General features: G+C 43.6%; 52 protein-coding genes and 1 pseudogene (2 of these 53 running past the window's edge). 36 read left to right on the top strand and 17 right to left on the bottom strand.

Going from position 1 to position 57,671, the window contains the following annotated elements; genetic code table 11:
* The 8 genes from DMR_RS22510 to DMR_RS15335 form a co-directional block, all read left to right on the top strand.
* On the top strand, nucleotides 1-475 hold the 3' portion of the coding sequence (locus DMR_RS22510; RefSeq protein WP_015861890.1) for a MucR family transcriptional regulator. 158 nt of this gene lie to the left of the window's left edge; 475 of the gene's 633 nt are visible here — the last part of the coding sequence; the start codon falls outside the window, past its left edge; its stop codon occupies nucleotides 473-475.
* A 1,208-nt stretch (nucleotides 476-1,683) separates the two neighbouring features.
* A complete protein-coding gene (locus DMR_RS23680) occupies nucleotides 1,684-3,096 on the top strand; it encodes a DUF3987 domain-containing protein (RefSeq protein WP_015861887.1) in 1,413 nt (470 codons plus the stop codon).
* A gap of 9 nt (nucleotides 3,097-3,105) precedes the next feature.
* Nucleotides 3,106-4,014: a hypothetical protein gene (locus DMR_RS15355; RefSeq protein ID WP_015861886.1), complete on the top strand. Its 909-nt coding sequence runs from the start codon at nucleotides 3,106-3,108 to the stop codon at nucleotides 4,012-4,014.
* Between the two features lies 1 nt (nucleotide 4,015).
* Nucleotides 4,016-4,924 (top strand): hypothetical protein, encoded by a 909-nt coding sequence (locus DMR_RS15350; protein WP_015861885.1) that lies wholly within the window; start codon nucleotides 4,016-4,018, stop codon nucleotides 4,922-4,924.
* A 230-nt stretch (nucleotides 4,925-5,154) separates the two neighbouring features.
* Nucleotides 5,155-6,981 carry a replication initiation protein gene (locus DMR_RS23675; protein ID WP_081429630.1) on the top strand — a complete coding sequence of 609 codons (1,827 nt, stop codon included), beginning with the start codon at nucleotides 5,155-5,157 and terminating at the stop codon, nucleotides 6,979-6,981.
* Between the two features lie 1,623 nt (nucleotides 6,982-8,604).
* A complete protein-coding gene (locus DMR_RS15345; protein ID WP_043600848.1) occupies nucleotides 8,605-8,982 on the top strand; it encodes a hypothetical protein in 378 nt (125 codons plus the stop codon).
* Nucleotides 8,983-9,257: 275 nt separating this feature from the next.
* Nucleotides 9,258-9,815: a tyrosine-type recombinase/integrase gene (locus DMR_RS15340; RefSeq protein ID WP_015861880.1), complete on the top strand. Its 558-nt coding sequence runs from the start codon at nucleotides 9,258-9,260 to the stop codon at nucleotides 9,813-9,815.
* 119 nt (nucleotides 9,816-9,934) lie between these two features.
* The gene (locus DMR_RS15335) at nucleotides 9,935-11,059 is read left to right on the top strand and encodes a tyrosine-type recombinase/integrase (RefSeq protein WP_015861879.1); all 1,125 of its coding nucleotides are present in this window, start codon (nucleotides 9,935-9,937) and stop codon (nucleotides 11,057-11,059) included.
* 800 nt (nucleotides 11,060-11,859) lie between these two features.
* On the opposite strand, the gene DMR_RS24590 is transcribed toward DMR_RS15335, so the two are convergent.
* Nucleotides 11,860-12,720, bottom strand: a complete 861-nt coding sequence (locus tag DMR_RS24590; protein WP_148208456.1) for a DUF7713 domain-containing protein — start codon at nucleotides 12,718-12,720, stop codon at nucleotides 11,860-11,862.
* A 1,193-nt stretch (nucleotides 12,721-13,913) separates the two neighbouring features.
* Here DMR_RS24590 and DMR_RS24585 point away from each other — a divergent pair.
* Entirely contained in the window at nucleotides 13,914-14,264 is a 351-nt protein-coding gene (locus DMR_RS24585) for a hypothetical protein (RefSeq protein ID WP_015861873.1), read from the top strand.
* 81 nt (nucleotides 14,265-14,345) lie between these two features.
* On the top strand, nucleotides 14,346-14,852 hold the full coding sequence (locus DMR_RS23670; RefSeq protein WP_015861872.1) for a hypothetical protein: 507 nt from the start codon (nucleotides 14,346-14,348) through the stop codon (nucleotides 14,850-14,852).
* Nucleotides 14,853-15,280: 428 nt separating this feature from the next.
* Here the strand turns inward: DMR_RS23670 and DMR_RS23665 are convergent, their stop codons facing one another.
* A complete protein-coding gene (locus DMR_RS23665; protein ID WP_015861871.1) occupies nucleotides 15,281-17,077 on the bottom strand; it encodes an ABC transporter ATP-binding protein in 1,797 nt (598 codons plus the stop codon).
* A gap of 354 nt (nucleotides 17,078-17,431) precedes the next feature.
* Entirely contained in the window at nucleotides 17,432-18,829 is a 1,398-nt protein-coding gene (locus DMR_RS23660) for a radical SAM protein (protein ID WP_081429629.1), read from the bottom strand.
* A gap of 197 nt (nucleotides 18,830-19,026) precedes the next feature.
* On the opposite strand from DMR_RS23660, the gene DMR_RS25065 reads away from it, so the two are divergent.
* The 17 genes from DMR_RS25065 to DMR_RS23610 all read left to right on the top strand — a co-directional run bounded on the left by DMR_RS25065 (nucleotide 19,027) and on the right by DMR_RS23610 (nucleotide 36,847).
* Nucleotides 19,027-19,203, top strand: a complete 177-nt coding sequence (locus DMR_RS25065; protein ID WP_173362482.1) for a hypothetical protein — start codon at nucleotides 19,027-19,029, stop codon at nucleotides 19,201-19,203.
* A 574-nt stretch (nucleotides 19,204-19,777) separates the two neighbouring features.
* Nucleotides 19,778-20,302: a hypothetical protein gene (locus DMR_RS23655; protein WP_015861867.1), complete on the top strand. Its 525-nt coding sequence runs from the start codon at nucleotides 19,778-19,780 to the stop codon at nucleotides 20,300-20,302.
* A gap of 82 nt (nucleotides 20,303-20,384) precedes the next feature.
* A complete protein-coding gene (locus DMR_RS23650; protein WP_081429628.1) occupies nucleotides 20,385-21,287 on the top strand; it encodes a DnaB-like helicase C-terminal domain-containing protein in 903 nt (300 codons plus the stop codon).
* 586 nt (nucleotides 21,288-21,873) lie between these two features.
* Nucleotides 21,874-22,626, top strand: coding sequence for an LEM-3-like GIY-YIG domain-containing protein (locus DMR_RS23645; RefSeq protein ID WP_015861865.1), 753 nt, complete (start codon nucleotides 21,874-21,876; stop codon nucleotides 22,624-22,626).
* A 169-nt stretch (nucleotides 22,627-22,795) separates the two neighbouring features.
* On the top strand, nucleotides 22,796-23,176 hold the full coding sequence (locus DMR_RS15320) for a DUF6573 family protein (protein WP_015861864.1): 381 nt from the start codon (nucleotides 22,796-22,798) through the stop codon (nucleotides 23,174-23,176).
* A 555-nt stretch (nucleotides 23,177-23,731) separates the two neighbouring features.
* On the top strand, nucleotides 23,732-24,268 hold the full coding sequence (locus DMR_RS22495) for a MucR family transcriptional regulator (RefSeq protein WP_015861863.1): 537 nt from the start codon (nucleotides 23,732-23,734) through the stop codon (nucleotides 24,266-24,268).
* A gap of 910 nt (nucleotides 24,269-25,178) precedes the next feature.
* On the top strand, nucleotides 25,179-26,222 hold the full coding sequence (locus DMR_RS24580) for a hypothetical protein (RefSeq protein WP_148208455.1): 1,044 nt from the start codon (nucleotides 25,179-25,181) through the stop codon (nucleotides 26,220-26,222).
* Nucleotides 26,223-26,225: 3 nt separating this feature from the next.
* The gene (locus tag DMR_RS24575; protein ID WP_015861860.1) at nucleotides 26,226-27,113 is read left to right on the top strand and encodes a hypothetical protein; all 888 of its coding nucleotides are present in this window, start codon (nucleotides 26,226-26,228) and stop codon (nucleotides 27,111-27,113) included.
* A gap of 301 nt (nucleotides 27,114-27,414) precedes the next feature.
* A complete protein-coding gene (locus DMR_RS23640) occupies nucleotides 27,415-28,503 on the top strand; it encodes a replication initiation protein (RefSeq protein WP_015861859.1) in 1,089 nt (362 codons plus the stop codon).
* A 1,402-nt stretch (nucleotides 28,504-29,905) separates the two neighbouring features.
* Nucleotides 29,906-30,283, top strand: a complete 378-nt coding sequence (locus DMR_RS15305) for a hypothetical protein (protein WP_043600840.1) — start codon at nucleotides 29,906-29,908, stop codon at nucleotides 30,281-30,283.
* A 275-nt stretch (nucleotides 30,284-30,558) separates the two neighbouring features.
* Nucleotides 30,559-31,116, top strand: coding sequence for a tyrosine-type recombinase/integrase (locus DMR_RS23635; protein WP_015861856.1), 558 nt, complete (start codon nucleotides 30,559-30,561; stop codon nucleotides 31,114-31,116).
* A 78-nt stretch (nucleotides 31,117-31,194) separates the two neighbouring features.
* The gene (locus DMR_RS23630; RefSeq protein WP_015861855.1) at nucleotides 31,195-32,295 is read left to right on the top strand and encodes a tyrosine-type recombinase/integrase; all 1,101 of its coding nucleotides are present in this window, start codon (nucleotides 31,195-31,197) and stop codon (nucleotides 32,293-32,295) included.
* 121 nt (nucleotides 32,296-32,416) lie between these two features.
* Complete coding sequence (locus DMR_RS23625; RefSeq protein WP_015861854.1) at nucleotides 32,417-32,773, top strand: hypothetical protein; 357 nt, start codon at nucleotides 32,417-32,419, stop codon at nucleotides 32,771-32,773.
* 1,081 nt (nucleotides 32,774-33,854) lie between these two features.
* Entirely contained in the window at nucleotides 33,855-33,989 is a 135-nt protein-coding gene (locus DMR_RS25625; RefSeq protein ID WP_268741118.1) for a hypothetical protein, read from the top strand.
* A 139-nt stretch (nucleotides 33,990-34,128) separates the two neighbouring features.
* The gene (locus DMR_RS23620; RefSeq protein ID WP_015861851.1) at nucleotides 34,129-34,635 is read left to right on the top strand and encodes a hypothetical protein; all 507 of its coding nucleotides are present in this window, start codon (nucleotides 34,129-34,131) and stop codon (nucleotides 34,633-34,635) included.
* A gap of 531 nt (nucleotides 34,636-35,166) precedes the next feature.
* Complete coding sequence (locus DMR_RS24570; protein ID WP_015861849.1) at nucleotides 35,167-35,979, top strand: abortive infection family protein; 813 nt, start codon at nucleotides 35,167-35,169, stop codon at nucleotides 35,977-35,979.
* A 133-nt stretch (nucleotides 35,980-36,112) separates the two neighbouring features.
* On the top strand, nucleotides 36,113-36,847 hold the full coding sequence (locus DMR_RS23610) for a DUF4145 domain-containing protein (RefSeq protein ID WP_015861848.1): 735 nt from the start codon (nucleotides 36,113-36,115) through the stop codon (nucleotides 36,845-36,847).
* Nucleotides 36,848-36,865: 18 nt separating this feature from the next.
* On the opposite strand, the gene DMR_RS15290 is transcribed toward DMR_RS23610, so the two are convergent.
* On the bottom strand, nucleotides 36,866-37,219 hold the full coding sequence (locus DMR_RS15290) for a DUF3024 domain-containing protein (protein WP_015861847.1): 354 nt from the start codon (nucleotides 37,217-37,219) through the stop codon (nucleotides 36,866-36,868).
* A gap of 470 nt (nucleotides 37,220-37,689) precedes the next feature.
* On the opposite strand from DMR_RS15290, the gene DMR_RS24565 reads away from it, so the two are divergent.
* The 6 genes from DMR_RS24565 to DMR_RS24555 all read left to right on the top strand — a co-directional run bounded on the left by DMR_RS24565 (nucleotide 37,690) and on the right by DMR_RS24555 (nucleotide 42,460).
* Nucleotides 37,690-38,022: a hypothetical protein gene (locus DMR_RS24565; RefSeq protein ID WP_015861845.1), complete on the top strand. Its 333-nt coding sequence runs from the start codon at nucleotides 37,690-37,692 to the stop codon at nucleotides 38,020-38,022.
* Complete coding sequence (locus tag DMR_RS23605; RefSeq protein ID WP_015861844.1) at nucleotides 38,019-39,014, top strand: helix-turn-helix transcriptional regulator; 996 nt, start codon at nucleotides 38,019-38,021, stop codon at nucleotides 39,012-39,014. Before DMR_RS24565 ends, DMR_RS23605 begins: the two co-directional genes overlap by 4 nt.
* A 76-nt stretch (nucleotides 39,015-39,090) precedes the next feature.
* Nucleotides 39,091-39,825, top strand: coding sequence for a hypothetical protein (locus tag DMR_RS24560; protein ID WP_015861843.1), 735 nt, complete (start codon nucleotides 39,091-39,093; stop codon nucleotides 39,823-39,825).
* A gap of 293 nt (nucleotides 39,826-40,118) precedes the next feature.
* Nucleotides 40,119-41,177, top strand: coding sequence for a C1 family peptidase (locus DMR_RS23600; protein ID WP_015861841.1), 1,059 nt, complete (start codon nucleotides 40,119-40,121; stop codon nucleotides 41,175-41,177).
* Between the two features lie 60 nt (nucleotides 41,178-41,237).
* Nucleotides 41,238-41,882 (top strand): PD-(D/E)XK nuclease family protein, encoded by a 645-nt coding sequence (locus tag DMR_RS23595; protein WP_015861840.1) that lies wholly within the window; start codon nucleotides 41,238-41,240, stop codon nucleotides 41,880-41,882.
* An 11-nt stretch (nucleotides 41,883-41,893) separates the two neighbouring features.
* The gene (locus DMR_RS24555) at nucleotides 41,894-42,460 is read left to right on the top strand and encodes a hypothetical protein (RefSeq protein ID WP_015861839.1); all 567 of its coding nucleotides are present in this window, start codon (nucleotides 41,894-41,896) and stop codon (nucleotides 42,458-42,460) included.
* A gap of 132 nt (nucleotides 42,461-42,592) precedes the next feature.
* Here the strand turns inward: DMR_RS24555 and DMR_RS15285 are convergent, their stop codons facing one another.
* Nucleotides 42,593-43,018, bottom strand: a complete 426-nt coding sequence (locus DMR_RS15285; protein ID WP_015861838.1) for a hypothetical protein — start codon at nucleotides 43,016-43,018, stop codon at nucleotides 42,593-42,595.
* Nucleotides 43,019-43,141: 123 nt separating this feature from the next.
* On the opposite strand from DMR_RS15285, the gene DMR_RS23590 reads away from it, so the two are divergent.
* The 3 genes from DMR_RS23590 to DMR_RS23580 all read left to right on the top strand — a co-directional run bounded on the left by DMR_RS23590 (nucleotide 43,142) and on the right by DMR_RS23580 (nucleotide 45,356).
* A complete protein-coding gene (locus tag DMR_RS23590) occupies nucleotides 43,142-43,699 on the top strand; it encodes a tyrosine-type recombinase/integrase (RefSeq protein ID WP_015861837.1) in 558 nt (185 codons plus the stop codon).
* A 78-nt stretch (nucleotides 43,700-43,777) separates the two neighbouring features.
* Entirely contained in the window at nucleotides 43,778-44,878 is a 1,101-nt protein-coding gene (locus DMR_RS23585) for a tyrosine-type recombinase/integrase (RefSeq protein WP_015861836.1), read from the top strand.
* A gap of 121 nt (nucleotides 44,879-44,999) precedes the next feature.
* A complete protein-coding gene (locus tag DMR_RS23580; protein ID WP_015861835.1) occupies nucleotides 45,000-45,356 on the top strand; it encodes a hypothetical protein in 357 nt (118 codons plus the stop codon).
* A 905-nt stretch (nucleotides 45,357-46,261) separates the two neighbouring features.
* Here the strand turns inward: DMR_RS23580 and DMR_RS23575 are convergent.
* From DMR_RS23575 to gcvPA, 12 genes and pseudogenes are all read right to left on the bottom strand, one after another.
* Entirely contained in the window at nucleotides 46,262-46,966 is a 705-nt protein-coding gene (locus DMR_RS23575; RefSeq protein WP_148208454.1) for a sensor histidine kinase, read from the bottom strand.
* A 5-nt stretch (nucleotides 46,967-46,971) separates the two neighbouring features.
* Nucleotides 46,972-47,163: pseudogene (locus tag DMR_RS25790) on the bottom strand (PAS domain-containing protein); the annotation flags it as partial.
* Nucleotides 47,164-47,181: 18 nt separating this feature from the next.
* Complete coding sequence (locus tag DMR_RS23565) at nucleotides 47,182-48,300, bottom strand: GAF domain-containing protein (RefSeq protein ID WP_015861831.1); 1,119 nt, start codon at nucleotides 48,298-48,300, stop codon at nucleotides 47,182-47,184.
* Nucleotides 48,301-48,972: 672 nt separating this feature from the next.
* Nucleotides 48,973-50,196 carry an HD-GYP domain-containing protein gene (locus DMR_RS15265; RefSeq protein WP_015861830.1) on the bottom strand — a complete coding sequence of 408 codons (1,224 nt, stop codon included), beginning with the start codon at nucleotides 50,194-50,196 and terminating at the stop codon, nucleotides 48,973-48,975.
* Between the two features lie 926 nt (nucleotides 50,197-51,122).
* Nucleotides 51,123-51,590, bottom strand: coding sequence for a GNAT family N-acetyltransferase (locus DMR_RS15260; RefSeq protein WP_232502810.1), 468 nt, complete (start codon nucleotides 51,588-51,590; stop codon nucleotides 51,123-51,125).
* 145 nt (nucleotides 51,591-51,735) lie between these two features.
* Nucleotides 51,736-52,323 carry a DJ-1/PfpI family protein gene (locus DMR_RS15255; RefSeq protein WP_015861827.1) on the bottom strand — a complete coding sequence of 196 codons (588 nt, stop codon included), beginning with the start codon at nucleotides 52,321-52,323 and terminating at the stop codon, nucleotides 51,736-51,738.
* Between the two features lie 97 nt (nucleotides 52,324-52,420).
* The gene (locus tag DMR_RS15250) at nucleotides 52,421-52,804 is read right to left on the bottom strand and encodes a hypothetical protein (protein WP_043600825.1); all 384 of its coding nucleotides are present in this window, start codon (nucleotides 52,802-52,804) and stop codon (nucleotides 52,421-52,423) included.
* 19 nt (nucleotides 52,805-52,823) lie between these two features.
* Complete coding sequence (locus DMR_RS15245; RefSeq protein WP_015861825.1) at nucleotides 52,824-53,420, bottom strand: Maf family protein; 597 nt, start codon at nucleotides 53,418-53,420, stop codon at nucleotides 52,824-52,826.
* Nucleotides 53,421-53,620: 200 nt separating this feature from the next.
* Complete coding sequence (locus DMR_RS15240) at nucleotides 53,621-54,517, bottom strand: L-2-amino-thiazoline-4-carboxylic acid hydrolase (protein WP_015861824.1); 897 nt, start codon at nucleotides 54,515-54,517, stop codon at nucleotides 53,621-53,623.
* A gap of 131 nt (nucleotides 54,518-54,648) precedes the next feature.
* Entirely contained in the window at nucleotides 54,649-56,016 is a 1,368-nt protein-coding gene (locus DMR_RS15235; RefSeq protein WP_015861823.1) for a dihydrolipoyl dehydrogenase family protein, read from the bottom strand.
* A complete protein-coding gene (gene gcvPB, locus DMR_RS15230; protein WP_043600823.1) occupies nucleotides 56,006-57,454 on the bottom strand; it encodes an aminomethyl-transferring glycine dehydrogenase subunit GcvPB in 1,449 nt (482 codons plus the stop codon). The genes DMR_RS15235 and gcvPB overlap by 11 nt, the downstream gene beginning before the upstream one ends.
* Nucleotides 57,451-57,671 carry the end of an aminomethyl-transferring glycine dehydrogenase subunit GcvPA gene (gcvPA, locus tag DMR_RS15225; protein WP_015861821.1) on the bottom strand. It continues 1,111 nt past the right edge of the window, so the window shows 221 of its 1,332 coding nt (coding positions 1,112-1,332); its start codon lies off the right edge, out of view — the gene reads right to left on this strand; the stop codon is at nucleotides 57,451-57,453. The genes gcvPB and gcvPA overlap by 4 nt, the downstream gene beginning before the upstream one ends.

The raw sequence follows: 57,671 nt of genomic DNA, 5'->3' as shown, positions 1-57,671 counted from the left end.
CCCTGCTGACAAAAAGATGTCTGGGCATGGTTACACCCAGGCAGACTTGAAGTGTAACCCCGTAAATGCTCTGCAAGGCGATAAAGCCACGTGCTGCCTCTGTGGTAAACAATTTGATATCATTACGAAACCCCATCTTCGGGAAAGCCATGGTATTACTCCGGAAGAGTATCGCAATTTGTGTGGATACTCCCCTACCCAGCGCCTGATGACGGAGACTTATCGTCAGCAGCGTGCGAACAAGCTCAAGGGAAACGAGCCCTGGAAACAGACCAATCGCTGGAAGGACAAGCAAGCCAGGGAAGCTGCCGCGAGGGAAGCTGCGTCCCAGGCTGTGGATGAAATCGTTACCGACGACAAGTCCACTCCCATGGAAACCCCGAAGGCCCCGAAATCCGATGCCAAGCCTCAAGCCAACGCTTCGGGAACGCCCGAGAAGAAGGACGACAAGGGGGATAGCACGCTGAAATTGTAACGCGTAATCACGAGTAAACAGATAGCCTGGGCCTGGGATGGTTTTTACCGTCCCGGGCCTTTTTGTGTTCGTGGGTGCCGGCACGATGCGAGGGCAACGCCGTCGCCGGCTCCATGCCCGTCCCGGCGGGAGGGGCAAGATGCACTTCTTCTGCCACGCCGACTTGCGACTGACAGGGCTGTAAGGTACTTCTCGAATTAGGATTTGAGGGGACCGGGCCGGTGCCTCGTGCCTGGGCCGCTGGCATGGGTGCGTAGCCGCGTCCAGGGCCGCGATCCTGCGGTTTTCGGCGAGGGGGCGACGTTTGGTGCCAATGAGCCTGGCGAAACGGCGAAATGGGCCGTTTGGGGCATTCAGCAGTGGGCCGGAGGTGATGCTCTGGCCGGTCGCCGTCGTCGGCGACGTGTTTCAGAAAAATACAATATAATCGGTAATTTGGCAAAATTCGATGGAATTCGGATTGCAATTTTCAGGATAAAATACTGAATTTTAATAATTTTTTTGGGAATTCCTAATTTTGGCCGTGTCAAGGCAGGCCTGCCTCAGGGCGGTGTCGAAAATGAGCCTGAAAATGAGGGCGTAGTGAGGCGCGACACAATGCGTGGACATCGGCGCATTATGTTTTGGGGGTCATTTCGGGTCTGTTTGCAAGAGGGAACAGTCCTGCGCTGGCAAGGTCGGCGGTCTCATTTTGCCCAACTCCACTGGGGCGATGGCCGACAGGGGCCGGCGACAATGAGTGAGACATGAGGGCTGGTGAGGCGCTACCCCATGCGCAGATGTCGACGCATCGAGTATCCCGGGTGATTGGGAGGCAAGACAAAGCGTCCCAGCGAGGCTCGCCAGCGCGCGCGATTATCTGCCGAGGTTGCATGGGGCACGGGAGTCGGCGTCACCTCCGAGACTTCGGAGGCGTTGCCTCGCCCCCGGTAGCGACAATACGCCGGCTCATGAGGGTTGGTGAGGGTTGGTGAGGCGCGACATAACGCGCAGACGTCTACGCATCGAGTATCCTGGGTCATTCCGGGGAGGACAGGCGGGAATGTGAGGGCTGTAGGTTCGGAACTTAAGAAGTTAATGATCTTATCACCTCAAGTCCATCTTCGAGTTAAAAAGACAGACATCCGGACAAATCACGACTTGTTTTGTCGCTACGAACAGGCTCTCGTGATTTATTTGTAGAAGCTATAGTAAATTGAGAGGACAATATGGCAAATGACAAAAACGCCAAGAAGACTACTGACCAGGAAGAAGACAAAGACGAGGTGTTAAAGCAAAAGGTTGCGACCGTAGAAGATCAACTTGACAATACTGGTGTTACAATTGACACGAGAGGATTCCCAAGTCTTATTAAAGATTATATCGAGTGTGTTCGGGCTCAAACAGGTTGCGATGAAATATCTGCCACTGTCAATACACTAAGCCTTATTTCGTCAGTTGTTCAAAAGTCTGTCTGCATTCCTAAAAATGACCTGCCGACAAAAAAAGAAGGCTATTTCCAAAAACTTTATCCAAACCTGTGGATGATTGAAGTTAATAAATCCGGTGGGTTTAAGACCACGGCGCAGCGTATTGCTCATGGTCCAGCTTATGCGATACAAGAAATCATAGCAAATTATAATAAATCTAAGATCGGGTCAGGCGTAGTTGACAATCTGAAGGGGGCACAATGTCAAGAAAAAGATGGACTGTATGAGAAAAATATATTTTTGCCAACAAGAACGACTTTCGCGGCACTTCTTGATGTGTTGTCTAAGAAGAACGGTGGCTTAATATTAAGCTCCGAATTCGGAACATGGTTGCAGCAACTTACAGGCGGCATCTCGAGCATGTCGATGCGCTCAACTATGGCAGATTTGTATGATGTCCCTCGGTTTTATGAAACAGCCACCAAGACAGGTGGATCAATAACTCTCGAGGAGCCATTTATATCTATTTGCGGCGCAACAACGCACAGTCAAATTGCAAAATTATTGAACGAAGAAGATGTTCTTTCTGGATTCTTGCCGAGGTTTCTTTTGTTTCTGCCTCCGATCAAGGATGACATTCCAAAGGCGTTGCCGAGCGTTAATGTCAACAGCAAATACAGTCGCGTAGAGTCAGGTATGATTAAATTTTTAACAAGTATCCACGACAAAAAAGAATTTTCTTTGTCCAATGGCGCAAAGAGAGCATTTAACGATGTTCATGAATCGATGTACAATCAAGTTCGGCGCGAAACAAAACAAATAAAGGATTATATAGAACCATTCTTAAGAAGATGGTCGCCATACATATTGAAAATAGCAATGTTACTTCGTCTTGCAGAAGATGAAAAGTCGACAATTCTGGAACGCCTTGACATTGAAGGAGGCGGCCACGTTGTTAAGTGTGCATACACGTCGACAAAGTGGCTTTTAAGCAATTTTATTCTGGAGTCAGAAGTTGCTAAGCGATCAAAAGCAATTCTGAGATACATAGCAAAAGAAGGAGGCTCGTGTATTCGCCCAAAATTATTAAAAAACAATGGCAATTTCAATGCTGATCAGATGGATAAGATTATTAAATATCTGGAAGAGACAAACCAAATCATAGTCATTGCCAACAATTTAAAGGGCAAGACGGTTTACCAAATAGCTTAAGGAATAAATATGGCCATTGATCTCGGTTATATCAATCAGTTTGGAATTGACGTTGCTGGCAACGTTCAGAGTATTACAGCATTAGCATCGTCGATAAACAGTTTCATGACAATACCGGATGAAGCAAGATGCATCGACAGTATTTATTTAGACTTCGAAGTCATCGGGAAGAAAGCTATCGAGACAAGGACATATAATTGGGCGCGGCTTGGTGAGCTACTTTTCCATTTACAAGATCGCTACAACAAAAATCCAAGTATTGACCGGGTAAAGGATAGTTGGACAAAATTTGCTGCTGAAAATTTTACAAATTTCGGGAAAAGGAGACGAGAGCAAGCCGTCAAGTTGTATAACTACGGAAAAGAACTTGAAAAATATTATTTCCTTGGGATAGATGAGCTGCTCTATGTATTCAATTTGCTCATAGACAAGCACAGGAAAGACAAGGAAGGTCTCAAGAAGACAGGAGAAATGTTTGATTTTTCATTCAACAGCCCAGTCGACACAGAGGAGGAACGAAGAATTTTCAAAGAAAAGGTCGATAAAATATGTGCCTATGAAAAAGATTTTTCTGAGGTTAAAAAGGCTGGCGCTGACAATGAATTGTATTACAGATGTGTGTCGGTTGGCTGTGTCGTAAACAAAAAAGTAATCACCCACATCGGAAGCCTAGCAAGCCAAGCTGAAAAAGATGCTTACATGAAAGAATCAATAGCCAATCGAGATTTTAAAATTTCAACCAATAAAAACGCAACAGAACACGCACTATCGTCGCCTGGATTGCTCTGTAAATTTTTGGACAATACGTCAGGATACAGGACTAAAGGGCTAGACGAGGTCAAGCATCTCGGGTTGGATATTGTCACGCAGGCAATTCGTGAACTAGTTTGGCTGAGAAAAGAGCTGAGGAAAATATAATATGCAAATCAAAATCTACCTTTCTTCATTTAGCTTCGACATTCTCGCTGAATACAGAAAAATGTTTAATGATGCAGAAATAAACATTTTGCTGTCGTATGGGACAACGAGTGGCGATTATTATAGCATGATTGAGACAAACAGGAGCATGATTAACAGCCTTATCCTCGATAGTGGGGCCTTCAGCTTAAATAACATCGAAGGAAGTAACGGTAAGCCCATCAATATTGATGGGTTCATTGAATATTGTAAAACATTCCAAGGGCAGTTCGATTTTATTTTCAATTTCGACGAAGACTTCAACTTAAATGGATTTGAAAAGAACTATAAAAATCAGAAAAAAATCGAAGCAGCCGGGATAAGAGTTGTTCCTGTTGTGCATGATTACATCGGGGAAGAAGTGGCTGAGCTTGATGAATACTTGAAAAGTTACGATTTGATATCGCTTGGATTTTCTGAACACAAAAATGACAAGCAAAAGTTAGCCGCTACTGTGTTAAAAATTAAGCAAGCGAAAAAGAAAGTTCACTTGCTCGGCGTTAGCGCATACAACAGGTTGAAGAATTTGCCAGTTGATTACAGCGATAGCAGTAACTGGGCTCAAGGCCAAATCTTTGGATTTATGTATTACTGGAACGCCAAGAATACTCCGAATGACCCAGAATTAACACTGAGGTTTAAAGATTTCGAACCGAACAAATCAGATTCCAAAAAATATTTGGATGGTTCGCTATATTTTGGCGAAATCATGGAATACTTGAAAAATGAACTCGGTATAACATATCAAAATTTGTATGGACAAAACGCGACATTTTATCGGCAGCTTGTCAATACTCATTACTTTGTTAAGATGCAAGACCGTGTGCGTGAAGCCCACATCGCAAATGGATTTGACACGCAATACCCATAGAAAACGCAACCGTTTGGCCAACCTGGCTCAATAGATCATTGAAGCTGTTGGCATTTATACGCTAGCGTTGAATTCATAGAGCTAAGTGATGAATTTTTGAAAATTATCAACGGCAGAAAACCGTATTTTGTACTGTCAAAATTTGAAAATAATATTTTGTTTTTGAAAAACAAGTCATTTTATAGTGGTCGAATGCTTGTATCTCTGCTGTAGTCAATAGAGGTGTTGGTATGTCTTTCCGGGACGAAGAAGATCTTATGCCCGCAGTTCGACAGCTTCCGAATGAGCTGGTCGAAAAGATTAACAATCTGACTGAATTTAATGAGCTAGATAGAATTGAAGTTTTTGAAGAACTGTCGAAAATATTTTCGTTAATACCGGTCAGAGCTTTGCCGGAACAGAAAAATAAAGAAAAAGCACCTATCAAATGCGGCTGGTCGAAAGCCTGTGTTGAAAAAGATGAATTCAACGCATTAGATTACATAAGAAACAATGCTGGTGTCGCTTGCGGTCCTGCGAGTGGCGTGATTGTCCTGGATATTGATCATGTAGAATGTTTTGAAAAATATCTTTCAGAAAACAACATTTCAGAAGATTTCAAGAATACTTTGACCATTGAGACTGGCAGCGGCAAGAATCACTATTATTATCAATATCCGACAGATGGATTTGTTTATCGAAAACATCAAGAGAAAAAAGATGTTGAAATTATTCCTGGTCAATCCATGAGTATCGTTGTCTTTGATGTGCTAGGCTCAGGATTCCAGGTCGTAGCTCCAGGCTCAATACATCCTGTGACATTTAAATTCTATACGATAAAAAAGAATCTGCCGATCAGTCCTGCCCCAGAATGGGTTCTGGATTTATGTCGAAAAGAGCCAATTCAAGACAATACAGCCCTGCCTCTCGAAGAAGATCTAGCAGGGACAGAAATTAAGTACTGTTATTCCGTGCAAGATTTTCCAGAGTTTGAAGAATATGAAGATGAGTCTTCTGATTCATCGCCGCAAAGAAGATTTAAAATGCACTTCGATAATAGTATTCTGTGGGGATACGACAAACAGTGTGACAAATTATCGCATCCAGCTATGGCCTTCAGGGAGGGTGTCTACCTTGCTTTGCCAAGGTCGCGGCGATCTTATCTTTGCTTCGATCTAGACTATGAGGATTCCGCGAACGCATGGAGTACGGTTGGCCTCCCAGAACCAACGATAGTGATCGTCAATTCTCAGAATGGGCACTCCCATATTTTGTATGAATTGAAAGATTCTGTGTACTGGACTTGCGGTCGCAACGACAATAAGATTCGCAGAAAACCCATAGAATACTTTAATGCGATTAGGTACGCATACACCGAGAAGTTAAAAGCAGACAAAGATTTTACCCATGTCATAATTAAGAATCCTTTTTCTGGAGCCTGGGACACTTCGTGGCATGATAACTCCTATATGCTGAAAGATTTAGCCAGCTTCGTAGAATTGCCCAGCAAAAAACAGTATTTTGAAAATATGAGAAACGGAATATTCTCAGGAAGAAACCCGGAGCTATTTTATATTGCAAGGATGTGGTCTAATGCTAACGTCAGAAAGCAGATTGATGAACCAAGTCTTTTTAATTCCTTATTACTCTATCTGAACAATTATAATTCTACGAAGATTGTGGAGCACTGGCCTGATAGAGGTCCTCTCGACAATGACGAAGTAGATAGACTTGCCAAGTATGTTTCTAAATGGTTCTGGAAAAACAAAGACAATCCTCGTTATAATAGAAATATGAAAAAATATGGTGTCATGGGATTGTCTCCGATAGATCCTGCACTAAATGATGAAGAGAGAAGCAAAGCAGCTAAAGACAATAAAATGTTAGGGACTGGCTATACGCATATTGCAAAAAGAAATAACACCGATGATGTCTTGAGAACGACAATTGACAACTTGATGGCGTCTGGAAAAAGTTTGAGCGATAGGAATATTTCCAAGAGTAGCGGGAAAAGCATAAACACCGTTAGGTCGAGGCGAGATTTTATTAATGTTTATATAGATAGTAAAAAATCCTAGTCGTAGTCTAGCTTCGTTTGAATTGTATTATGAATGTATGTTTTGATTTATCAAATAGAATCATATTATTTAAGTGTTAGAATTAGATAATATTTTTAAAATTATTCTAATCATTTTATAATAGATAAATATAATATTTATTTTTAAAATAATAATTTTTTTCTTGAGAAAAACTGATATACCAAACTGCTACCGGTTCATTAAAATTTGAATTAAAAGCTTGACGAGGATGGCGTCTTCTAGGCTGCCTCCTAATTTCAAGATATGAAAAGTGATAGCTCTTTATTTTAGATGCTTCACATAAAAGTTAACGATATTTTCTAGCATATTATTCCGATAAGGGACTGGTTTCAGAACGATTTGGCAACTTTCTCTTTCGTTAGACAGAAATTAATACGTATATTATTGAATGTGAATACGATCCGTGTGATTGTCAAGAAATAACAGGAGTCAATGGCTTGCTATGAATAGTCGAGATAAGCTTTTCAAGATTTCAGCATGTTCAAATAATCAAAACAAATATTTAGCGTAGTAAAATTGTCATGGGTGCCTTGCATTAAGTCGCAGGTCAAGTGTTGCTGATACTGCAAACAACGGATTCAACCTAAGGCTCTGTTGCGATCAAAAACAAAAATGGCTCAAGGTCAAAACTGCTTGTCGGCTCCATCGAACAAGTAGTCTTGAGTCGTATCTAAGCAATATGAAGCGATTCAGTTGCGAAAGGGATTGAGATCGAGAAGCTGGACCGTATCCATTGAAATGATGGAGAGACTAAGGTGGCGCATATGATGAATGAAATTCATGGCAAACTGAAATTTATTGGATTTGTCCAATTCTGAAGACATAGATAGGTGAAGTGTCTTCTGGTCATATGTATAGCGATTAAGTGTGGGACGGTTTCAAAGAACCGGGCTTAAGACCAAGGGAAATCCTCTTTAAATGCTTTAAAGCAAAAACGTTGGAGTCGTTAGTCTTTAAAGAGGATGGCTGCGTGTCCGTAAGGGATACGGCGAGAGATGTGATATTTGTAGATTATTTGAAAGTTGAAATTGAGATTGGTGTCGTCAAGACTATTTAAGACATTGACTTCTGTGAAATATTGACAGTCTTGATCGGCAAAGCATTTCAATAAGAACAAAAACATCTCTTGCTACAGCTCAATACGGGCAAACCGTACGTTGGGTTGTGAAGGACGCTTGATTCGGCGACGCATCATTCGATCCTGAAGTCGCTGCTCTCCCTGGTGGCTTAGACCATCGGGGACGGCGGCGAGACTACGCGATTGTGTATGGGGACCTTGCCTTGGGGCGGGGTCCTTTTTTCGTTTCAGAAAGTGATCAATTCGCCCCTCCATCCCTGGCCAAGGGAATCACCACCGCCCAGCCCCAAAACAAGGCCCTATATACTCCCCGCCCTGGGACGTTTGGAGCTTCACCCATAGTTGCCCATCCCCCGTGACCAAAAGCCCCAGGAAATTGATCCTGGGGCCAATTCACGTTTTGGCCCCAGGGAGATCAAGTAAATTAAGTGCAAGATCAAGCAAATCTAAGCAGTTTTGCAGCAATTTTGAAGAATCTTTGCCGGAATACAGAAATTATCAATCAAACTTAAAAAGGAGCTTGTATGAGCAAGAAGAACGATAGCGCGGCTATGGATGTTCAAGAAGGTCCTGAAAAGAAGAAGATCGAATCGAAGTACAATCCTTCGCTTCTTCGCGAATGCATCTTCGCGGGCATGACTGCCTCGGAGATCATGGCCAAGATGGGTGTCTCGCATCGTCAGACTTTGAAGCAATACGTCTTGAAGCTGATGAGCGATGACAGGACATTCTACGAGGTCAAGGGATTATACCTGAAGAACTCGAGAAGGCCGAAGGTCAATAACAAGTTGGAATTGAAGCTCTATATGAAGAGCCTTGACCTTCAAGGTCTGGTCATCAACGAAGGAGATGAATTCTCTGTCTCGGTTGAGAACGAGATGATCATTCTGACGAAGGTCTAAATGGCTTTGAGTTTTAACATAGTCATGTCGAAAGGCATGGCTATTTTTTGAATATTACGCGCAAGATTCTGTTTATTTGTCTAAAGTTATACAGAAATAACATTTATAAGGAAAGTCCGTTTATAGATAGAATCGTACATTGGGGATTTTAAAATGGATTTCTGAAAGAAATTTATGCGGTTATCGCAGGGTCTCTTGAATGGCTCCCTTGAGTGGCTGAATTGTATGCACGATTTTCAACTCCCCAAAACAAAAAAGGGAATTGGAGGTAAAAGATGAAGGTAGAACCGATCATCGACCTGAAAAGCGTGAAGAGCATCAAGAAGATACTTTCTGATGCTCCCCGCGACAAATTGCTTTTTGTCATGGGTGTGAATTCAGGTCTTCGCGTCCAAGACTTACTTGCCTTGAAAATAGGCGATGTCAAAGATGTGAAGATCGGTGAGCGCGTTACCTTGCGCGAAAAGAAGACGGGTAAGGACAATGTCTTTGTGGTGAACAAGGAGATCAAATCTGCACTCGATGCCTATTTGATGACCGTAAAGGATGACGATGATCATTTCCTGTTTAAAAGCAGGAAAGGTCGGAATTATCCTCTCACAACCTATGCTGTGACAAAGTACATGAAGAAGTGGACCGAGGCCATTAATCTGAAAGGAAACTACGGTGCTCATTCACTTCGAAAAACATGGACCTACCATCAGCGAAAGGCATTCGGAGTATCCTGGGAAGTTCTAGCGAAACGCTTAAACCATTCCAGTCCTTCGATCACTCGAAGGTATCTTGGAGTGCAAGAGGAGGAAGTCGAAGAAATATTGATGAATACAATTTAACCACTTCCTTCAAAGGGCTTTTGAGCCCTTTGATTTGTTTGAAACATATTTTTGAAAACTGCTGTTTATTGCTATTTTTGAAAACTCTATTGATCGTATTGACTTTTCGGAGGAATTCTATGGGTGTTTATGACCGAGATGGACGGTGGATGGTCTTTTATCATGATGAAACAGGGAAAAGGCGAGACAAATCATTTGGCCGTGGTGAAGAGGCTTATGCCCAGGCTGAAGCTTTCAACAAAGCTGTCAGTGATGCCAAAAAGCTGTGTACGGCATTGCCACTGCCGCCGACTGATCTGATCAGTTCGCCAGCCCCCGCACCAGTAAAGATGATTGAAGAGATCACTTTACCGGAGAAGACTATTCAGTCCGGCCAAGGGATGACCTTTCGAGAGCTAGCTGGGAAATACCTGGCTCACCTCAAGGTGTCGGGCAGAACTGAGAACAATACCAAGAAGTTGGCAAAAATGATCGACAACCAGTTCAATCCGATCATCGGCGACCGGGTGGTGAACTCGATGACCTACATTGACGACATGGTGCCGTTCATCCAGTTCTTCCAGGAGACCAACGGGAAACAGAACCGCCCTCGGTCACAGCCGACAGTGAACCGCTATGGCGACTACGTCAACGCCATCTTCAATTTCGGTGTCACTACCGGGTTGACCACGGTCAACCCCATGAAGGGCAGGAAGAAATCAAGAGAGAAGCCCCGAGATGTCCAGTTGACCGTCGATGACGTTAAAAGGATCATGGACCACGCTGAACCGCATGTCAGGTGGGCCATGGAAGTTTGCTTCAGCCTGGGGACGCGTCCTGGTGAATCAGAGCTTCTTGCCTTGAAATGGGATCACATCGACTTCGATAAAGGCATCGCAAAAATCTATGCCAGCAAGACAAGAACCTATCGGGTCGTTCCGATCTCCCCAACTCTCCTTGGTAAGATGAAAGAAGTAAAGACTGAATCGCAGTCAGGTTACGTTATCGAATGGCGTGGTCAGCCAATTGGCATGATCCGTAAAGGTTTCCGAAGAGCGTGTGAGCGGGCTGGAATAACTTACCCTGTCAGAATGTATGATTTAAGACACCTCTTTGCTACAACCATGCTGAGCAAGGGTGCTGACCTCGCTGCGGTGTCAAAGTTACTAGGCCATTCAATGATATCTACGACAACGAGCCATTACTATCATTGTCTTGAAGGTGAAAAAGAACGGGCAGTTAGTTTGTTGCCTGAATTAATGTAGCTATAATATTACAGTATGAGTAAAAATTTGCTTGTCAACAGGAAGAATTATGTTTTATCGAAACATAGAAAACTACAGCAATGCTGTTTGTTGTGACGACAATTCGTCAAACAGTTTAAATTATGAAAAATACAAGGAAGGAATAAGAATGAAGTTAATGCTAATTACTGGCGAACGCGATTTCAAGGATTTCATCAGAGATGCTGTCGAAGAATTGATGTCTGAACTTTAAGCGGTGATGGTTAATGCAAGGCGTCAGAAGTCGACTGATGCCTTGCTAAGTCAAAGAAAATCTAGCGAATTTATTATTTATACATACCACAAAGAGAGGACTACTATGAAAGCTCAAATGAAAACTCAAACTTGTATTCTGTGTGGCAAAGACTACCAACCAAGATGTGCTAAGTCATATTTTTGTTTAGAATGTTATTTGAATGACTACTTGCCAAACAAACACAAGTACAGTATTGGTGACTTTGAAGATGGACTATATAGTCTGCTTACAAAGAAGTACTATGAACGGTTCTGGGGAAGACGTCCAGGCGAATCAGGTAGCGACACTTCCAATGGCATAAACCATAAATCACCAACAGAAATTCAGACTGAAAGCAATAAAAAAATTGAAAATGATGATTTTAGAATTAAATGCACAAAAAGTCCGAGCCCAGAATATGCACACAAAAGATTAGTTGATGCAATTTGTAGCAAGATGACCTACGTGCCGTAATGATATTGGCGAACATCTAAACAAAGGTGTTCGCCATTTTTTAGGTCAACAAAATAGATTTGCTGTAATTAATCTAGTTAATTTTGTTGTTTTTCAAAGATTTGAATTTTTTTGCTGAAAATGATGAATTTTCGCCGCCATGTATAAAGATGTGCCCAGAAAGCGTTCCATCATTTTTTAGCGACACCCACCCGCGCCCGCTTACTTCATCCATTTCATCATGACCAACCCAAGAGAATTCTAGTCGCTGTTCATTTGCAAACTCAGACAATTGACAGTCTATACTGGCATGTACGTTACCAAAATGGAATTCACCATTGTTTTTAGATTCGAAGCTAATGAAACCCGGCTCTTCCATGTCAACATAGTCCTGGTCCCAGCTTTCCATCCAAACGATACGCCATTTGCCCAAGAACTGCTTTAGCGGCGCAACTTTTTTAGAATTGGATTTCTTAATTGCGGACTTCATTTCTATCTTAGGAGTTTTATCAATTTCATCGTCAGGCACAAAGACGATTCGCATACCCCACCCATTGTACACCAAGAGGAGTCTTCCAAATTCTTCAAGTGACAACTCATGGTCGTCTATTCTTATAGTAGTTTCAAATTCAGTCCCTTCGTCTTCAATGAGACATCTTAGTACATCTCCTTCAGGAACCCATTGGTTGCTTCTTGACTCATATCTAATTTGAGGTTTTCCAGGAGGCACCTCTGCTGCGATATATTCGCATTGCTTTCTGAATTCATACATCCTGTTCAGTAGGGAGTTGTGAAGAGCGAGAATGTCGCTATCGCTCATGCTTGTAATGTTTTGTCCAATTTTTAAAGAGACAGAGCCAATAGTTTTGTCCAAGAATTCGATATAAGCATACTCTCCATCTCGCGTGATGGACACTTCATCCAAAGTTGCTACTTTCGGCTTGTTTGGCTTCATAGGTGTTGTTTGTTGGCAAGTACAGTTAAAGAAGTGACCGGATAGAACGCCAAAGCATTCGCCAAACAATTACCAAAAGAGCGCCAAATGCTCAATGCCGCGCAAGGATATTTTGTTGGCTGGCCGCCAACAAATCAATTTATTGATACCAATAAAATCAACTGATTAGCCAAAGTTTATGTTTTCGTAATCAGCAGGTCTGGAGTTCGAGTCTCCATGCTGGCTCCATGATTTCAAGGGGTTAGGACGTCAAAGTCCTGGCCCCTTTTCTATGTTCAGCGGGTCATGCCTGTTGGCATCGTTGGCGGACCCGATTTATCCGCAATCCTCCCCCCTGCCTGCTTATCCTTTCCTGTGACCACGGCGGCGCAGAATTATTATGATATACTCTGTAATTTCAGTGCGTTGAAACTGTTTGAAAGATTTTGAACGGAAGTTATGTGTGGATCGTCAATAATTTTATATTGATGCGTCAAATTCGTCGAATTCTGATACTTTGGGACAGCCGGGGCTGGCGGGCCGATAAGTCGAAAATGAACCGGATAATGAGTGGTCAGTGAGGTACCATGCGTGCGCAGACGTCTGCGCGTCGGGGTAGGGGATTCATCGGGAATGACATTACCCTGTGTTGTCCGCTATGCGCACCGATTCATTTTGCGTTAGGAATGCGGCTGCAAATTCTTCGTTGCGTTTTCTATGAGCACAAGGCAAATCAGTGAGGGCATTTTGCCCGCTTGTAGAGAACTCATCAAAGGCCCTAATAGTGTTCATATTTCTCTATTTTTTCAGTATGGTTCTTTGTATTTGTTTGGCACCAGAGAGTGTCTGGTCTCAGGAGCTTGGAATAAACGCTTTTAATCCCGAAGTACGGATGGTTACGCTCGAAGACGGGGGGCGTATTGTTCTTTGTGGAGAGAATGGGGAGAGGATTGGAGTGATTGATTTGAAAGAAAAAGAGACTGAACGTACTAATTCTAAAGGTCTTGCTTCAGCACTTGAGGTGGATAGAAAGTTTTCAATTAGCAGTTCACGGTAGTGGTGATTGTTTTAGGTGGATTTAGATCTTGAAATAGGCGTTGGTTGTCTTATTAGTCTTCGGAAATCTCGTTGAATGTGTTCGTATAAGAGCGTATCTGTGTGGTTGTTTGCTGCCTATGGCTATTTGGACACAAAGTATCTTCAGGAGTAAAGCAATGCGGACATTTATATTCTTGTTGTTCAATTTTTTAGTAATCAACATATCTTTTGTGTATGCTCAAGAAAAATCATGGAGTTCGCTGCCTGGGTGTAAATTGAATGATATTTATAAATACGGAAGCTGTAGTCATTTAGATAAAATTCAATCAAAATTTGAATCTAAAATTGTTGGCACAAGTGGTTTAAGTTGGCCAGATGGTCGACAATTGATAACTACATTAATTGAAGTGATTGTATATCATGAAAATGATAAGTCTCGCAGTAAAAATTTGTATAGATGTGATGATTTTTTTGATAAAGATATGCAACATTCTGGTCAAATGTGTTACGAATCTGTCGGCCGTTGAGTGTTGATGGAATTATGGTTGCTAAAAATTTTAAAATTGTGTTTATTTGCATGATTTTATTCCCGATAGGAATGTTTAAATATGAAGAAAGTTTTTAAAATTTCATCGCAAAATGATGCCAGTGTTTATTTGTTTGGGGTTGTTTTGGTGTCAGTTGTTGCTGTTTTTGCTGTATTTTCAGGGTTTGATAATAGTTTGATTGGTAAGTTTCTGGGTAGTCCTAAGGCTAAGGCGGTATTGGATGATGGGATAAGAATTGAGACCGCCGTTGTCAGTGCTTGCAGTGTCGGATTGGCTGAAAGAAAAGGGGCGTTGGATGTTTCCTTGGTAATGGATGTTGCTCAATGTCAGGAAAAAACTTTAGCTCGTATACAGTTGACTAATTTAACCGGTAAGGTTCATAAGAACATCGAAATATCGTGTGTGGAGATAGCTGCCGATGGCGGTATGATTAATAGGTCGTTCTTGACTGTTCAAAATGAGATTAAATCTCGAGAAACCATTGTCCTAGACGACCTTGTCTTGAAGTCTATTGATGAAAGAACTGCCAGGATTGAGTGCGCTGTTTTAGGTTCAGACCGTATTTAAACGTGATATAGTATTCGTTTTATCCGCAATCCTCTTCTTTGCCTGCTTTTCCTTTCCAGTGGCCACGGCGGCGCAGGATGTTCCGCTATACTCATTAATTTCAGTGTGTTGACACGTTTTGAAAGATTTTGAGCGCAAGTTATGTGTGAATCATAAGTGATTTCAAAAAGATGCGTCGTATTCGTCGAAATTTAAAATTTTGGGATACTGGGGCTGGGCTGGGCGGGCGAAATGAACCGAAAAATGAGGGTGTGGTGAGGCACCATATGGTGCGCAGACATCTGCGCGTTGGGTGGATCGCGTTGAGGGGAGTAGGGTCGCGCTGCATTGTTCGTTTGGCCGAAAACTATAATTACGAGTATTTATTGAGTATTCGTGATCGTATGTGTTATTTCAGGGGGGCTTTCAGGACAGCCACCTCTGACCTTTCAATCTGCAACACTCACAGCAGGCATGGGTAAGTCTTCTATCTTAGATGACGACATTCTCATTTGATAGAACAATCCGCGTTGCTGTATAAGTTGCTGAGGGCTTCCTGATTCTATGACACGTCCTGAATTTATGACAATAACACGATCTGCATGTTCTATTGTCGAGAACCTGTGTGCGACCATGACAGTCGTTCGACCTTTTGCCAGTTCTTTAATGTTATCTTTAAGCAATGCTTCATTGTTAGAGTCTAGATTTGAAGTCGGTTCATCCAGTAGCAATATTTTTGGATTTCGTAAAAAAGCTCTTCCAAGCACTATTCTTTGTCGCTCGCCGCCAGAGAGTCTAGCGCCAAGTTCGCCAACCATGGTGTCAAAACCTTGAGGTAATGTTCTTATAAAGTCGAGAGCCCCTGCATTTTTAGCAGCGCTTTCAATCTCTGCAAAAGACGCTGAGTTGTTTCCATATGCTATGTTCTCATATATACTTCTATTGAAAAGCATAGATTCTTGTGGAACATATGCTATCGCCGAGCGCAATATAGCAGGGTCAACTCTTGATATGTCGACGTCGTCAAGTAAAATTCGTCCACTCGAAGGAGAATAAAATCCAAGCAACAGTTTAAGTATCGTAGTCTTTCCTGCTCCAGATGGTCCAACTAAAGCTACAAACTCACCTTTGTCGACCGAAAAAACTACATCATTCAAAACATCTTCACCACAATAAGAAAAATTCACCCGATCAAACGATATCTGTCCCTGGGGATTAAATGGCACAAAAGACAATGGCTGATTCAATGACCGACTAGGTAAGTTGTCTTCAAGCAGAGAATAGACGCGGCTTGCTGCGGCTAGACTCCTTTGCATATTGTTTACAATGTAACTTACGTGCAGTACGGGCTGCGTTGACTTATAAGCCAATATCAAAAATGCAACAAGCTGCCCGCTATTCATGTCTCCTAGAGCTATTAAATAAAATCCGTAGAGCATCACAAAAAAAATAGCTACCCATACAAGAACGCGACTTGCTACAGTCTGAGATGCAAAAACTTTCGCTAAAGAAATACCTGAAGTGTAAAATTTGTCGCAAACAGATAGCATTCTTTTTAGTTCGACAGTCTCGGCTCCAAATGCTCTGATAATACGTATATGGGTTGAAGCTTCTTGCGCGTGCGAACTGATATCACCCATGAGTCTAGCTTGCGATCTTGCCAACATCCGAAAACGATTGCGATAATACAAAACAAGCGCTGCAGAGAGCGGGGCAACACACAAAGTTAATAACGTCATTTTCCAAGAGATATACAACATTGCAGATATTGAACCGAATATTTCAATAATACTCAGAAAGATATCCTGGAAACTTTCAGTGTACAATTCTTGAACATCATTCACATCTTTGCTAACACGTGAAGACACATCTCCAACTTTAATTTGGTCAAAAAACAGCATTTCTTTTTTTAGTAGCCCAGAAAATGCTGCGATTCGAATGTCGCGAACAACCCCCTCCGATATTCTCGAGGTATAAACAACTTGACAATAGCTGCACACAGCTTGAAAAGCGAACACGCTAACAAGACTCCACAGTTCTAAGTTGTGGAGGTTGAAAAAACTAGAAACCTGTGTTGTTTCTTGAAGTTTATTGATTAATGACCCGGCAAGTAATGGCAATGCAATTCCAGCAGCGCTTGAGCACAGTGCGCATGTCAGTGCGAAAATTATTTGCCAAGTGTAAGATTTTAAAAATGCGGCAAATCTTCGGGCAATATTTAGATCAGATGTTGTGGCTTTGTTCATAAAAAATCTCGTGGCGGCCAAGTTTAACTGTGAACTTGGCCGCCAACATATACATGCAGTTTGGTCTATTAATTTGTTGCGCTCATGTTACCCTTGCTGGCAGATCCTCCAACACATTCCGAAGAGCAATTCTTCTTTTTTTTCGAGGGAACGGTTGCCTTCTGAGTTCCAGAAAACACGAAATCAACTTCCTGCTTCTTGGTGCCCATTGTGACCTCCACGTTTACAAGGTTAATGATCTCGGTTCACTATAGTAGCTAGCACAGTCAAGTAATGCTGCGCTTGCTGCATCAGGAAGCTAAAAAGAAACGATTCTGCATAGTTAAAATATATGTAATTTGCAAACTTCAATATTCATATGTTCACATCATAGGTTTTGTTTGCAATCCATTCAAAGCAGTCAAGATTTTTTTCTCTTGATTCGCAATAATGAGCGAAGTCACGTTTTAGTCGTTTTTTAATAACATTACACAAAGAAGAGAGGTTAGTTAAAGACAGAGAAGTTCCGTCAACTATATGAGGGATGCACTTTGAACAAAGTTGTATCGCCCAACAATCCTGGCAATGAACATTGATGATTTCACGAAACATGCGAAGACAAGTTCGAATTGAGTCATAGTCAAAACCACTTGGCAATCGACCAAGGGGAAAAATAGGATCGATATGTTCGCACATATGGAGTGTGCCATCTGTCATGACATGACAACGCAATCCTGGCTCGCACTGTCCAGCATCTGTTGTAAAAGAAACTTGTGCTCCCATTTCTCGATGGTGTATTCTTGCCATCGGAGGCTCACAAATTTTCCGAGTATAATCCGGCGGCCGTTCGTTATGGATACAAGCAGAAAGGAATGCCTCCCAAGCCCACTGGTAGTTTATTTGTGATCCGGGTTCCTTAACCTCAAGTCTCTGAAAAATCTCGTCACTCCCTTGTTTAATGTTCGAAATATTGAACAATTTATCTTTGAAGAAACTAGGATTTTCTTCAAAAAAACGAACGACAAGGGGGAGTTGGTCTGGCGGCGCAGCTGTTACATTAAATCCAACGTATTTGGAATAATACGCAGGATGCCTATTCTGAAGTTTTTGCAAATTACCCCAGACAACATTGAAAGTTGGCCGTCCGCTTGAGTCTAACCGATATCTATCATTAACAATCGCGGGGCCATCCAAACTAACAAAAAGATGAACATTGAATTCTTCTAGAAAATCCATGACCTCTACATCTAAAAGAGAGCCATTGGTGGTTATGCCAAAGCTAGTTTCTCCTTTGAAGGTGCTCAGTGCGTGTCTAATTGCTTCTTTTAAAAGTGAAAACCTTAAAAGTGGTTCTCCTCCATAGAATCCGACATGTCTTTTGGTGCGTAAAAAATTAGCGCACCAATCAATTGCTTGTACTGCAAGTTCAGAAGTCATTTTTTTATTGGAATGAACTCTAGACTGAGGATATGCACCGGAGAATTGGCAATAGCGACAACGGAAGTTGCATTGATCTGTTACTGATAGTATTAAAGTTTCTGGTCCTTGTTCCATGAGTTCTGAAACAGCTTCACCTATTCGTTCATCAGAGAAGACATCCACTGGGATAGGCGCAATTGGGAGCAATCCAAGTTCAATCCCTTTACGCCTCTTTTCAGACTCTTCTGCGTTATTGAATAAATTATATAATTCTTTTGAAATACGAGCTATCTCGTTAGTCCATGCAGAGTAAGCATAGTAATTATTGGTTGTCTGAAATGTTGTGATCAGCATGGAACCTCCACTTAATTCCAAATTCTCACAGAGTTCCTATGCAGTCAACAAAAGTTTGAGCCATAGAACAAATTTTTTTGATTACCTTGTGCCGTGTCTAGGGACCGACTAGAGGGAGATGCTGCCGGAGCCCCATTGGCCGTGGGCTCATACCACCGCAGGGTGACAAACTCGGCCCTGCCTGCTACCAGTTTGCCATGGAATGGATCATCGTAGTAGCCATTGCCGTTGTCGTCTTCATCCTGGTGGCGGTTTTCGTATTGCGGACCAAACGTCATGACGGCGGCAGTGTGCCCGGTCGATTCAACTTCGACGGCTACAAGGAAAATGAACTGACCCAGCGTGGTGTCTTCGACAAGACAAAATGGCATTGATTCGCCGAGTCTTTGCCAATATCTGCCAAGGGATTGTTCTGCTCACTGGCCTTGTGGTCATCATTCGGCGGAAACTCCGTTAAAACCGTCAAGTTGATTTCTTCAAGTAGTTCCAGCCTCATGGCAGCCCTCTAGTCCAGCGATTCTCTGCCGCCGGGCGGCCCTTCGTCCCCGTTCCTGTTGCGGCTCCCCGGAGACCCCCCAAATTCACGCCCTACGGCCCCGCCCTGGGGGTTTTCCCCTGCGGGCTGCAGTTTGGTCTCGTTAGTTCCAAAAACGCAAGGGTGGGCCGCCTAGGCCCAATGTCCGATTCAGCCGGCGGTGCTGCCGAGTACCCGGCTCTCCCCGTTAGCTGCCCCAGCACCGTGACCTGGCCCTTGCCCCGAGGTGATCAAGTCGTTTCGGCTTCAAGGGGCAATTAAGGGAGTGCGCCGGACAGAGAATTGTTTTGCATTTTTTTTGACTCCAGATAAATTATTAAGTTTACTTTTGAATTTAAAATGGTATAATAAACAAAAGCGTATTGAAAGTATACGCAAAATACTGTATATTGATGTATTCACAGAGAATTATAATGATATCAAAGTTAATGATTGAGTGGCATGAGAAAAATGGATCTCATAAAATTAATCTTGAAAATATCGAAACGATGCACGAGAAAATATATGAAATACTTTTGAATAATAAAAATTTCATTGCAAAGAACAAAACTTATCGATTTGAAAAAATAGTACTCAAAGTTTTTCCAGGATGGTGCGGTGTAAAAAAAGAAATAACTCTTCTTAATACTGGTGAACTAACTGCATTCTTCAAGACTTCTCGTTGCAAAGACAATAACTATTCAAATTGCATGACAACCAGACTGGGAAAAATAACTTTAAATCGAATAAATCAGTGTATTAATGAAAGTAGATTTTTTTCAGTAATTCAAATTAGCAGCGAAATATTGACAGATGCGACAAGTTATAAAATCTTTATAAGATCAGAGTGTGGAATTGCACGACCGGTCAGGGTTTCTTCTCTTTCGTACTCAGGAAAAACAATGCCACCAATGCAAAAATTTCTAAGGTTTTTAATAAATGAAATAGATATTTTCTAACAAGGCTGCTACATGTATATTTGGATTGTTTTTAGGCAATATCTAAATACTTGCAAACATATTAGTGAAGCGAGATCTAAACATGAAAAAATCCCAAAAAACCATTCGAGACGTCCTCACTAATATATACACTGAACTCGAAACAAGATTGAAGATGGACTATGTAATCACAGGTGTACCGACAGATTTTTTTGAAATTGATTTTTACACAAAAGGTTTTCAAAGAAAAGATTTAATTATACTAGCTGGTATGCCCAATTCTCATAAAACATCACTTGCGCTAAATATTAGTTCAAATACAGCGATTAATCACGGGAATAGAGTTTTTTATTTTAGCCTCGATGCATCGCCAGAAATGCTGGTCAAAAAAATTCTTTTCCAGCTTTCAAACACTAGTTACAATCATTTTTATTTAAATATGCTAGGGTATGGAGACTTGAAACAACTTTATAAATTTGGTGAAATTATAAATAAAGCTCCGATAAATTTTTTTTGTGACACTAAGTATACGTTTGAAAAAATTGAGAATAAATGTTCGAGTTCAAAACTAGTTCCAAAGCTTATTGTTGTTGATTCTCTGCAATTGCTAGGTGATGTAACTAAAGACAAGGCGACAATAGAAGAGGCTTTGATTTCTTTTAAGAAATTAGCTGAAAAACTAAATACTGCAATCGTTTTGATTTATGATGACCTGGAAGGGGCAAGGGATCGGTATACAAAAAATGAATACACGATAGACACAAGCATATTTATAAAAAACAATGCAGATGTAGTCTTTTACATTAAAAACAATGTAGTCATATCTGTTGACGAAGATGACGACACGCAGCAAACATTTAAAGAAATTATTATTGCTAAGCAAAAAAATGGACCATGTGGCAGCTTGAGGATCGGATTCAATATAAATTCTTTACTTTTTTATAACACAAATGAAGATTTATTTGACGTATTTATAAACAATGCTGAAAGAATAGTATCCTGCTAGCTTTTCAAAAAAATCTGGAACTATAATGAATACTGATTTTTAATCAATTTTTCTCGAAAAATATTTTGCAATGCTAGTGAAAGTTGTTAGATGCTTGCCATCGACGTCAACAAAAACTTGAATATCTTATCGAAAAAAATTGGCTACAGTTCTATTTCATGATTTTTTTCTAACATTAAAAGATTGCCGGTCGAATATAAGTTCTGCAAAAAACCATTTTTTACAGAATGTGTCAATGACGAAAGGTTTTTGTTTGGCATCAAGCAGTCTCTATATTTAGCTGCTCCTGGATTGATCTCTGCTATAGGTATGGGTAATTAAACTTATAATGATAGATATTTTGAAACGTTCGGAGGCGTGTAGGGCAATAAACTAATCAAGTCGTTGAGAACTGGGGAGGGCGTCTGGAGGCGGCACCGCTAAATCAGTCTGAAAGGATCGATTTTTAAAAGTTCGTAATTTTTGTTTGATGTACTCACGAACAAAAGTATGGTCTAGATAAATTCGTTTTTCAGACATATCTTATAAACTTGTTTAATGTATTTTAGTCAACGATAAAACACAAAATTTTAAAGAGGGGTTGGACATGTTTAGCACTGAAGTCTGCGAGAGCATTAAGTATTACGTTTATCGGCTCATTGATCCGCGAAACGGAGAAACTTTTTACGTAGGCAAGGGGAAGGGCAACAGAGTCTTTCAGCATGCGAGCGGTGAAGTTGTAGAAGATATAGACTCTGATGCTTTTTCGCAAAAAATTAGAAGAATCAATGAAATAAAAATTCAAGGACACGAAGTTGTACACGTGATACATCGACATGGATTAGATAGCGAAACTGCCTATGAAATAGAATCCGCGCTAATTGATGCATATCCAGGTTTGACAAATATACAGGGTGGAAAAAACTCTGATGATAGAGGATTGATGCACTACAAGCAAATAATTGAATTGTATCAAGCAGAATCTGTAAAGTTTAAGCATAATGCACTGGCTATAAATATAAATAAATCAGCGTACGAGCGAGAAAACGTTTATGAATCTGTGCGATATGCATGGAGGCTGAATCCATCTAAAGCTAAAGATATGGATATTGTTCTGGCCATTATAAAAGGGCTTGTAGTCGGTGTTTTTCAGGCAGAACAATGGCTAGAAGCGACTCCAGATAATTTCCCTGGAACAACCGAAGATCGACGTCCGAGGTGGGGTTTTGTCGGCAAAAATGCGCCAATTGAAATACAGAATATTTACTTAGGTCGTAAAGTTCCAGGATCATCTCAAAATCCTGTCAGATATTTCTTCAAGGACAATCAAGAATTAGCTGATAATTCTCAGCATTTGTAGAAAAATATATTACAAGTCTATAACAAGCAAGAACACTACGCAGTCTGAGTAGAAGTGTTTATTGTTTAGTGCTTGATCTTAGAGGCATTGAAATTGTTATCGTGACCTCTCCTTCGGCCCCAGGGTATCCTCCCAGGAAATTCAAATATTCCAAAGGGAGGATACCCAAATGGCCGAAGATTGGAACATCATTTTCAGCTACACGCGGAAACAGGCCATCGAGGACGGGGTGTTGATTGACGTCACCGAGCAAGCGAATCGGCTTGGCTTCAAGGTGAACACCTGTGTCACTGGCCACCTCTATGGTGATTACCTTGCGCCGCCGGCTGGGCTGGCAGGAGAAGGGCAGTCCCTTGAGGGGCGTCTTCATGATCTCCTTTTTCGGACATTGATCGCGGCGAAATCTTCCAGCGCCGGCGATCGTGTCGAATTCGACGTCTTGTTTCTTATGAAGCCGGGGCGGTGGGATACCGTTCACGTCCTGGCGATCATGGGACCGGGTGATCACGGCGAGCCAGTGTTGACCATTATGCTGCCAGAAGACGAATAATCGTACTGTGTTGTGATCGGGATGGGTTTGAATGGACACGCACTAATTCTATACTAAATTGCGATGGAATTGCTGCTAGTCATTTTGAACTGTATTTAACGAAGTGGGGGGATTGTCATCAACCCTGCTACGATTTTAGACCAGAAGTGGTAATCTGAAAAGTCATACCCCGAGATTTTTGGCACCACTCTCATAAAAATAGGGGGTGAGTGGTAAGTGGAGGAATTCTTGCTCGCGGCCAAGATGGGGGTAAAGATTGGTTTGCACGGGAGAGTGTCTGTGTTGACAATGCCATACCGGCTGCATATTACTGAATCGTGATCCTTGAAAAAGGGGCGTCTGCCCCAGGCTAGCTTTCTCCAGAGAGCTAGCTCACGAAGTGTGTATGGTTTTCAGTGCCGAACCTGCTTTTCATTGGAGTTCTCTTTTGACCAGTGGAGAGGGTAAAGGAAAACTCCTTTGCTTTTTCTCTGATCACTGGAGATTATTCCCGATCATTGACCAGCATTGTATCCATTACTCCATTCAACTCGTTTTTCATCTAACGAGGTTAAGATGGAAATGGAAATCGAGCTGTTACGTTTGGTCATGGACAAGTTCCCTTCTCTCTCGGTTGAGCAGACAACTGATCTCGCTGGCAAGTATTTGACAAGCCTCGCCAAGATGCGTGTCGATATTGCTAACGGTCAAGTTGCTTCTTCTCCAGTATCTGGGGTGTCAGACAATGTTGCCCCTATGAAGCTGAAGGTTAATCCTCACAATGCAATACAGGCGGATAAAATCGTCTGTTGCATTTGCGGGGGTGAATTCAAGACCTTGACGAAGGGACACCTGGCAGAGCACGGTTTAACCCGTGATACTTATCTGGACTTGTGCGGGTACGCTAAAAACACCCCGCTGATGTGCCGGGACCAGATTGCAGCGAGAAAAGCATCGGTCCAGGAATCGAAGCCCTGGGAAAAAACCAAGCGGTGGCAAGAAAAGCAGAAGAAGCAGGAAAAGCGGGAGGAGGCCGCGAAAGCGGTTCTGGCCTCCGAGAAGAAGCCGGTAGAGGATAAGGGTCACTCTACTCCCCCCTCCATTACTGCTTGACCCTGGCGCGTTAACCTCATCAGCTTTGCGCTTGGCGAGGTACGTGTGATCGACTGAAACCACCACACGACGTGATTGCCCGGGGCGGCGAAAGCCGCCCTGGGCTTTTTGCATCGGTCGAATCTTCTTAGATAAAAATAAACTAATTCAGATGGTTGACAGAATTTGAAAGATTTTGTGCCAATTTATGACGCTAAATAATTGAAATAATGTATTTTTTGGAGCCGTTGACCGGATTGGCCCTTTTCAATGAAAAACGTAAAATCCTCTCCAGGATGCTCTACGTACATGCGCAGGGATCTGCGCACGCATTATTCGGATTCGCTGGCAAGCCGGTAAGCTTGTCAATACCTCATTGAAAGGACCCATAATTTTTTGGGTAGTTGTCGGCGAACGGGTTGACGATGGTCCATGTTTGTTAGCCCGGTGGCTGCGCAGCTTCCTACGCCTGCATTATTTGGATTCGCTGGCAGGCCGGGAAGCTGGTCACTGCCTCATTGAGAGCACCCATAGTTTTTGAGGTTGGCGCCGGCGAACGGGTTGATCGGCGGTGTCCATTTGTTTCCGTCTGAAAATGGCATTCCGCGTTGTCCTTTGCGCCAGGAGGATGACTTCTTGGGGGTGGGCACGATGAGCATCCATTGGTCAATGGTTTCGGGTCTGTGAAAAAAAGTGAAAGAATATAGAATGTTGCGAGTTTTTTTAACATTCTCCTGCGTCGTATAGAAATGATAGATGCAGAAGGGTCATGAGCATGCCCATCATGAGCTCGTCGCCTGTATTATGCCTCATTTTGAAATATTATGCTGTATTGAGGTAAAATTATGATTGATTTTCGGCTGGAAAACCTTTTCCGGGATCGAAATTTTTCAAATAACATTCCAATGAATAAAAAGAGCAGGTGAGAGAGTTGAATAACACATATAATGAATGTGATGATTGTCCTAATTGCCCTAAGTCCCCTGATTCCCCTGATAGCAGCCACTGTGATCAGTTGGGAAATTTTGCAAATTGTGATGCATATGCGGAATACGCTGAAGGAACAAAAGAAGTATTCAATAGAACAATTCGTCTTCTGTTGGAGAATGAATCTGTGTTGATGGAGGAAATGTCTTCTATTGCCTCTGATATTGTAATCGAAATTAAAAAATCAGATTTCAATTGTTCAAGATTGAATTCCCCTTTTGTTAAGTTAAAAATAGACATCGGTGGAAAGCTGTATGAGTTGAAAAATGATGTCAAATTCATTGGTGCTGAATCTTGGCATCAATTTTTTACTCGTGTTTTCAATGAAGGAATAATTTTAAGAACAATTGAAAATTATATAAGATTGTTCGAAGCCAATATTGATGAAGCGTATCACGAATTGGGTATTGATGCATTACTTAAGCTCGAAAGGGCGAGTAGACAAGCCGGATTAAGCTTTACTGAATTCATGAATGTTTGTATTTCCCAAGATGACTTGGCGTTGCGGAAGAGTAATGATGATGAATGGTCTCGGCTTCTTAAAAGTAGAGAGTCGTTTGGAAAAAATTATAAGTCATTGAAGGATAAGTCTTGCAATTTGGAATTGTCTGAATTGGAAGAATTGAGAAAAGCCTCAGATAATGGATATGTAGTCTCTGGAAAAGAATTAACCGATATTGTTAAAATGAAAAAAAGTAATCAAGATTTGACTGAATTGTTTAAAAATAAATACATTAATGCTGGCAGAATTGCTCAAAAGAAAGATAAATGTCTCACGATTCAGACGGAAGTGGCCAATTTTAGGGAAGAAATCGATCGTATGTATGGCATGTTGAAAAACTCTCAGGAGTCTGATTTGTTGAGCATGGATGTAGACTTGGCGAAAGATTGTCTTGAAAAATTTGATTCGCTGAAAAATATGTTTGCTGTAATTGTTGAAAAATTTGAAAACGATCTTAATAACGTTGCAGACAATAATTTGGAGTAGATTTTGAGAATTTACCTCTCTGGTTTTGGGGTAAAGGAGCTTGAGGAATACACTCGTTGTGTTCCTCAAGCTAAATTAAATATCCTATTGTCTTACTCAGGGAAGGATCCTGATTATAAAAAGTTTTTAGAAGACAAACACGACAATATCAATAGCGTTATTCTTGATTCAGGGGCTTTTACCGCAAATTTTTCGATTACACCAGGTGATTTACCGTTTTCATTTGAAGGATACAAGGCATTTTGTGTAAGGTATAAAGGTTCCTATGACTTCGCATTTAATTATGATATAGATTTTGAAAAAGAGAGTCTGTCGACTAACTATAATTTTTTAGAAATTCTTAAAGATGCTGGAATTCCTGTTGTGCCTGTTGTTCATGATTATACTGGCGGCGAAGTCGACCTGTATATTAAACAAAAATATCAAATAATATCTGCTGGGTATTCAAAGAATGAAAAGAATAAAGAAAATATTAAGAATATTGCGATAAAAATATACAATGCTGGTTGTAAAGCTCATGCTCTAGGTGTCAGTAGTTATGACTGGTGTGCAGATGCTCCAATCCATTATTCTGATTCCTCGTCTTGGTCTAAATATCCTGCTTATGGATTTATCCCTTTCTGGAATCCATCGGTTGCTGATGAAAACAAGACTCATGTTATAAAGTTTAATGATCGCATAAACTCTAAAAGAGCACTGCATAACTATGATAATTATGGATATAGAAGCGAACTTGAGGAGTATTTGAATAAAAGGCTAGGTTATAAATACATCGACCTTCTTTCGCCGAAGAGCATACGGAGAAGGATAGTCTGCATTGACTACTATGTTCAACTTCAGGATGTTTTGACAAAACGTCATGCTAGACTTGGATTTAATACAGATGTTTAAAAGATCAGAAATTTATGCTCTGCTGATTATTACAAGGAGATATGTTCAATCTAGCAATTTATTGTTTCCAGTGTAATTACATTGGCCCCTTGATTTTATAGATTTGTAAGCAAAATCAATTAAAATTCTCAACGGTGGAAAGACAAGTATTTTTATGTCTAAATTTGAAATTCCATTTTGAAAATTTTTTTGGACAAGATTATTTTGTTCTATTTTTCTTTGTAAGTATCCGCAAGATTTGTTTCCATTTCTAAGGACATAAAGAAATAATCTCTTTAGAAACTACTCTAAGGAGATTGTCATGCCTACTATTGTATCCTCAATTTCGCCGCAAGAAAGATTTAAACAACACTTCGATAGAACAATCCGCTGGGGTTCAGGTAAAGTCATTGATAATTGTTCTTTGCCTGATGAAGCATTTGAAAAGTCAAATTATCTCTTATTTCCGAAATCAAGAAGGAATTATCTCTGTCTCGATCTGGATTGGGAAGGTGGTGTCTCAGTTTGGATGGATGAAGGACTTCCTCAGCCGACGATATCTTTTGTAAACAATGAAAATAGCCATGGAACTTTAGCTTATGAACTTAAAAAACCAATTTATTGGCCGTGCAATGAAAACTTCAAGAAAATCAGAATCTCATGTGTAAATTACTTCAAAGCAGTGCTCCATGGCTATGAAAAGAAAACTTCAGCTGACCCAGGATATACAAATGCTTCAATAAAGAATCCATTTTCTTCAAAATGGAAAGTGACTTGGCATAATGAAGCATACAATCTCAATTACTTAGCTGAATTTGTAGAAGTCTCAAGTTGTCATGGATTTAGAAAATATGATAAAGATAAAATCTATGCTGGTAGAAATGAAGAACTGTTTCATATAGCTAGGAAATGGTCAGTTTCAATTGTTAAACAGTTCAATGACTATGATGTATTCCAAGAAGGACTGTATAATTACTTGTTAGAGCAAAACTATTCTGTGATATCTGTAAATTGGAGTTCTAAAGGTCCATTGAGTGAAAGTGAGGTTCTAACTATTTCTAGAAATGTTTCAAGATATATATGGAACAGAAAAGATGATGCCCAGTATAAATATATATTTAAGAACTATGGTGTTATGAATTTAAAAGATATTGATTCAAATGTTAGTGATGATGATAAAGAGACAGTTATTAAAGAGAGACAATCCTTAGGGGCAAAGTATGTCCATGAGATTAGAAAAAATAATACTTTGGAAGTAATATGTAATGCTATTTTAAAGTTGTATTTAAATAATCAAAATTTAAGTTACAATAAAATATCTATTGAAAGTGGTATTGGCTATAAAACTGTTTTAAAATATAAATCTCAAATTATCATGTTTAAAAATCGTCTTTTAGAGAGTAAATCTTGATGTACCATATTACCTAGTCAAAGTTTGTCTTTTTTTGTAAATCATTTCCAAAGATGAATAGCTGATGTCCCCTTTGTCTAAGACAAAACTTTTCTTTGATGAGGACTCAATTAAATGTTATAATTCTTTTAATTCTTCAAATCATTAGAAGGGGTGATTGTGAACTTGGGGTGTCCATCTGGTGTATGGACACCCTGTTGATTTTTGAATAGTCTTCTAAAAGTACAATAATTGCGCGTGATATATAGAAATATTATTTCTAACTATAAGATTTTTTAGTTATTATTTTGTATTGTTCTTTGTTGCTGATAGTTTTATCCGCGAAATTTATGAATAATTTAAGATTTTAGTAAATTATTAATAGCTTCTAGGTGCAGGCTAAATAGCCATGGGTGCCTTACAAAGTCGTTGTTCTAGTGTCCTGCCAGTGGACCTTATCATTCTGAGTGATTTGAGGCTGAAAGAAGAATCTCAGGGGTTATATCAATCATCGTTCTCATCGAATGATTGATCCTGAGATTTTCCAGCCAGTATATTGTGAAATAGCTGGTGAAGTGGATAAGGCCTTAAACTAGCCGGTAATGCCAGATAGGTGTGAAACCAAGGTGGCGCATATGATGAACGAGATTCGTGGCAAATCGAAGTTTACTTGTTAGTGAGTTCGTTTCAATAGACAGATTGTATTGAAATGAATCATGTGTATGCGATTAGGTGTCGGATGGTTTTTGTCTAGAGTTGACTCGACGAAGGGAAGTTCTTGTTTGATCGCTTTGCGTAGGTTTGTGAGAAGACTAATTTCAAATGAGAATGGCAGCGCATCTGTAAGAGATGCAGAGAGATGTTTATGGAAAGAAGTGATGTTGATTAGTTGAGCTAAGATTTAGAATTATTCAGTACTTGATTTCAAGGTGTTGATTGGCAGGGAATAGTCAGTTCGATAATTGTGCTGAAAATGTGATGGTTACAATAAACATCTCTCGGGGAGCCTGATGCGGGAAAACCGCCTGTCAGGAATCCATGGACGCTGATGACGGCGACGTTATCTTCGATCCAGTAAATCATCTTGCGCCGGATAGGTATTTACCTTCCGGCGCAAGGTGATGGTCTGCAAATTACTTATGAGAGGGCCTGGTTCTGCCGGGCCTTCTGTTTTTGGTCAATGGAAAATTCTTAACCCTGGGGAAGCAAAAGGGGAGGCCCCAAATCGCCTGAATACGGGCAGTTCTGGGGTCAGTCTACGGTTTGCTGTCCCCTCAAGGGGAAAACCCCAGGATGGGGCTCCTAGCGCGAATGCACGTTTTTATCCAGGGCAAGAGCTGGTTTGGTTTCAAAAAGAAACAACTTTTGTTGATAATCAAGGGGTAAATAGAGAAATATATTATAGTAAACAAAGGAGACTGTCATGGCCAAGAAGGCTGAAGCCAATTCTTTTGAAGAGGGACACTCCTCTGATAAGAAAAAGCCCGAGTCGCGATACAATCCGAGTCTTTTGCGCGAGTGCATTCAAAAGAATATGGACTCCGCAGAAATCATGAAGGAGTTGGGAGTCACTCATCGACAGACGTTGAAACACTACGTTCTGAAGCTCATGAGTGATGACAAGAGTTACTACGAGGTCAAAGGGCTGTACCTTAAGAATTCGAGTCGGCCGAAGGTGAATAAGAAGTTGGAGCTCAAGGTCTATCTGAAAAATCTTGCTCTCAAAGGGCTGGACGTTGTTGAAGGTGATGAATTTACTGTCACGGTCGAGAATGACATGATCATTTTGACGAAAGTTTAGTCTTCAAAAGTTATTTTAGGTATGGCCATGTCGTAAGGCATGGCCTTTTTTATTTATTGGCAAAGATTTGTTAAAACTGTCAAAAATTATATAGAAATAATACTTATAAGGAATGTACGTTTTTGTGTAGAAACGTACATTGGGTTAGCTTGGGGCGGTATCCGGTTGGAATACAATTGGATTCTGAAAACAGGTTCTAAGGGTAATTTTCACCCAGCATTTTCAAAGCCTGTTTTCCCACTGTCCTGTTGCAAATTCAAGCATTGGAGGCTTTTATGAAGGTTGATCCAATTGTTGATCTGAAAAGCATAAAAAGTATAAAAAAGCTTTTAAGTGATAATCCTCGTGACAAATTGCTATTTGTGATGGGTGTAAATTCAGGATTGAGAGTTCAAGACATTTTGGCTTTGAAAATTGATGACGTTCATGACGTTCCGGTTGGTGAGCGCATTTCTTTGCGTGAAAAGAAGACCGGTAAAGAAAATGTCTTCATTTTGAATAAGGAGATTAAAGCTGCGCTGGATGGGTATCTAAGTAGTCACCAGTTTAATGGCTCTGATTACTTGTTCAAAAGCAGGAAGGGGAAGAATTATCCTCTAACAACATTTGCTGTGACAAAGTATGTGAAGCGCTGGACTGAAGCGATACATTTAACTGGCAATTACGGTGCTCACACGCTTCGTAAAACTTGGACATATCATCAACGGAAAACATTTGGTGTTAGCTGGGAGATATTGTCTAAGCGTCTTAATCATAGTAGCCCTTCGATAACAAGAAGATACTTGGGCATTCAAGAAGAAGAGGTTGAAGAAATTCTGTTAAATACTATTTGATGTGTATTGCTTCAGCCTGCCTTGGGGTTCTTTCAAATCATTGTCTTATTCAATATTCAAGCTTATGCGAGGAATCTTATGGGTGTCTATCAAAGAGATGGACGGTGGATGGTCTATTACACTGATGTAAATGGATCGCGTCGAGATAAATCTTTTGGTCGCGGCGATAATGCTTATGCTGAAGCCTTGGCATTTGATCAAGAAAAGAAAAGTGCTAGCAAACAGAGTAGGGGAGAAGTCTCCTCCTCTGTTTCAATCGAGTCAGAGCAACCTGTCCAGAGTGAAGATGTACCGGTTAATACTTCGCCTTTTGAAATAATCTTCAAGGATCTTGCAGATAAATACATAGAGCACCTTGAAGTTTCTGGTCGGACAGAGACCAATACAAAGAAGTTGAAAAAGATGATAGAGAACCAGTTCAATCCACTCATCGGCGACAAAGTCGTTAATGAGATGACTTATGTTGATGACATGGTTCCATTCATCAAGATTTTTCAAAATACTCCAGGGAAGAGCGGAAAACCTCGGTCTCAATTGACAGTCAACCGTTATGGTGACTATGTCAATGCAATATTCAATTTCGGGGTTGCAATGGGGCTCACTAAAGTGAATCCTATGCGCGGAAGACGGAAGTCAAAAGAGAAGCCTCGAGAGATTCAGCTTACAGTTGAAGATATCAAGCGAATTATGGAGTGTGCAGAGTCTCATATTCGTTGGGCAATGGAAGTTTGCTTCAACCTTGGGACCCGTCCTGGTGAATCAGAATTGCTTGCACTTAAATGGGAGCATATCGATTTTGAAAAAAGTGTTGCGCGTATATATGCTAGTAAAACAAAGACGTATCGGATTGTTCCGATTTCGGCTAAGTTGCTCGAAAAAATGCGGTCAAGGATGGCTGAATCTACCTCGGGATATGTGGTTGATTATCGTGGTGAGCGTATTGGCATGATCCGCAAAGGATTTAGAGGGGCATGTCAGCGGGCAAATATTAACTATCCTGTCCGTATGTACGATCTTAGACATCTCTTTGCAACAACGATGTTGAGTAAAGGAGCTGATCTGGCGGCTGTTTCAAAATTATTGGGGCATTCAATGATCTCGACAACAACAAGTCATTATTATCACTGCCTTGAGGGTGAAAAAGAAAGAGCGGTCAGTCTGCTTCCTGAATTGGTTTGATAAAAAGGGGGGCATCTTTGTAGGAAGATGCCCCTAATTGATGTCGTTGATAGATTCGCTGATTATTTGAATTAAAAATTGTCAATTTTATATTTCAAAACTTACTTAAGAGGGATTTGTTATGTATGTAAAGAATAAGTGCGCTAGTTGTGGAGCTACTTTTGTTGGTGGGCATCACTATCGTTATTGCAAGAGTTGTTATTTAGGCGATAAAAAATTTATTGAATCAATTTTTGAAGAGATTGATCGTAAGCGTGATGTTCCTGTAGAAAATACAGTTGTTGCTGAAAAAAAATGCAAAGAAAATGAACCTGTGTTAAATTGTGAAGCTAGTAATCTCATTGAAAACGAGACCAGTAGGAGTGAATCTTCAGAAGTAATTAATCGTGGTGCTGGTTCGTCTGTTCGTGTGAGACAAAATATCAATGATATTGTAGCGGCGTATATGAAGAAATCTTATCTCGTTCATTCTAAGTGATAGTTGATTCTTCAGAATGTATTTGTTCAGTTGTGTCAATGGTTATTTTGGTTAGTTTGGTTGTTTCAGTAGATTGAGCATTGATTTACATGGAGGCGGGCATTGATTTCTAATGCCTGCCTCGTTTTTTACTTTAAAATTTGTTTGTCGTCCATTCATAAGAACTGATTTACAATCTCGAAACTTGATGGTGGCGGATGTTTGTGATAAATTCTAGTCATGTTTGCCACAACATGCCAAAAAATAACCAAAAACACCGCCAAAAATGCGTATTGTTTTGCCAAAAGAGCTGTTGGCTATTAGCCAAAAAATAGCGCCAAAAATCTAAATTAATCTAATTAATTCAACAAGATGAGCCAAAGGTTGTGTCTTCGTAATCAGCAGGTCTGGAGTTCGAGTCTCCATGCTGGCTCCAGTATTTCAAGGGGTTAGGACCGATGGTCCTGGCCCCTTTTTCTATGTTCAGCGGGTCGTGCCTGTTGGCATCGTTGGCGGACCCGATTTATCCGCAATTCCAAATCCCCCTGTCATCCGGCCCCCCCCCTCACCCGTTTTGTCTCCCCGTTATTTTTCGACCGAGGGGCAGCTATGTTTTTATTTGTATTTTCAGTATGTTGAAAAATTTTGAACGAATTTGAACGCAAAACTTCCGTGGATCATCTGTAATTTCAGCAAGATGCGTCGTATTCATCGAATTTTGATACATTGGGATGCCGGGGCTGGCGGGGCTGATACGTCGAAAATGAACCTGAAAATGAGGGTGTAGTGAGGCACCATGCCGTGCGCAGACGTCTGCGCGTTGGGGGAAGGGATTCATCGGGAATGACATTACCCTGTGTTGTCCGCTATGCGCACCGGTTCATTTTGCGTTAGGGATGCGGCTGCGAATTCTTCGTTGCGTTTTCTATGAGCACAAGGCAAATCAGTGAGGGCATTTTGCCCGTGTAAGTAGAACTCATTGAAGGCCCTAATAGTGTTCATATTTCTCTATTTTTTCAGTATGGTTATTTGTGTTTGCTTGGCACCAGCGAGTGTCTGGTCTCAGGATCCTGGGGTAAACGCTTTTAATCCCGAAGTACGGATGGTTACGCTCGAAGACGGGGGGCGTATTATTCTTTGCGGAGACAATGGAGAGAGGATTGGAGTGATTGATTTGAAAGAAAAAGATACTAAAGATTCAATTTCAAAGGATATTGCTCAATTTCTTGGTGACTAGAAAGAATTGTCGGTCAGTAGGCGACTTAAATCATCAAGACTTGCATTGTCGTGTTTTTGGTGTGCTGGTAGATTTTTATTTTTTTTTGGTTTAGCAGCGTGTATTTGCATCTTTTTGTTGTCTATAGGAATATTCGAAGATGAAGAAGTTATTTAAAAGTTCATCGCAAAATAATGCCAGTTTTTATCTGTTTGGTATTGTTTTGGTTTCAGTTGTTGCTGTTTTTGCGGTGTTTTCAGAGTTAAATGACAGTTTGATTGGTAAGTTTCTGGGTAGTAGTAAGACTAAGACTGTATTAGATGATGGGATAAGAATTGAGACAATAGTTGTCGGTGCTTGCAGTGTCGGATTGCCTGAACGAAAAGGGGCGTTGGATGTTTCCTTGGTAATGGATGTCGCTCAATGTCAGGAAACAACTTTAGCTCGTATACAGTTGACTAATTTAACCGGTAAGGTTCATAAGAACATCGAAATATCGTGTGTGGAGATAGCTGCCGATGGCGGTATGATTAATAGGTCGTTCTTGACTGTTCCAAATGAGATTAAATCTCGAGAAACCATTGTCCTAGATGACCTTGTCTTGAAGTCTATTGATGAAAGAACTGCTAGGATTGAGTGCGCTGTTTTAGGTTCAGACCGTATTTAAACGTGAGATAGTATTCGATTTATCCGCCCTCTTTTTTGCCTGCTTTTCCTTTTCAGTGGCCACGGCGGCGCAGAATGTTCCACCATACTCATTAATTTCAGTGTGTTGACACGATTTGAAAGATTTTGAGCGCAAGCTATGTGTTAATCATAAATTATTCCGGGCTGATGTGTCGAATTCTCCGAATTTTGATACTTTGGATTGCCGGGGCTGGCGGGCTAATAAGTCGAAAATTAACCGTAAAATGAGGGTGTAGTGAGGCACCGTGTGGTGCGCAGATGTCTGCGCGTTGGGGGAAGGGATTCATCGGTGATTCATTTTCGTACTGTTCCCGTCGTGCTGACCGAGTTAAGAGAGGGACGGAAAATTGCTTGATCATGGGAATAATTATGATACACATACTCAGTCGTTAGTGTAGAGGTTAAGTTGAGTTGTTTTTTTCGAGTCTTTTTTGGATACCATTTAGAAACAAAAATATAGAAGTAACATGCTGTTTGTAAATAATAACTCTTCACGAAAAGGGTGAATCGAGTGAGTCATCACGCAATTAGCAACCCATTAAGTCCAGGAATTTCGCCAAAGGCTGTCCTCGCGTTAAAGCGCTGTATAGTTTCAAAATTCGATTCCGAAAATTGGGATGAGGTAACATATCTTATAAATGACAGAGACATTATAAATTCTCATCCAAAACTTCTTAGGAGTCTTAGTTTTGGAGATGACGACTATTCTGGTTGTGTTTTAGGAGTGCTTAGACAATTAATCGATCTTGACAAAAAGAACTTCGATATTCTCGCAGATTATTGCAATCTAAAAGACTGGCTTCAGAATAATGATCCGCAATTGTTTGAAGAGTTATTTGGGCACATCCATCCTAGCCTTTCTGCTGCAGAGAAGGTTGCCCTAGACAATTCATTCAATTTGTCGAAACATATTCAAAGAATTCGCGAATCAATCGAAACGGATCCAGAACTTGCAGTTGGTTCAACAAAAGAAATGCTTGAAAGTGTCATGAAGACAGTTTTGATGAGTTTTGGCGATGGTGATTGCAAAGAAGACCTTCCAAAATTGCTTAAAAAAGTACAGAAGAATTTAAAACTTGATCCATCGGAAATACATGAATCTGTCAAAGGTGCAGAGATTGTTCGTCGCATCTTAAGCAACCTTGGGCAAGTAGTCACAGGCATATACGAACTGCGCAATATTTATGGAACTGGTCATGGAAAAATCCGAAACTCTGGGATTTCACCTCGGCACGCGAGATTAGTCGTTGGAGTCGGTGCAGCACTTGCAAGTTTTCTTATAGAAACAAATGAAATACGAACTGCACCTCCTGAAAAGAATTAATTATATATAACGAACAATGGACAAGCTTTTTTAGACAACGCTTGTTAATTCTTCAATAGTTTTTTTAAGTAAACATATTTCGAGATCTTGTTCGCTTGCCGTATGAAATTGAAAGTAAGATGAGGTGTGTGCTATGGATAGAAATTATATATTGAATTTACAATTCACGACCAATGAGCAGACAAAAATTGTATGTCCTCGATGTGGAGTAGGGAAACTTGCATGTGTCCCTAAATCAATTTTTATGAAAGCAAGCGCAGAAATAGACTATGTTGACCCTGAATCCTGTGATTTTGTTGTGTCTGGAATTCTCGCATGTACATTCGAAGAATGTAGGTACCCAATATCTTTTGCTGGAATTGCTTCAACTGAACCTGCTTACGATCAATCGCCGAGCGGGTGGTCTTATCACGACACTTTGACTCCAAAATTTTTCTTTCCACCTTTGCCAATATTTCAAATTCCTAAAAATACTCCTTCGACGATAGCAGAGGAATTAAACCTGTCTTTCTCTAGTTTCTTTAACGACACTTTGTCGGCTGGCGCACATGCTCGAAATGCTGTAGAAAGATTTCTTGACGAAAATGGTGTCTCGGGAGAAATTAATGCTAAAAACGGCAACAAAACAAAGTTAAAACTTCACAGAAGAATAGAAATTTTTAAAGCTTCTGAAGAATCATTGGCCATGCGACTTATGGCAGTTAAATGGCTTGGGAATGAGGCCGCGCATGGCGGGGTGTTGTTGAAAAAAGATATTCTTGATGTCTATGAAGTCCTTTCATTTGTCATTGATGATATTTACGTCCATCGTTCAAGAGCTGTGCGAACTGGAGAAATAAGTAAGGCAATAGAATGTAAATCCAAGTAAGTATATGACTGCTAATAATCATCCAAGGAAACAATGAAATTCATCTGCTTTCACAACTTTTAAGAACTCTTCAATCGTCTTCACTTTCGGGCATGGATCATACTTGGTCCATTTGCCTGTCCCGCGCATCCAGTAGACTTTCCAGATCTTGGAAGTCTTCACATAGGCCGCTTTGGCAAACCTGCTTTCGATTTTCCGGCTGGCGTCCATGAAATAGGGACGGATTTCGAATAGCTCCATGGTTTGTTGTTCAGGGTCTATCCTGAAGCCCCACTGAAGCTGATCACGAACATGGGCCGGTGGCCCCTGCTCGTCGCAGAATTTCTTCAGGATGCTTTCTAGCCGGTGCTGTTCGAATTCGCTGATGGCCATTTGATCCTCTATGGTGGTCTGCTCCCCGTCTGCGGTGATCACCCTAGCCGTCATGGGGCTTGATCAGCAAGCTATCTAGGGCGTAGATGTTACCCAATAATTTTGAACAGTTGGATTCACGGCCTACGGTCTTTTCCTGGGGCTTTCCCCATGCGGGCTAGAATGCCCTGGCCCCTCCCCCCCCCCCCAAAAAAACGCAAGGGTGGGCCGCCTAGGCCCAATGTCCGATTCGGCCGGCGGCGCTGGGTGGGCCGCTAGTGGAAACGTCCTTTGATAGCTTGCTGTCTCTTTTCCTCCATTAGCAAGGACGATAACTCCTTTGGTTGGCGAAAATATTATCTTAATAGCAGGCAAGGCATTAAAATATTAGTATATATTTTAAAAGCGCTATGACCTAATCTGTCAAAACCACGTCGTAAGGTCCTCTCAGCCAGCACACCTGACCAATCGGGTGAGGCAAGGAGGACGTGATGAACGATGATACTTTTCTTAAAGTCTATCTTTCAAGTGAACAATTGGCTCGGGTAAAAAATCTTTTGCATTACCCCCAGATTTTCGGCAAAATTGATGAAAGCTTAAGGGCTTTAAATTTGGCTTATATCCATGCCGGGCAAACCTATGCCACGAAGTTTGCGAGAATGTTATTTGATCCATCTTTTAGTCGTGTCGTTTCATTAGTCGCTGCTTCAGGTCAGATAAACAAAGGAATTAGATCGGAACCTTCTGATTACATGGCAGCGTCAAAGTTTAAAAAGAAGCGCTTGTTCGCCGCAGTTAATTTAGTTAGGGAGCAATTGAAATGACAATTAACCGTGGTCAAAACGTTATTCGTATAATAGAGACTTTTGATTTGTTAGCTAGGCCGCAAGGGGCTACCTATAGTGAAATTGCTGAAATATTAGACGTTCATGAACGTACCGCCCGAAGGAACGTTGACATCTTAATGCAGTTTGGAATTGAGGTTGTAGAAATAGATAGAGAAGAAAAAGTTTCTTACAAGGTAAGCCATGATTACGTTAAAAGAGTTGGAAGTGCTAAGTTTCCATGTATATTTTTCTCTTTGCCAGAGATTATTGCACTTTATTTGATGAAAACTAACTTTGCGATTTTAAACGGGACACAGGTAGAAGGGCACATCAATAACGCATTTGAAAAGATTGCATCAATGACTACGCTCAAGGTTTCTGAATTGGTAGATTCTATTGAAAAAATGTATATTAAAAACCGCGATTTTGATAAAAATTATGCTGAAAAAGAAAAAATAATTGATGTTCTTAATCAAGCGATTATTACAAAAATGCAATGCAAAATATCTTATCACTCCTTTTCAAAAGACAATACTGCTGAGTACGATATAAGTCCTCTTTGTTTTTTTTACAAGAACGGAGGGTTGTATCTATTTGTTAGATTTAACAATCACAAAGACGTTCGGACAATCGCAGTTGAGCGGATTGAAAAAATAACATTGCTTAACAAAGATTACAAATACCCGCGTGGATTCAATCCTGAAAAATTATTAAATAATTCTTTTGGATTTATATTTGATGATCCAATTTCTGTGAAAATATGGTTTTCATCTAGTCAAGCTAAATACATAGACGAAAGAGCTTGGTCTCCTAGTCAAATTAAAACTAGTTGTCCTGACGGGTCAATCATTTTAGAACTCAACACATCGGGTTGGTTTGACGTAAAAAGATGGATATTAAGTTTCGGCGCAGACGCTAAGCTCCTAGAACCAATAGAGCTAGCTGAAGAATTGAAATATGATCTTCAAAGAGCATTGAGCGCCTACTAGTCTCTTTGTGGCCAGCAACCTTAGAACGTCATTTGCGCAGTTCAAAGCATAATTATAATTCAAGAGGAGATTTGTAATGAATGTTGCAGATAAATTAGCAAAAGAATTAATAGAACAAATCAATGAACTCCCCGTTGCTGAACTGGGAGAAATTATTGTTTTAGATAGGATTGATAGTGATTGTTTAGACGAAATATTAAATCAACCGATTGATGTTTTTGAAGGTCAATCACAGGTGGATGGTGGTTTGTCCGAAGTCGTTCTCCTCGGGTCATATAATCCAATGCATAGTCCTGGTATCATTACTTTATATCGGGATAGTATTAGTAAGTTTTTCTGGTCATTGGTTGCTAGGTGTCGAAAAAAACAGACATTGTACTTGACAAAGGAAGATTTATGCTGCTTGGCCAGACTTGTTTGCTATAAGACCTATTATCACGAGTTGTTTCACTTTAATTGTGACATTCAGCGATACTTATTTGGATCAAAGCGCGAACCGCTTTTGGAAGAAGCGCTTGCTGTAGCTTATTCAAGGCTGCGTATAGTCAAAGATCGGTCGGATGGAAGGAATCCACTAAGCCGAATAAACGGCGTTTTGTATAATATCACTTTAACTGAAGCTTATAAATATTCTTCTCCAGGCTATAGAGATTGGCCAGCTTATTCAGGGGAAACTTTTTTTAAGCTTGGATTCCTGGATTACATACAGCCTCCACACTTCTCCTTCTTGAGATCCAATGGAATTGAGGTCGAACATCTGCTGCAACAAATCTTTGTCTTTAACACTGGGTTTGTTGAGAGAATTATTTAAACAATTTAAAGTCGCGCTTTAACGACCCAACGATAATGACCGAGATGAATCGAAGATTCAATACGGTGCAAAGCAATGCAGAGATCGATATCCTGATTTGGCAAAAACATGCAGCATCTTGGATAATCGTTGCCATTGTTGTCGTTTGTAGTTTTTTAACTAACGACCGCCGCTTCAAAGGTGCCATGGTTATTGAGTTAAAGTCTAGCCCCGTCATTTGGTCATAGGGCGCGAATAAACTATTGTACAGACGAACGTTGTTTTTTGTAACTAATTAATGTAAGGCAAGCTGTATGCATACTTTTCTTCTTTTAACTTTGATGTGCTTACTAATTACTGTTGATGCCTTGGCAGAATCGAGTCGGGTTGCGTCAATTAATAGTGAGATTGCCCAGAAAGCTAAAAGTTCTTGGAAAGCTGGAGATAACAAGTTTACAGGTATGTCCATTGAGGATTTAAAAAAGTGGGCGACCGCTGCCGAGGAGGAGTCTGTTATTCAACCTCAACTCAGCGCAAGGCATAGCTTGCCTGATGATGTTGCCTTAGAGGCACCTTCAAGGTTCACTTGGACAGATGTTGATGGAGTAAATTATGTTACGAGTATAAAAGATCAAGGTTCGTGTGGTTCTTGCTGGGCGTTTGCAGTGACTGCTCAACTTGAAACGCTACTGAGGATATATAACAAGAGATTTGATGAAGCGTCGGCGATGGATTTGTCTGAGCAAGGATTGTTGTCATGTAACAATGTTAGTGCCGGAACATGTGTAAGTGGATATACTTCTCGTGCGATTAATTTTTACAGAGATGTTGGCGCTATCGAAGAAGTCTACGCCCCCTACGTAGAATCTAAACTCGACTGCTCGCTTGCTCTGCAAGGTACTGATTCATATGGGTCTCCTAAGAAATTCAAGCTTAAAGATGGGGTGCTTCAAGTGCCCTGGGAGTATGTAGGGGATCAAGCTACCTATACCGTCGCTCTTGTGAAGAAGTATCTAAGGGACTATGGACCGCTCGTTGTCAACATGCGAACTTACTATGATTTTTATTTCTACGAGTCTGGTGTTTATCACCGTACTAGTGCTGAATATGTAGGGAGTCATGCCATTCTCGTTGTCGGCTATGACGACGATGAGAGGTGTTTCTTAGTTAAGAATAGCTGGGGAGGTGACTGGGGTGAGAAAGGGTTTTTTCGAATTTCCTATGATGATCACGTGAGTGTTGACTCAACAGGTACAAAATTCGGTGGGTATGCATACTACAACACAGGTGTTTATGGAGACCTGCCTTCGGTAGTTAATCCAACAATATCAAATAATTATATTTCTCCAGTGCTCAGGCTGTTGCTGGACTGACTTGACTGTACCCCAAGCATGTGACAAAAATTGGATATAGATCCCGAACGAGGAATAGCCATGGAAAGTAATATTGCAAGCTTCTTTGATGAGATGTCATTTCGTTTAGAAATAATTAAAGACGCAAATTCCAAGTTAAATAAATTTCTGGCACCAGAATTCAATTTTTTAAAATTAATGTATATTGATGAAAATAAAATGTCTGACCTCATTGCCTTTTTGTTAAACCCTTCTGGAAGTCATGGTCAAGAATCAATTTTTCTTATTAAGTTTTTAGAAAGACTTTTGGAACAGTCTAGAATATCTTTAGATACTTCTGGTGTAAAAGTTTCACGAGAGTCTCATACTTATACAATATTTCAAAATCATAGGCGGATTGATATTTTGGTTGAACTCGGGTCTGTGCTGATAGCCATTGAAAACAAATTATGGTCAGGGGAGCAAGACAACCAACTGGCAGATTATTCAGACCATCTCTCAAAACTGTGTGATAATAGCTATATAGTTTTTTTGACTCCATCAGGTCATAATCCTAAAACAATAAACACAGACCAAGCTCCGTCTGGCGTCACCTTGGTTGTTTGGTCTTACTTCGAGGTCGCGACATGGCTAGATGAATGCAAAGCTGTTTGCAATTCGACTAGGGTGTGCTTCTTTTTAGATGAGTTTAAGAATTACATCCTTGAAAATATAGTTCAAGGATGAGGAGGTTTGTAATGTTAGCACCAGAGAAAGACGCAGTAGTTAGTTATGCCCTCGCTAGCAAGAAAAACTTAGAAATTGCTTTGAATGTGATTGAATCTAGGAATCAAATTTTAGTTTCAATTTATAATTCATTTGGTCAAAAATTGAAGAGCGCTTTTTTCAATAGTCTCGAAGATAGCTCGATGTGGACATATAAAAATACTTATGCAGATGAAGGTATTGTGTCATATGCCGGAATTGCTTTTCAGAAACAAGCTTGGGCTAATAAAGATATATGGCTAAATTTAGAGGCGCAGTCTGGCGGAGTAAGAGATTTTATAATTGGATTAAGTAAAGATAAGGATATAGAGGGAATTGTAAATAATTCTGTGGTTGATGAATTAAATAAAGAATTTGGACCAGGGTCTCAGTCAAAATATTGGGTTTGGTTTCAGAGGGTTAAACAGTTTAGTTTTTGGGATGACAAGAAAGTTCTTTTAGCGCTTAAATATGATGATGAACCAGTTTGTTATTTTTCAGATTTATTTTCGAGGATTAACAAGATTTTGATGCCAGCTATTGATGATTATTGCGCTTGAGGGGTGATAGTTGCCAAAGTTTTTGAATGATATTTTTGTTTGTAGCCTTTTATTCTGTTGGTATAAATATAATAATTACGCCCACGCCTCCCGAGATGGAAGGCGTGGGATTTTTATTATGACTCGGTCGAATTAAAATCCTTTAGCTTTTGACTTAGCTTTCGGATTTTTCTTTCCTTTCCCAAGGTCGACGAAGAAGACTCCAGCTTCTCCTTCAGAGACAAGGTATTTATAGGAGCCATCACGGGGAATGGCAGGAATTTTGTCAAGAGTCGAAAAAGCATAGATCACGTCAACTGAAGTTCCCGTAGCGTACACTTTCAGTTCTTCAACGGGAGCCATGCCCTGTTCTTTTTTGCTGGCGACCTTGAATCCGAGCAAGTTGTTGTCTTTATCGTAACCAATGGCAATAAAAGTTTTTCCAGTCTTCAGCTTCATCAGCGTGGAAGCTGCAGCGGAAAAGCTGACCTGTCCACGGCGCATTGAAATGGAAACAGTAGGTCCTGTGATGGGGCCGATAGCAGGCTTGATCTCATCGGTGAAGAACTCAAATCCCATAACTTTCTACCTCGTGGAATACAATTGGATTTTGAAAACAGGTTCTAAGGGTAATTTTCACCCAGCATTTTCAAAGTCTGTTTTCCCACTGTCCTGTTGCAAATTCAAGCATTGGAGGCTTTTATGAAGGTTGATCCAATTGTTGATTTGAAAAGCATAAAAAGTATAAAAAAGCTTTTGAGTGATAATCCTCGTGACAAATTACTGTTTGTAATGGGTGTAAATTCAGGATTGAGGGTTCAAGACATTTTGGCTTTGAAAATTGATGACGTTCTTGACGTTCCGGTTGGTGAGCGCATTTCTTTGCGTGAAAAGAAGACTGGTAAAGAAAATGTCTTCATTTTGAATAAGGAGATTAAAGCTGCGCTGGATGGGTATCTAAATGGTAACTCATTCAATGGCTCTGATTACTTGTTCAAGAGCAGGAAGGGGAAGAATTATCCTCTGACAACATTTGCTGTGATAAAGTATGTGAAACGCTGGACTGAAGTGATAAATTTAACTGGCAATTACGGTGCTCACACGCTTCGCAAGACTTGGACATATCATCAACGGAAGACATTTGGTGTTAGCTGGGAAATATTGTCTAAGCGTCTTAATCATAGTAGCCCTTCGATAACAAGAAGATACTTGGGCATTCAAGAAGAAGAGGTTGAGGAAATATTGTTGAATACTATTTGATGTGTATTGCTTCGGCCTGTCTTCATGTCATTTTAAATCATTGTCTTATTCAATATTCAAGCTTATGCGAGAAATCTTATGGGTGTCTATCAAAGAGATGGACGATGGATGGTCTATTACACTGATGTAAATGGGGCGCGTCGAGATAAATCTTTTGGTCGCGGCGATAATGCTTATGCTGAAGCTCTGGCATTTGATCAAGAAAAGAAAAGTGCTAGCAAACAGAGTAGGGGAGAAGTCTCCTCCTCTGTTTCAATCGAGTCAGAGCAACCTGTCAAGAGTGAAGAGGTTCTGGTTAATACTTCGCCTTTTGAAATAATCTTCAAGGATCTTGCGGATAAATACATAGAGCACCTTGAAGTCTCTGGTCGGACAGAGACCAATACCAAGAAGTTGAAAAAGATGATAGAGAACCAGTTCAATCCACTCATCGGCGACAAAGTCGTTAATGAGATGACTTATGTTGATGACATGGTTCCATTCATCAAGATTTTTCAAAATACTCCAGGGAAGAGCGGAAAACCTCGGTCTCAATTGACAGTCAATCGTTATGGTGACTATGTCAATGCAATATTCAATTTCGGGGTTGCAATGGGGCTCACTAAAGTGAATCCTATGCGCGGAAGACGTAAGTCAAAAGAGAAGCCTCGAGAGATTCAGCTTACAGTTGAAGATATCAAGCGAATTATGGAGTGTGCAGAGTCTCATATTCGTTGGGCAATGGAAGTTTGCTTCAACCTTGGGACCCGTCCTGGTGAATCAGAATTGCTTGCACTCAAATGGGAGCATATCGATTTTGAAAAAAGTGTTGCGCGTATATATGCTAGTAAAACAAAGACATATCGGATTGTTCCGATTTCGGCTAAGTTGCTCGAAAAAATGCGGTCAAGGATGGCTGAATCTACCTCGGGATATGTGGTTGATTATCGTGGTGAGCGTATTGGCATGATCCGCAAAGGATTTAGAGGGGCATGTCAGCGGGCAAAGATTAACTATCCAGTTCGTATGTACGATCTTAGGCATCTCTTCGCAACAACGATGTTGAGTAAAGGAGCTGATCTGGCGGCTGTTTCAAAATTATTGGGGCATTCAATGATCTCGACAACAACAAGTCATTACTATCACTGCCTTGAAAGTGAAAAAGAAAGAGCGGTCAGTCTGCTTCCTGAATTGGTTTGATAAAAAGGGGGGCATCTTTGTAGGAAGATGCCCCTAATTGATGTCGTTGATAGATTCGCTGATTGTTTGAATTAAAAATTGTCAATTTTATATTTCGAAACTTACTTAAGAGGGATTTGTTATGTATGTAAAGAATAAGTGCGCTAGTTGTGGAGCTACTTTTGTTGGTGGGTATCACTATCGTTATTGCAAAAGTTGTTATTTAGGCGATAAAAAATTTATTGAATCAATTTTTGAAGATATAGATCGTAAACGTGATGTTCCTGGAGAAAAACCAGTTGTTGATGTAAAAAATTGTAAAGAAAATGTATCTTTGATAAATTATGAAGCTAGTAATCTCATTGAAAACGAGACCGGTAAGAGTGAATCTTCAGAAGTAATTAATCGTGATGCTGGTTCGTCTGTTCGTGTGAGACAAAATATTAATGATATTGTAGCGGCGTATATGAAAAAATCTTATCTCGTTCATTCTAAGTGATAGTTAATTCTTCAGAATGTACTTGTTTAGTTGGGTCAAGAGTTGTTTTGATTAGTTCGGTTGTTTCAGTAGATTGAGTATTGATTTACATGGAGGCGGGCATTGATTTCTAATGCCTGCCTCGTTTTTTACTTTAAAATTTGTTTGTCGTCCATTCATAAGAACTGATTTACAATCTCGAAACTTGATGGTGGCGGATGTTTGTGATAAATTCTCGTCCAGTTTGCCACAACATGCCAAAAAATAACCAAAAACACCGCCAAAAATGCGTATTGTTTTGCCAAAAGAGCTGTTGGCTATTAGCCAAAAAATAGCGCCAAAAATCTAAATTAATCTAATTAATTCAATATGATGAGCCAAAGGTTGTGTCTTCGTAATCAGCAGGTCTGGAGTTCGAGTCTCCATGCTGGCTCCATGATTTCAAGGGGTTAGGACATAAAAGTCCTGGCCCTTTTTTCTATGTTCAGCGTGTCGTGCCTGTTGGCATCGTTGGCGGACCCGATTTATCCGCAATCCCCAATCCCCCTGTCATCTGGTCCCCTCTCCACCTGTTTTGTCTCCCAGGATTTTCCCGGCCCGGCGTCGCTTTCTGTATTTTATGTGTTATTTCAGTGTATTGAACGAATTTTAACGAATTTGAACGCAGATTCCGCGATGATCGTTAGCAATTGCAGCAGGATGCGTTGTGTTCGTCGAAATTTGAAATTTTGGGATGACGAGGCTGGCTGGGCCGCCGAGCCGAAATGAGTCGAAAAATGAGGCGTGGCGAGGCGCTACACAATGCGCAAAGGGCTGCGCTTTGGGGAGGACGTGAAGATGGGTACGGTTGAGCGCTGCAACCGAACGGTGCGCTACGACTGGTTGAGATAGTGCCGTGTGAAGAGCAAATCCGAGTGTCAATATCGTTAAAATTTAACTGTCACGGTAGTCTCATTGAGAATTGACGTGTCAAGCCATATCTTCCAACCGTGGGTTTTGGCAATAAGAGCTGCCGAGTAGGTGCCAATTCCAGTTCCGCTTTTTTTTCCTGCCGTAACATATTTTTCAAAAAATTTATTTCTTATTTCTAGAGGCACAGAACCTTTGTTGATAATGCTGAGTGATTTTTTTGAAAAAGAAAGCTTCAAGAAAATTGTTTCGTTTAATGGGGAAGCTTCCAGTGAATTTAATAATAAATTTGAAATCATATTATAAAAAAAAGTATCCTCGCAGTCTAATAAAAATGAATCTCTATTAGTTAGAATTTTATCTTCCACAAGAATTTTAAAAGATATACTACTGTTTTTGAATTTGCGACTTAACCCTGAAATAACATTTTTGAGGACTGGAATAATGTCAATTTTTGACAGATTTAGCTCATGAGACCCAATCTCCATCCTGTAAATGCTAACGGAATTTTCGATCATTGATAGAAGTTTGTAACCGGAATCCTGGATTGCACACAGTATATCCCTCTCTTTCTGTGTGAGTTCGTGATTTTCCAGCAAGATGTCGGGTAATCCAACGATACCAATAAGGGAAGACCGTAAATCATGCCTCATTATTTTATCAACATCGTCTCTTATGGCTTCCATCTTTTTTCTTTCAGAAATATCATTGATGGTACCCATGACCCTCAATGGTTTTCCTGTGTGTCATATTGGATTACTTTTCCGCGGCTAAGTATCCATTTATAAGATCCATTTTTACAACGCAAACGATATTCTTTTTCATACAAAGAAGTTTCGCCACGCAAATGACAGTAAAGAGCTTCTAAACAATCTTCTAGATCGTCTGGATGGACGCTTTGCTTCCACCCAGTAGGGGTATTTCTTGATTCATTTTCTTAATAGCCAAGCATTAGATTGCATCCGTGAGAAAAAAATAGGGTATTTTTTGCAATATCCCAATCCCAAATTCCATCGCCGCTTCCTTCTAGAGCGAATTTCCAGCGTAATTCGCTTTCTTTTAACTCTTCTTCGATTGTTTTGCGTTCTGTAATGTCTCTGCCGACAGATTGAATTTCAACGATATTGGAATTCTTGTCAAAAATTGCCCGATTAACAAATTGCATCCACCGAATTTCATTTAGCGCATTAAATACACGAATCTCAATTGTCACAACGGGACTGTCAGGTGAAAAAGTATTAAGAATATTCTGAACCATGTGAATGTCATCGGGAGCAACGGCTGGAGCCCAGTTAGATCCAACAATATCTCCTGCGGTTATCCCAAAAAATCGGCAGTAAATCTCATTGACAAATAAAATAATTCCTTCAGGGGTAGTCCTGCTGATAAGTTCAGTTTGATCTTCTACTACGGAACGATACCGTTCTTCGCTCAAGCGAAGTGCTTCCTCAGCCCCTTTCCGTTGAGCAACAACCCAAACACCTTTTGCAAATAAATCAAGTTGCTGGATGTCAAATTCGGTATAGTCACTTTCTTTATTGCCAACGCCAACAACGGCAACAATCGATTCTCCTTTCCATACAGGTATCGATAAAAAATTGTGGATATCAACATGGCCATCTTGATATCCTTTCTTGAAACGATTTGGGCAAGAAAAATTATTGACAACAATTTCCTTGCGCTGACGAACAACCTCCCCCCATAATCCTGTGTCTTTTAGCAAAAATCTATTAGGTTTGTCAGCGACCTTGCAATGACTCGTTGCGTTTTTTGACCATGAATATAGTGTGAATACTTCTGTGGTCTCGTCATAAAAGTAAATGTAACCGAGAGTGCTTTCGGTTAAAACTAAAGCCTGTTCTAGAGCGAAATCAAAAAGCTCTTGAAGCGAATCAATTTCTAGCTCATATAGTTTTACTAGAGATTCATAGCGTGATGAACAGCGAGTCCATTGGGAACAACGAATAGTATGCGCTTTTGATTCAAGCTCCGCGATGCGTCGACGCGCAGCATCTAATTCAGTGACTAGCTCTTCCTTTGTCTTCTCGGTAACCAACTATAACTCCTCGTCTGTACGAGTTTTTATTGATTTTTTTTGGACCATACCAAATTCAAACGCAGGAGCAAATGGGATTCCTCCCCTATGTCCATCTGGAGCTGACTAGTGATCCGCAGGTCTGGAGTTCGAGTCTCCGTACTTACTCAGAGAAAATCGAGTTATTAGGATTTAAAACTCCTGCCCCCTTTTTCTATGTTCAGGGGGTCGTGCCTGTTGGCATCGTTGGCGGACCCGATTTATCCGCAATCCTCCTCCTGCCGGCTTTTCCTTTTCAGTGGTCCCGGCGGCACAGAATTTTCACCATCTTAAGTAATTTCAGTGAGTTGATACGATTTGACAGGATTTGAACGCAAGTTGCGTGTTAATCGTCAGTTATTCCCAGCTGATGCGTCGAATTCTCCGAATTTTGATACGTTGGGATGCCGGGGCTGGCGAGCTGATCAGACGAAAATGAACCGGATAATGAGTGTGTAGTGAGGCACCATGCCGTGCGCAGACGTCTGCGCGTTGGGGGAGGGGATTCATCGGGAATGACATTACCCTGTGTTGTCCGCTATGCGCACCGATTCACTTTGCGTTAGGAATGTGGCTGCGAATTCTTCGTTGCGTTTTCTATGAGCACAAGACGGAGAGGGCTGTGCGTATGGTTGCGGGACTTAGGGGTTGCATTTATCGCAAAAAATCAGAAATGTTTATGCGGCAATTCTCTGGGCTCAAACATTCCGAAATATCCAATTTATCTGCCCCTTCGGTCCTCTCGTTGACTAGGTCGAGATCGATGACCTTTTGATAATGGTTATTTTTGTCCATGACAATTCTGATTTTAGGCCGCAAAAGGTTAGCACTGTTTTGCTCTGTTACAATTGCTTTTTCTCCGCTACTTAGCAGGACAATAGATCCGACAGGGTAAATTCCGAGAAATTTTATGAACTTATCAACAAGAGCGGGGTAGAATGAGGTTCCTTTGAGGTTGAATATTATGCCAAGAGCTTTGTGAAGATCAATTTTCCTTTTATATGATCGGTTACTCGTGAGAGCGTCGAATACGTCTATTATGCTTATGAGTGATGCGTATGTTGATATCTTTTTGTAGCTAATGCTTTGTGGGTAGCCTCCTCCTGAATGCTTTTCGTGATGTTCATGGGCAGCTTTGCACACTTCAGTCGCAGCATTTTTGTCTTTTTGTAAAATATTAAATCCAAGAGTTGGATGTTTTTTTATTTCCTCAAATTCTTTGGCGGTAAGTTTGTCTGGTTTGTTTAGTATATCTTCGTTGATGTATAACTTCCCAATATCGTGAAATAAGCCTGATAACCCAATGATTTTGATATTATCTTCGCCAAGGCCAATAGCTGATGCAAACGCAATAGAAAAGATAGAGACATTTAAGTTGTGAGTGTACGTATACGTATCATGTTTTTTTAGCTTTGAAATAAATAGAAGCGAGTCAATGTTGTTGTTGATATGTGAAAATATGTCATTAATGCATTCTTCACTTTTACTGAAGTCTATTTTCTTTTTGAATTTTAATGAGTCTACAAGGTCTTTTACATAGTCCAATGAGTTTTTGTAGACAAGTTCAGCCTCCTCTATGTGTGCCCCCATCGAGTCAAAGCTTCTGCCTCCAGACTCTATCTTGTGCTTGGAGACGGAGAGGGTCTCATATTCTTCAATGATTGGAACCTTTTCGCTTGGATTGCTCTTGAAATAACTTCCTTTGTTTGAGTCTATGAAGACGTCTAGATAGCCAGCGGAGATGATATCCTGTATCTGGCTTGTGTTTTCAATTTCACCTTCTTTTGAATAGATATGTGGGTTGTCGTTTTTGGACAACCCTGATTCTATTACGTACATCCCTGGCTTAAGGTTTGTTGTATAAATTTTTTTAATCATGGTATAGCTCTTTGTATATTGTATAGTTGTGCAATGTTCTTGTTGTTGTGTTAAATTTTTTCATGTTTTCTGCATTGGCAATTTCGTTTCTAGAATTGAATTAATTCAAAATGATAAATGTTTGTATTTGTAATTAGTGGTAGAGCGAATAGAAGTTGATTTGCCTGTTCTAGTTTTCTTTTCATGAAAATTCAAAAGATAGTCAAGAGTAAATTCAAGTGTCTGCTATACGTGCTAGAAATACTTCGCGTTGAGAACAAGCTCTCGGCTGTGCAATCAGTTACGGCGGGCACTAAATAATTCTCCAAGAGTGAGTGCGGCAACTATTTTGGTGAAAAATCCGCAATTATAGCTAGTTTTGGAGATAAATACGCCTGGTTCTGCTGAGGAATGCTCAAGAATAATTGTCGCCGATCAGAAGCCGGCTTTCCGGAGAATCTGCTGGAGACGATAGTAAAAAGCGTGCCCACGAGACCGAGGAATCTCATCCATAGGCCAGATACATCGTCCCCTGCTGATCACCCTGACGGCCAAGCCCCATCAGATCACCTCCGGAACCCCGATGGCAGGATTCTCGGTCACTTGGCGGAGTTTATCAACACGCTGTTAGGCACCATGTCGTGAGCAGACATCTGCGCGTTGGGGGAGAGGGGCTGCATGGCCGAGTCAGTAGTGGAGATGCAAACGGACATTGAAGGCTATTTTCATCATTACAATCACGAACGTCCGCATCAAGGACGTGGCATGAACGGCAGGGCGCCTTGCCAAGTTCTCCTGGAGGGCATCCCAACCATCAAGGGAGGCTCCGGGGAAGAACCAATGGAAGCAGCTTAAACGGTACCCCGCCAGGGCGGCACTGCCAGGTGAATACTATCTCTGTACACCCAGCCCATACGCATCCCGCCCAGTCAGTTATGACTCCATTCTCAGGCAAGCCGCATATGCAACAGCGGATAAGGCCGCCCGGTCCCGTCCAATTCCGAGCGTCCAACAACGACGAATCCCCGGCGCAGATAGAATGCCACAGTGCGAGCATTCTGCTCGTTGACGTCCACTTCGCGCGCGCCGAGGGTCTCCACGGCATGGCGCAGAAGCTTCGTGCCGATGCCCCGGCCAAAGGCCTCCGGGGCCACGAACAGCATTTCGATCTTCCCTTCGGCCACGCCTGAAAATCCAAGCGCCCGTCCATCACCGACGCCGTCAAAGGCGCAGGTGAGCGTCACCGCGCCCAGATAGACGTCGCGCACCAGCGGCTTGAAAAAGTGGATGTCCGCCTCGGCGACAAAGTGGTGGCTGGCCCGCACCGAGGCTTCCCAGAGTGCGGCCAGGGCGGGGTAGTCTTCAGGGTGACCGGGCACGATGATGACGGGCATGCCATGCCTTATGCGTTCCATGCTTTGCCGAGCCTCTAACATCATGAGCCAAACGGCGATGGCCCGGTTGCTCTCTCGGGGGAGTCATCCCCTATGGGCTGGTGCAGCCGCTGCAGGGACAACGCGGCCTGGGGCGGCCGCGCGGCAGTGTCGCCGGGCGTGGGGGTTAGCCGAACTCCTTAGGGTAGTCCCCGTACTTGAAGGCGCGGTACCAGAGATCCCGGAGCTGCGGGGTGACGATTGCCAAGGCTTCCAGAATGTTCCTGGTGAATTCGACGCTGCCCAGGCCGCTGGCCGTGGTCACATGGCCGTCGGTGACGGCCAGTTCGTCCACGTAGTCCTTGTCCCCTTGATAACCGGGAACGTGCTCCTGAAGATATTTCAAGGCATTGGACGTGTGCTTTTTGCCGTTAAGGACGCCGGCCTTGGCGAAAACGGTCGTGGCCGCGCAGATCGCGGCCAGGGGGACGGCCTGGCGGTCAAGGGCCTGGAGCAGGGCGTGGAGCGCCTCGGCCGGGTAGGCCTGCTCCCACAGCGTTCCGCCCGGAAGGATGAACAGCCGGACATCGTCGGGGACGACGGCGGCCAAGGTCGTGTCCGGGGTGACCGTCAACCCGCCCATGGAAACGACAGGGGCGTCCGTGAATCCGACAGTCGCCACCGGCAGGTTGCCGATACGGCGCAGTTCGGCCAGCACATAGCCGATTTCCCAATCCGCGTAGCCATCAAAAAGCAGGACGTAGGCTTTCTTCATTGTCTTCCTCCGACTGGCGCGCGTGCTACGATGCCTCACCCGCGGACAGCTTGTGGCAACTCGTCTTGGACACCTCCCATAGTGCGGGGATTTTGGGTTAAGTCCTGTCGGAACTGCGCATCAAAACCATCAGAAACGAAAGTCCCAGGACGGTCTCGATGCCGATGGCGATGAATATGGATTCGTTTACGGTCCCCATCAAGCGTTCGTAAGTTCCCATACAGGCCAAGCCGAGCAGCGTGACCGCCGCCGACAGGCAGACGCACCGCCGCGCCTGAAGGTCTTGCAGACTCCTGGCGCAAAACGTCAGCACCGCCAATCCGACCATGAACATCGCCGCCCGTCTGAGCAGCACGGACGTGGCGGCCGATGGTTCCAACCCCAGGCTCGCGGCGAACGTGACTGGCGTCAACAGTAAGCGCAGAGCTAAAAAAACGAATAAAACGGCAGTGGCGCTGCAGATGGATCTGTAGAACTTCAAGATGCAGTCCTCAGGCTTTTCAACGTGTTGCTGGAACGGCAACTCCCCAAACGCTCAAAATTTCTACGACTTCCGCCAGGGGCAATCCCACGACATTGGTATATGAGCCGCAAATGGTGGTGACAAAGGCCGCCGCGCCGCCCTGGATGGCGTAAGCGCCGGCCTTGTCCATGGGTTCGCCGGTGGCGACATAGGCGGCCAAGCGATCATCCGGCACCACGCCCATGGTGACTTCGGTGGCGACCGTGAAAATCTCGGGTTCCCGGCCGGGGGCGAAGAGGGCGCAGCCGGTCACCACCTGATGGCCGCGGCCCGAGAGCAGCCGCAACATGCGCATGGCGTCGGCGGCGTCGGCCGGTTTGCCGAGGATGGTCTCGCCCACGGCCACCACGGAATCCGCGCCAAGGACCACGGCCTCAGGGTGCGCTTCGGCCACGGCGGCGGCCTTGAGTCGGGCCATGCGGGCGGCGTAGGCGGCGGGATGTTCGTTGACGTCCGGGGCCGGCTCCTGGGCCGGGCTGACGACGATGTCAAAGGGAACACCGGCCAGGGCCAGCAGTTCGCGGCGGCGCGGCGAGGCCGAGGCCAGAATCAATTTTGTGTGCGTAACGCTCATATCACTCTAAAATCCCATATCTTTTAAACGAACACCCAACGAACCCCCGGCAACAACAGGAACAGCAGCTTTTTCCCTTTTACTGCACAACAAGCCAGAGAGCCGCTCCGAACCGCCCCCCTTACCCTTTTCTCCATGTAGGGGGTCCGGGGGGCTTAGCCCCCCGGCCGCCGGAGGCATCTTCCTCTCCCTCTCCCCCCTTAACTTAACTTAAACTTTGGCGTTTCGGTGTTCCAGTCCTGGGTGACGGGCCGGCCGCGTTTGTAGCGGAAGTCGCACAGCGGGTCGCCCTGGGCGATGGTATGCTGGCGGGAGAGTCCCGTGCCCTGGGCCCGGGAGGCCAGGAAGTCGTTTAGGCAGTAGTAGGGCGCGACCTCGGCCACGCCTTGGGCCTTGAAGTATTTGCACGCGCCGCATTCGAGGTAGTCGTAGCCGACGTCGAAGGTTTTGTCCGGGGCGACGTAACGCACGACCCAGTCGCCAGGCAGCAGGCGTTTCTGGGTGGTTTCGGCCCAGAGCTTGATGGATTCCTGGGCGGCCGGGGTGAAAAGGGCCGCGCCCATGGCCTGGGCTTTGGCCGGCGGCACGCTGGCCCAGTCGGCGGCGTAGAGGTCGTAGAGCAGCCGGCCGGAGTCCTTGGCGGTCATGCCTTTTTCGCGCATGGCCTGGCACAGGGCGGTGAGCCAGCCGGCCATGGTGATAAACGGCTGGTTGCGGTTGGCTGTGCCGCCCAGGTCGGGCAGGGTCGGCAGCAGCAGTTCGAAGCGGCGCAGGGCGTCGTCGGCGGCGGCCTTGGCCGTGGGCGCGGGGATGCGGGCGGCCATCCATTTTTCCGCGCCGCCGCACACGCCCTTGAAGTCGGCGATGAATTTGGCCTTGTTGGCCATGTAGTAGCCGGGTTCGGGCGTGGCCGGGGCCGGGCCTGGGGGTGTTCTGGGCGCGGCCTTGGGGTCGGCCGGGTGCTCTTTTTTGGTGGCGGCCCAGGCGGCGCACGGGGTCAGCAGGGTGCAAGCCCCGACGAGGCCGGCCTTGAGCACGGCGCGGCGGGAGAGGCCGGCCGCTTCCTGGGCATGGGAGGCGAAAGGATGGTGCAGCATGGTCCCGATTCCTGTTGCCGGTTGGGTGAAGGTCCAAGGACCGAAGAAGGGCAGGGAGCTGATGTTGTCTCTGAAAAACTCTGGAAAAGGGCTCCGGGGAACACTCCTTATTAAGGAATGTTCCCCGGATGTTAGGCCTTGACCTTCATTTCACCGAGCAGGGCGGCCTTGAGGGTCTCGTCGAGCCCCGGATGGGGGAAAACCAGGGCCTCGGCTTGCTCACGCGTCCAGGCCTGGGCCACCATGACCGTGGCCAGGGTGCCCATGGTCGAGGCTCCATGGCCCACGGCGGTGATGCCGGCCACCTGGCCGTCCTTCCAGACCACCCGGGCGAAGCCGGCGGTGTCGGCATGGGCCTGGGCGATGGGGTTGGCCACGAAAGGCGCTTCGGAGATCGTGTCTCCGGGCGCGGCGATGGCCCCCACCCGCATGATCTCGGGCGAACCGTAATAGCAGCCGGGGATGGGACCCGGCGCGTAGGGTCCGGGCTCCAGGCCGGCGGCGTGGCGGGCGGCGTAGACGCCCTGGCTCGACGCGGCGTGGGCCAGCAGCACCCGGCCGTTGCAGTCGCCCACGGCATAGATGCCGGGCGCGGTTTGCAGGGTGTCGTCGGTGCGCAGCCAAGCCCGGTTGGGGTTGTCGTCAGCGAACATGGCCCCGCATTCGGCCAGTCCCGGCACGATGGTGGCGGCGAAGCGGCCGATGGCCACAAGCGCCTTGTCGGCCACGACGGTCTCGCCGCCGGCCAGGGTGAGCCTGGCCCGGCCGTTCTCGTCGGTGACCAGGCTTTCCACCTTGACCCCGGGCCGGGCGTCGATGCCGGCGCGGCGCATCACCTGGGCCACGACCTTGGACACGTCCGGGTCCTCAGCCGGGGCCAGACGCGGCGCGGCGTCGACCAGGGTCACCTTGGTCCCCAGGCGGTGGTAGATGGTGGCGATTTCCAGGCCGATGGCCCCGGCTCCGACAATGACAAAGCTCTCCGGGGCGGCCTCGAAGTCCAGCACCGGCGCGACGCCGAGCACGGCCTTGCCGTCGGGCTTGACCCCGGGGAAGGCGGCCGGCCGCGATCCCAGGGCCAGAATAAGGCTGTCAAACGGGATGTGTTCCACGCTCCCGCCGCCCGACACCTCGGCCGAACCGGTGGCCACGGCGGTGAGGTTGCCCGTGACCAGCCGCACGCCGACCTTGCCCAGATGCGCGGCCATGGCGTTGTGGGTGGCGGACAGGAGCTTTTTTTTCTTGGCCTGGACAGCGGCCAGATCAGGCGTGACCGTGCCCGAGGCCAGCTTCTGCTTGGCCTGGGCGGTCAGGCACTCCACGGCCAGGGTGGCGGCCAGCAGGTGCTTGGTGGGGATGCAGCCCCAGTTGAGGCAGGCTCCGCCAAGCTTGCCGCGCTCGATGAGCGTCACGTCAAGCCCGGCGGCCGCGCCGGCCAGGGCGGCCTCGTAGCCGCCGGGGCCGGCCCCGACCACCACCAGCCGCTTGCTAGAGGTCATCGGTGATCTCCATGGCCCGGGCGGCGTAGGTCTCGTCCAGCCGGCCCACGGGCAGGGTGGTGGGACAGGCGCGCACGGCCTCGGGATCGGTTTCGGCCTGGGCCAGGATGTCCAGCAGATCGGCCACGAACTGGTCCAGGGTGTCCTTGCTCTCGGTTTCGGTGGGCTCGAACATGAGCGCTTCCTTGACGATGAGCGGGAAGTAGATGGTGGGGGCGTGGTAGCCCTTGTCCAAAAGCGCCTTGGCGATGTCCAGGGCGCGCACGTTTTTCTCGGCCGCCAGCTTCGCGGCCGAGGCCACGAATTCGTGCATGCAGATGCGATTGTACGGCACCTCGATGGCCTCGGCCAGCCGGGCGCGCAGGTAGTTGGCGGCCAGCACCGCCGACTCGGACACGCGAATCAGCCCCTCGCGGCCCAGGCGCAGGATGTAGGCGTAGGCTTTGAGCACCACCCCGAAGTTGCCGTAAAACGGGGCCACGTAGCCGATGGACTTGGGATGGTCGTAGCTTAAGGAGAACCGTCCGGCCTCGTCCTTTTGCACCCGCGAGACGGGGAGATACGGGATCAGGCGTTCGGACACGCCCACCGGCCCCGCCCCGGGGCCGCCGCCGCCGTGGGGCGTGGCAAAGGTCTTGTGCAGGTTGATGTGGACCACGTCGAAGCCGGCGTCGCCCACCCGCAGTTTGCCGAGGATGGCGTTGAGGTTGGCTCCGTCGTAATAGAGCAGCGCGTCCACTTTGCGGCAAAGGGCCACGATCTCGGGCAGATGGCGCTCGAAAAGGCCAAGGGTGTTGGGCACGGTCATCATGACCCCGGCGGTCTCGTCGTCGATGACGGCGGCCAGGGCGGCCGGGTCGATGATGCCGTCTTTCGATTCGATGGTCACGACCTCAAAGCCGGCGATGGCGGCCGAGGCGGGGTTGGTGCCGTGGGCCGAATCCGGGCAGATGATCTTGGTCTTTTTGTGGCCCTTGTCGGCGTGGTAGGCGGCCATCATGAGCGCGCCGGTCAGTTCGCCGTGGGCTCCGGCCATGGGGTGCAGGGTAAAGGCGGCCATGCCGGTGATCTCGCACAGGCAGCGCTCGGTCTCATACATGACCTCCAGGCAGCCGGCCGACATGTCGCCGCCGCCCGGGAGCTGGGGGGTCAGCGGATGCAGGCGCGAGAAGCCGGGCAGGGCGGCCACTTCTTCCGTGAACTTGGGGTTGTACTTCATGGTGCACGACCCCAACGGATAGAAGTTGGAGTCCACGCCGTAGTTCTTGCGCGACAGGGCCGTGAAGTGGCGCACCACGTCGAGCTCGGACAGGGACGGCAGGCCGGCGTCGCCCTCGCGCAGCAGATGCTGGGGGATGAAGTCGACGGGATCGGTCTTGGGCGCTTCGGGCCACACGCCTTCGCGGCCGGGAACGGATTTGGAAAAGACGGTGCTCATAAGGCGTTCTCCAGCCGCCGGGCCAGGCGGTCGATGTCGGCGCGGTCGTGCTTTTCGGTGCAGCAAATAAGGAGCGCGTTTTCCAGTCCCTGGTAGTAGCGGCCCAAGGGGAAGCCCGGCACGATGCCGCCGTCCATGAGCATGCGGGCCACCTGCTTGGCGTTTACCGGGAACACGGCCGCGAATTCGTTGCCAAAGGGCGCTTCGTTCAGCAGCT

This window comes from Solidesulfovibrio magneticus RS-1, from assembly GCF_000010665.1.
GTDB lineage: Bacteria > Desulfobacterota > Desulfovibrionia > Desulfovibrionales > Desulfovibrionaceae > Solidesulfovibrio > Solidesulfovibrio magneticus.
This window is presented reverse-complemented; position numbering and strand designations above follow the sequence as displayed.

Bases quoted from the DNA above. Each gene is read 5' to 3' on its own strand.
- DMR_RS22495 (WP_015861863.1), top strand. From the start codon at position 23,732: ATGGAAATGGAAATCGAGCTGTTACGTTTGGTCATGGACAAGTTCCCT.
- DMR_RS23665 (WP_015861871.1), bottom strand. From the start codon at position 17,077: ATGAACAAAGCCACAACATCTGATCTAAATATTGCCCGAAGATTTGCC.
- DMR_RS23585 (WP_015861836.1), top strand. From the start codon at position 43,778: ATGGGTGTCTATCAAAGAGATGGACGATGGATGGTCTATTACACTGAT.
- DMR_RS23580 (WP_015861835.1), top strand. From the start codon at position 45,000: ATGTATGTAAAGAATAAGTGCGCTAGTTGTGGAGCTACTTTTGTTGGT.
- DMR_RS15335 (WP_015861879.1), top strand. From the start codon at position 9,935: ATGGGTGTTTATGACCGAGATGGACGGTGGATGGTCTTTTATCATGAT.
- DMR_RS15340 (WP_015861880.1), top strand. From the start codon at position 9,258: ATGAAGGTAGAACCGATCATCGACCTGAAAAGCGTGAAGAGCATCAAG.
- DMR_RS15245 (WP_015861825.1), bottom strand. From the start codon at position 53,420: ATGAGCGTTACGCACACAAAATTGATTCTGGCCTCGGCCTCGCCGCGC.
- DMR_RS23630 (WP_015861855.1), top strand. From the start codon at position 31,195: ATGGGTGTCTATCAAAGAGATGGACGGTGGATGGTCTATTACACTGAT.
- DMR_RS23670 (WP_015861872.1), top strand. From the start codon at position 14,346: ATGAAGAAAGTTTTTAAAATTTCATCGCAAAATGATGCCAGTGTTTAT.
- DMR_RS15265 (WP_015861830.1), bottom strand. From the start codon at position 50,196: ATGATTAAAAAAATTTATACAACAAACCTTAAGCCAGGGATGTACGTA.
- DMR_RS23655 (WP_015861867.1), top strand. From the start codon at position 19,778: ATGATATCAAAGTTAATGATTGAGTGGCATGAGAAAAATGGATCTCAT.
- DMR_RS23595 (WP_015861840.1), top strand. From the start codon at position 41,238: ATGGAAAGTAATATTGCAAGCTTCTTTGATGAGATGTCATTTCGTTTA.
- DMR_RS15290 (WP_015861847.1), bottom strand. From the start codon at position 37,219: ATGGCCATCAGCGAATTCGAACAGCACCGGCTAGAAAGCATCCTGAAG.
- DMR_RS23645 (WP_015861865.1), top strand. From the start codon at position 21,874: ATGTTTAGCACTGAAGTCTGCGAGAGCATTAAGTATTACGTTTATCGG.
- DMR_RS23610 (WP_015861848.1), top strand. From the start codon at position 36,113: ATGGATAGAAATTATATATTGAATTTACAATTCACGACCAATGAGCAG.
- DMR_RS15285 (WP_015861838.1), bottom strand. From the start codon at position 43,018: ATGGGATTTGAGTTCTTCACCGATGAGATCAAGCCTGCTATCGGCCCC.
- DMR_RS24585 (WP_015861873.1), top strand. From the start codon at position 13,914: ATGCGGACATTTATATTCTTGTTGTTCAATTTTTTAGTAATCAACATA.
- DMR_RS23605 (WP_015861844.1), top strand. From the start codon at position 38,019: ATGACAATTAACCGTGGTCAAAACGTTATTCGTATAATAGAGACTTTT.
- DMR_RS15260 (WP_232502810.1), bottom strand. From the start codon at position 51,590: ATGGAACGCATAAGGCATGGCATGCCCGTCATCATCGTGCCCGGTCAC.
- DMR_RS23650 (WP_081429628.1), top strand. From the start codon at position 20,385: ATGAAAAAATCCCAAAAAACCATTCGAGACGTCCTCACTAATATATAC.
- DMR_RS25625 (WP_268741118.1), top strand. From the start codon at position 33,855: ATGGTTACGCTCGAAGACGGGGGGCGTATTATTCTTTGCGGAGACAAT.
- DMR_RS15350 (WP_015861885.1), top strand. From the start codon at position 4,016: ATGCAAATCAAAATCTACCTTTCTTCATTTAGCTTCGACATTCTCGCT.
- DMR_RS23660 (WP_081429629.1), bottom strand. From the start codon at position 18,829: ATGCTGATCACAACATTTCAGACAACCAATAATTACTATGCTTACTCT.
- DMR_RS24560 (WP_015861843.1), top strand. From the start codon at position 39,091: ATGAATGTTGCAGATAAATTAGCAAAAGAATTAATAGAACAAATCAAT.
- DMR_RS23640 (WP_015861859.1), top strand. From the start codon at position 27,415: ATGCCTACTATTGTATCCTCAATTTCGCCGCAAGAAAGATTTAAACAA.
- DMR_RS15235 (WP_015861823.1), bottom strand. From the start codon at position 56,016: ATGACCTCTAGCAAGCGGCTGGTGGTGGTCGGGGCCGGCCCCGGCGGC.
- DMR_RS15355 (WP_015861886.1), top strand. From the start codon at position 3,106: ATGGCCATTGATCTCGGTTATATCAATCAGTTTGGAATTGACGTTGCT.
- DMR_RS24590 (WP_148208456.1), bottom strand. From the start codon at position 12,720: ATGAAGCCAAACAAGCCGAAAGTAGCAACTTTGGATGAAGTGTCCATC.
- DMR_RS23675 (WP_081429630.1), top strand. From the start codon at position 5,155: ATGTCTTTCCGGGACGAAGAAGATCTTATGCCCGCAGTTCGACAGCTT.
- DMR_RS23620 (WP_015861851.1), top strand. From the start codon at position 34,129: ATGAAGAAGTTATTTAAAAGTTCATCGCAAAATAATGCCAGTTTTTAT.
- DMR_RS23635 (WP_015861856.1), top strand. From the start codon at position 30,559: ATGAAGGTTGATCCAATTGTTGATCTGAAAAGCATAAAAAGTATAAAA.
- DMR_RS23590 (WP_015861837.1), top strand. From the start codon at position 43,142: ATGAAGGTTGATCCAATTGTTGATTTGAAAAGCATAAAAAGTATAAAA.
- DMR_RS23600 (WP_015861841.1), top strand. From the start codon at position 40,119: ATGCATACTTTTCTTCTTTTAACTTTGATGTGCTTACTAATTACTGTT.
- DMR_RS24555 (WP_015861839.1), top strand. From the start codon at position 41,894: ATGTTAGCACCAGAGAAAGACGCAGTAGTTAGTTATGCCCTCGCTAGC.
- DMR_RS25065 (WP_173362482.1), top strand. From the start codon at position 19,027: ATGGAATGGATCATCGTAGTAGCCATTGCCGTTGTCGTCTTCATCCTG.
- gcvPB (WP_043600823.1), bottom strand. From the start codon at position 57,454: ATGAGCACCGTCTTTTCCAAATCCGTTCCCGGCCGCGAAGGCGTGTGG.
- DMR_RS24565 (WP_015861845.1), top strand. From the start codon at position 37,690: ATGAACGATGATACTTTTCTTAAAGTCTATCTTTCAAGTGAACAATTG.
- DMR_RS23680 (WP_015861887.1), top strand. From the start codon at position 1,684: ATGGCAAATGACAAAAACGCCAAGAAGACTACTGACCAGGAAGAAGAC.
- DMR_RS15345 (WP_043600848.1), top strand. From the start codon at position 8,605: ATGAGCAAGAAGAACGATAGCGCGGCTATGGATGTTCAAGAAGGTCCT.
- DMR_RS15240 (WP_015861824.1), bottom strand. From the start codon at position 54,517: ATGCTGCACCATCCTTTCGCCTCCCATGCCCAGGAAGCGGCCGGCCTC.
- DMR_RS23625 (WP_015861854.1), top strand. From the start codon at position 32,417: ATGTATGTAAAGAATAAGTGCGCTAGTTGTGGAGCTACTTTTGTTGGT.
- DMR_RS15320 (WP_015861864.1), top strand. From the start codon at position 22,796: ATGGCCGAAGATTGGAACATCATTTTCAGCTACACGCGGAAACAGGCC.
- DMR_RS15305 (WP_043600840.1), top strand. From the start codon at position 29,906: ATGGCCAAGAAGGCTGAAGCCAATTCTTTTGAAGAGGGACACTCCTCT.
- DMR_RS23575 (WP_148208454.1), bottom strand. From the start codon at position 46,966: ATGGGTACCATCAATGATATTTCTGAAAGAAAAAAGATGGAAGCCATA.
- DMR_RS15255 (WP_015861827.1), bottom strand. From the start codon at position 52,323: ATGAAGAAAGCCTACGTCCTGCTTTTTGATGGCTACGCGGATTGGGAA.